Genomic DNA, 56,746 nt, shown 5'->3' with positions numbered 1-56,746 from the left:
GGCACCATGACGGTCGCCCAGGCCTACGACGCCGGCGTGGTCCCGCTGCGCGAGTTCCTCCTCGGCAACACCCGCGAGGACGAGCTCAAGCTGATGATCGGCCTGTCCGGCGAGGAGGCACCGGCCGACGCCGCGCAGGTCAGCATGACCACCCTGATCCCGGCGTTCGTGCTCTCGGAGCTCAAGAGCGCCTTCATCATCGGGCTGGTCGTCTTCATCCCGTTCCTGGTGCTGGACATGCTGGTCAGCGCCTCGCTCATGGCGATGGGCATGATGATGGTCCCGCCGACCATCGTGTCGCTGCCCTTCAAGCTGCTGCTCTTCGTCGTCGTCGACGGCTGGGCGCTCATCACCACCGCCCTGGTGGGCTCGTACGGGGGTGGCGGGTGAGCGACGCGGACGTCACCCAGATCGCGGCGCAGACGATGATGGTCGCTGCGAAGGTCGCTGCCCCGGTGCTGATCACGGCCCTCCTGGTCGGCTTCCTGATCTCGCTGTTCCAGGCCGCCACCCAGATCCAGGAGCAGACCCTCTCCTTCGTCCCGAAGATCATCGCCGTCGCGATCGCGCTGCTGGTCACCGGCAACTGGGTGCTCGCCGAGCTGGTCAGCTTCACCCAGAGCCTGTTCGACCAGCTGCCGGCGTTGCTCGACCGGACCTGAGGCCACGATGGACCTCTCGGTCCCGGCAGTCACGCTGGCCGCGCTCCTGCTGGGGACGGCGCGCGCCGCCGGATTCGTGCTCCTGGCCCCGCCGTTCAACTCGCGCACCGTCCCCGCGCCGGTCAAGGGCGCGTTCGCGCTGGCGCTGTCGGTGCTGCTCTCGACCCAGATCGCGCCCTCGCTCCCGGAACCGACCGCGGGCTTCCTCGCCGTCGCCGCGGTGACCGAGGTGATCATCGGGGCGGCGCTCGGGTTCGTCGTCCAGGTGCTGTTCAGCGCGGTGCAGATGGCCGGCGACCTGATCGACGTCACCGGCGGCTTCTCCCTGCAGCCGGCCTACGACCCCCTGTCGATGACGCAGAACTCGTCGGTCGGCCGACTGCACCACCTGCTGGCCATCACGCTGCTGTTCACCAGCGGTGGCCACCTGGTCATCGTCAAGGGCTTCGCCACCTCCTACGTCGGGCTGCCCGTCGGCGGTGACGTGCCGACCGACCAGATCGCCGCAGTGCTGATGACGGCGTTCTCGATGATGTTCCTGGCCGCGTTGCAGATCGCCGGGCCCATGGTGGCCGTCCTGCTGCTGGCCGACGTCGCGCTCGCGCTGCTCAGCCGGGCCGCACCGGCGCTGAACATCTTCGCGTTCGGCTTCCCGGTCAAGATCCTGCTGACCCTCACGATGCTCGGCCTGACCTTCCCGCTGCTCCCGCCGGCGCTTGACGCGCTGCTCGACCACGCGGCACGCGCCATGACCTCCCTGCGGAGCGGCTGAGCCATGGCCAAGGACGGCCCGGGTGGTGAGAAGACCGAGAAGCCCACTCCCCAGCGCCTGAAGAAGGCGCGCAAGGAAGGGCAGATCCCACGCACCCAGGAGCTGGGCACGTGGCTGGGAGTCGCGGCGGCCAGCGTCCTGCTGCCGATGATGGTGGGCAACGCGTTCGAGTCCGCGCAGCAGCTGTTCGTCCAGGTCGGCTCCGTGGCGAACAAACCCGAACCGGCGGCCCTGTCGATCCTGATGGGCGAGGCCCTCAGCGCCTTCATGACCACCCTGCTGCCCATGGCCCTGGGGATGATGGTCGTCGGCACCGTCGCCGCGGCGGCGCAGGGTGGGGTCACGTTCGCCACCAAGGCGATGAAGCCGACCCTGAAGAAGCTCAACCCCTTCCCCGGCATCAAGCGGATGTTCGGCACCCAGGGCATCTGGGAGGCGGTCAAGGCCCTGATCAAGACCACCGCGCTGGCGACGGTCGTGGTGATCACCAGTGACCGGGCGCAGGCGCTGGTCTCCTCCGCGGGATCGCTGCCGCTGTCGGCGGTCGCCGCCACCTTCACCGACTCGGCGATCCTCATGTTCCGCGTCGTCGCCGTCACCGGGCTGGTCATCGCGGTGGCCGACTACGTCGTCGTCCGGATGAAGACGATGAAGAAGCTCAAGATGAGCAAGTACGAGATCCAGCAGGAGCACAAGCAGTCCGAGGGTGACCCCCACATGAAGGCGCACCGCCGCGGCATCCAGATGTCGATGTCGCGGAACCGGATGATGAGCGAGGTCGCCGACGCCGACGTCCTGCTGGTCAACCCCACCCACGTCGCCGTCGCGCTGAAGTACGACCCCGCGAAGGGCGCCCCCCGGGTGATCGCGAAGGGCGCCGGCGAGGTCGCCGCCAAGCTGCGCGCGCTCGCCGAGGAGGCGCGGGTGCCGATGGTCCAGGACATCCCGCTGGCCCGCGCGCTGCACGCCTCCTGCGACCTCGGCCAGGAGGTCCCGGCCCAGCTGTTCACCGCCGTCGCCCGCGTCCTGGCCTTCGTCATGCACCTGGGGGCACGGGGCGTGCGCGGCGGCTTCCACCGGCCCGGGTTCGAGCCGCCCGAGGTGGAGGGACTGCCCAAGGCCGGTCGCCGCCGGGCGGCCGCCTGAAAGAGGACCCCTCCGCCCCCCACCACTCGCAAGGTCGCGGCGGGACCCTGCAGAGGGGCCGCTACGGACGAGGGAGGTACCGGCCGGGGGGTCGGCTGCCGATGAGAGAGGCGTGAGCCAGCGTCTGTCCAGCGTCCCGGGGGCGGGCGCGTGAAGGGGCTGGGCAAGGCCGCCGTGCCCATCGGCGTGGTCTCGATCGTCCTCATGCTGGTCGTGCCGCTGCCGGCCGCGCTGCTGGACCTGCTGCTCGGCCTGAACATCACGATCTCGCTGCTGATCCTGCTGGTCGCGATGCAGATCAAGAAGCCGCTGGACTTCGCCGTCTTCCCCTCGCTCCTCCTGGTGGCGACGCTGTTCCGGCTGTCGCTGAACGTCTCCTCCACCCGGCTGGTCCTCACCGACGGCTACGCCGGGAAGGTCATCGAGGCCTTCGGGCACTTCGTCATCGGCGGCTCGCTGGTCGTCGGTCTGGTGATCTTCCTGATCCTCACCATCGTCCAGTTCGTGGTGATCACCAACGGTGCCGGCCGCGTCGCCGAGGTCGGCGCCCGCTTCACCCTCGATGCGATGCCGGGCAAGCAGATGGCGATCGACGCGGACCTCAACGCCGGCCTGATCAACGAGGCTCAGGCCCGCAAGCGCCGCCACGAGGTCACCGCCGAGGCCGACTTCTACGGCTCGATGGACGGTGCGTCGAAGTTCGTCAAGGGCGACGCGATCGCCGGCATCGTCGTGACGCTGGTCAACCTGATCGGCGGCTTCGCGATCGGGGTCATGCAGCGGGGCATGGCGCCCGGCGAGGCCGTCTCCACGTTCTCGCTGCTGACCGTGGGCGACGGCCTGGTCTCGATGATCCCGGCCCTGCTGATGTCCACCGCGACCGGCATCATCGTCACGCGCTCGGCCACCGAGGGCGACATGGGCACCGACCTGCTCGCGCAGCTCGGTCGCTTCAAGCAGCCGATGCGGATCGCCGGCGGCGCGGCCATCGCCATCTGCCTCATCCCCGGCCTGCCCAAGCTGCCGTTCCTCGTCATCGGCGGCGGCTTCCTGATCATGGCCTCGCGGATGTCCGAGGCGCCGGAGGTCGACGAGGACGCCGAGGCCGCCGCGGCCGCCGCCGACGAGGAGCTCAGGCCCGACTCCCCCGAGGCGATCGCCGAGAAGATGCGGGTCGACCCGCTCGAGCTGGAGGTCGCCTTCGACCTGGTCGACCTCGTCGACCCGGCCCGGGGCGGCGACCTCCTCGACCGGGTCAAGGCGCTGCGCCGCAAGGTCGCCATGGACACCGGTCTGGTCATCCCGCTGGTCCGTACGCGGGACAACCTCGACCTGCCGGGCTCCCAGTACGTCATCTGGCTCAACGGCGTGCCGGCGGCGAAGGGCATCTCCCCCGCGGGCACGATCCTCGCCATCGGCGACAACCTGGAGGGGATCCCCGGCAAGGCAACCCGCGAGCCGGTGTTCGGCCTGGCCGCGAAGTGGGTGCCGGTCGAGCTGCAGCGGCAGGCGGAGATGGCGGGCGCGACCGTCGTCGACCGGTCGTCGGTCATCACCACCCATCTGGCGGAGGTGGTCCGGCAGAACGCCGCCGACCTGCTCGGCCGCGAGGACGTCCGCCTCCTGGTGGAGATGGTCCGTCGGACGCACCCCATCGTCGTCGAGGAACTGACCCCCACCCTGCTCACCCTGGGAGAGGTGCAACGCGTGTTGCACGCGTTGCTCGAAGAGGGTGTGTCGATCCGAGACCTGGTCCGCATCTTCGAGGCACTCTCTGTGCGTGCAAAGACGTCCACCGATCTCGACGGCCTCGTCGAGGCGGCACGGGCGGCGCTCGGCTCGGCGATCAGTCACCCGTACGTGACGCCCGACGAGCGCCTGCACGTCCTCACCCTCGAGCCGGGCTTCGAGCAGCGCCTCCTCGAGTCCATCCGGCAGAGCGACGCGGGCCTGGTCCTGGCGCTGGACGCCGCCGGCATCGACGCCCTCGTGCACGGGTGCAGCGGTCTGCTCGAGGAGGCCGAGCGCTCCGGCCTGTCCCCCGTCCTGGTGTGCTCGCCGCAGGTGCGCGCCGCTCTCGCGCGCCTGATGCGCCAGGTCCTCCCCCGGCTTCCGGTGATCTCCTACGCCGAGGTCTCCCGGACAGCGCAGATCGAGTCGCTGGGAGTTGTGAGCGGTGCCGTTGCGATCCGTTGAGGCCGCCTCGCGCGACGACGCGATCGCGGCCGCGCGCGAGCAGTTCGGTCCCCAGGCCCGCGTCGTCGGGGTGCGCCGGGTGCGCTCCGGCGGCGTGCTCGGGTTCTTCGCGACCGAGCGCTATGTGGCGGAGGTGGCCGAGGCCGGCGCCGACACGCCGGCCCTGCCGGCCGTCCCGGGGCGCTCCCGCACCGACGACGACGCGCCCGACTTCTCCTCGCCGCTGGCCTCGGCCGCCCCGGCCCGCGCGCGTACCGCCGCCCCCGCCCGCAACGGCGCGGCCGCCTGGGCCGCGGAGGCAGCGGCGCGGTCGACCGACGAGATCCCCCCGCAGGTGCGGGCTGCGGCCGCGGCCGCGCGCGCGGCGCGCACCGCCGCCGCGGCCCGCCCCGCGGGCTCGGCCACGTCAGCGCCCACGGCTCCGGGCCGGACCGCGACTCCCACCCGGACCGAGGCACCGGTGCGGAAGGCCGCGCCGGCCCCCCAGCGTGCCGACGACGAGCGGGTCAGCGAGCTCGTGGGACTGCTGTCCGCCCACCAGTCGGAGCCGTCCGGCCCGGCCTACTCCCGGGCCACGTTCCCGCGCGCCTCCTTCCCGCGCACGGGCACCGTGAGCCGTGCCGACGGGCCGGCGGCCGACGTCGCGGACGAGCCCGGCCCGCTCCTGCGCGGTGGGGACCCCGTTCCGGCCGCCCCGTCCCCGTTCACCGCCGCCCTCGCGCGGATGGTCGCCGGGGACCAGGACGTGCAGCAGGCCGTGCAGGAGGCCCTCGCCCAGCCTGCGGTGACGCCTCCCGGCGAGGACGCCGAGCCCCGGCCGGCCCGGTCCGAGCCCACCCGACCAGCAGACACAGCGGTGCCGCCGTCGCCGGCGCGCCAGGAGGAGGAAACGGTGGGAGATCAGGTCGTCGCGCCGCCCTCCACGACGGATCGACCGGTCGAGGTGCCCCCGTGGGCGGCCGAACCCGAGGCCGCCGCGGGCTCGGTCTCCGCCCGCGAGGAGGCGATCGCCGACCTGCTGCGCGGTGCCCTGGCCCAGGGGCACTCGGACGAGGCGCTCGCCGGCATCCTGCGCAAGGTCCTGGCCGGCGCGTCACCGCAGGCGGCACTGACCGAGCCGGAGACCGGCGTGCCGTCGGAGCCGGTGTTCGCGGTCCCCGCCGAACCGGTTGCCGCCCGACCCGTGCCCACGGAGCCGGGGTTCGCCGTTCCTGCCGAGCGCGCCGTCGCGCTCCCCGCCGAGTCCGCCGCCGTCGAGCCCGCCGCCGTCGAGCCTGCCGCCGTCGAGCCCGTCCCCGTCGAGCCCGTTCCCGTCGAGCCTGCCGCCGTCGAGCCGGTGCTCGCCGTTCCCGCCGAGCCGGTGTTCGTGGTGCCGTCCGAGCCGGCCGCCGTCGAGCCGGTGTTCACCGTTCCCGCCGAGCCGGTGTTCGTGGTGCCGTCCGAGCCGGCCGCCACGCCGTTCCCCGCACCGGCCTCGGCGGCCGAGGCGCACACTGCCGGCACGCCCCTCCTCGCCGCACCGGCTGCGTCCGCCGTCGAGGAGTTCATCCCCGCCGTCGGGGACGTGAGCCCCGCGTCCGCGACCACCCCGGCGGAGCAGATGTGGGCCACGCCGTCGCCGTCGGCGACCCTGTGGGGTGACCCCGTCTCCGCCACCAGCGCGCCGGTCGAGAGCGACGCCCCCATCTGGGCCGAGGTGGTGCTGAAGGAGACGGTCCCCGCGCCGCTCTTCCCGCCGTCCGCGACGGCCACCACCACGGACGTCGTCGCCGCGACCGCAGCCGTCGAGGAGCCGGCCGCCGGGTCGCCCGTGCCCGAGACCGCAGTGGCCGGGACGGTCCTGAGCGAGCCCGTCGAGGCCCAGCACACCGGGGTCGTCGAGGCCGACACCGTCGAGGCCGGGCCGCTGTTCACGGCGACGGCCGAGGTCGCGACCCCGAGCGTCGACAGCCGCGCCGACGAGGCGCTCGAGGTCCGGCAGCAGGCCGGCGAGGACGTCGAGGTGCAGGCAGCCGAGGAGCCCGTCGCGGCCGTCGTCGCGGAGGCAGGAGTCGCCGAGCTGGCCCCTCTGCTGGCCCGCACTGCGAGCGACCCCGCGCCGATGATGTCGCTGGACGTGACCACCGTCATGCCGCCGCTGTCGCTGCTGCCGCCGCTGCCGTCGTCCCGTGGGCGTGGGCGTCCGCCGGTGCCCCCGGCCGCCCCCCGCCGCACCCCCTCCCCCCGCCCGCCGGCCCGTCCGTCGGTTCCGGCCGACACCGCGCCGGAGACGGGCAGCACGAAGCGGCCGGACGAGGCGCTCGTGGACGCAGCGGACGCTCAGGCCCCGGCGCCCGTCGTCGAGGCACCGGCCGCCGCTCCGGCCACCCGCTCGCTGGCGACGGTGACCCGGTTGCCCGTGGCACCGCTCATGGCCGCCCCGGAGATGCCCGAGGCACCCGCAGCCGTCGAGCCGGAGTCGGCTCCGGTGGACGTGGCCCCGGTGGACGTGGCCCCGGTGGACGTGGCCCCAGCGGACGTCGCTGCCCGGCTCGAGCTCCTGGGAATTCCCGCCGAGCTGCTCGACAGCACCTTCGCCGACGACGTCGCCGAGCGCGGCACCTACGCGGCGCTCACCCGCCGCCTGGCGCTGCGCCTGCCCAAGGCGCCCGAGGTGCCGAGCGGCGCCGGCGAGGCCGTGTTCGTGGTCGGCCCCGGGGTCGACGCGCTCCGTGCCGGCCGGTCGCTGGCCGCCTCCCTCCGCCTGGACCCCGATCGTGTGCAGTGGGCGACCCGCGGTGACCTGGCCGGGCTGGCGCCCAAGGGCAGCCGGGTGACGACCGTGGACGCGGCGATCGACCGCCGTCAGGAGTCCGTCTCCGCGGGGACGGTGACGATCGTGGCGGTCGACGCGCCGCTACGGACCGATGCCTACTGGATGGCGCAGATGATGACCGTCTGGTCCCCGGTCGCGGTGTGGGCCGTCGTCGAGGCCACCCGCAAGCCCGAGGACCTCGAGCCCTGGATCGCCGGGCTGCCCCGCGTCGACGCGCTGATCGTGCAGGACACCGACCTCAGCGCGGATCCCGCCGCGGTGCTCCGCCGGGTGAACGCGCCCGTGGCCCTCCTCGACGGCGTCCCGGCGACGCCGCACCGGTGGGCCTCGCTCCTCTGCGAGCGGCTGGAGAGCACCCCGACATGAGCCCCCTGCGCTGGGACGTTCTCCTCGTCGGGTTCGTGCTGGCCCTGCCCGTGCTGGCGCTCGGGCTCCGGGGAGACCTGTCGACCGAGGAGATGATGACGCGGGTCCTCTGGTGCCTGGGCGCCGGCTGGGCCGTGGTGGCGGTGCTCCGGCTGGCGAGTACGCCACCGTCGTCCGCCGCACCGGAGCGCAGGCCGCGCACGAAGGCCGCGCCTGAGCCGGCCGGATCCACGGACGGCGGCCCTCCCGCTCTCTGACCGTTCCGAGGATGCGACCCTCCTGCGGTTCCTTCCTCGCTCCTGCGCCGTTGCACCGCCGCGGAAGTGAGGGCAGGGCCGCAACGAGGCGGAGCGTTGTCCACAGGTTCCGCCGAGCACGGCGAGGAGCGACGGCGGTAGGGCAGGGTCGCTCCGTGACGGAATCCGACGTCCCCTCCCCCGCCCTGCTCCGCCGCGTCGACGCGCTCGCCGAGGGCTTCTCGGATGCCGAACTGGCCAGGATGGTCCGACGACGGGAGCTCCTGCGAGTGCGACGCGGCGCCTACGTGCGCGATGCCGCGGAGCTGCCGACCGATCGGGCGGCACGCCACTGGCTGAGCGTCGTCGCCACGGTCGCCGCGCTGCGGACCCCGGCAATCGTGAGCCACACCTCGGCCGCCGCACTGCACGGTCAGCCGTTGTGGGGGGTCCGGCTCGACCGGGTGCACGTGCTGCGTCGTCCTCCTGCAGCCGGCAGCGGTAGCGCCCGGGTGCATCTGCACGTGGCACAGGTGCCCGACGACCAGGTGACGTGGGTGCAGGGCGTGCTGACCACCGACGTCACCCGCACCGTCGTCGACGTCGCCCGGTGCGAGTCCTTCGAGGCAGCGGTGGTCACCGCCGACGGAGCGCTCGCGTCGCGACGGACGACGGCCTCGGGCCTGACGAAGTGCCTCGAGGCCATGGGGCCGGTGCCGGGCACCCGCCGCGCGGCGCGGGCACTCGCCTTCGCCGACGGGTTGAGCGGGAGCGTCGGCGAGAGCCGGAGCCGCGTCCTGATGCACCGGCTGGGCCTGCCCCGACCCGACCTGCAGGTGAGGGTTCTCCGCCCGGACCGGTCGCTGGTCGGTCGCTGCGACTTCGGCTGGCGCGAGCACCGGACGCTGGGCGAGTTCGACGGCAGGGTGAAGTACGGCCGCCTTGTCCGGCCCGGCCAGGAGCCCCGGGACGTCGTCTTCGCCGAGAAACTGCGCGAGGACGAGCTGCGAGACCTGCAGTGGCGGGTGGTGCGGTGGACGTGGGACGACCTGCAGGACGGTGCCGTCATCGGGGGACGGCTGCGACGGGCGTTCGCCGGCAGCCGCCGCTGACAGCGCTCTTGCGGTGTCCTGCCCGCCCCTGCGGCGTTGCACGGCCGCAGGAACGACCGGAACACCGCAGGAGCAGGCGCCCATGCGGGGTCAGCGGGGGAGGTCCTCGAGCATCTCGGTGACCAGCGCGGCGATCGGCGAGCGCTCGGAGCGGGTGAGGGTGACGTGGGCGAAGAGCGGGTGACCCTTGAGCGCCTCGATCACCGCCGTGATGCCGTCGTGCCGGCCCACCCGGAGGTTGTCGCGCTGCGCGACGTCGTGCGTGAGCACCACGCGCGACCCCGCGCCCAGCCGGGACAGCACGGTGAGGAGCACGCCGCGCTCGAGGGACTGCGCCTCGTCGACGATCACGAACGAGTCGTGCAGCGAGCGACCGCGGATGTGGGTGAGCGGCAGCACCTCGATGAGCCCGCGGGAGTCGATCTCGTCGATGACGGCCGGGGACACCAGCGCGCCCAGGGTGTCGTAGACCGCCTGACCCCAGGGCGACATCTTCTCGTTCTCGCTCCCGGGCAGGTAGCCGAGCTCCTGGCCACCGACGGCGTAGAGCGGGCGGAAGATGACGACCTTCTTGTGCGCGCGGCGCTCCATCACCGACTCCAGGCCCGCGCACAGGGCCAGCGCCGACTTGCCGGTGCCGGCGCGTCCGCCGAGCGACACGATCCCGATCTCGGGGTCCAGGAGCAGGTCGAGGGCGATGCGCTGCTCGGCGGAGCGGCCGTGCAGGCCGAAGGCCTCCCGGTCGCCTCGTACCAGCCGCACCTGCTTGTCGGGCGTGACCCGCCCCAGCGCCGACCCACGGGAGGACAGCAGCACCAGCCCGGTGTGCGGAGGCAGCTCGGCCGCTGCCGGGACGAACGTCTCCCCGGTGTCGTACAGCTCGCCGAGCTCGGCGTCGTCGAGCGCGAGCTCCGCCATCCCGGTGAAGCCGGCGTCGACGGCGTCCAGGACGCGGTACTCGTCGGTGTCCAGGCCGACGGCGGCCGCCTTGACGCGCAGCGGGACGTCCTTGGTGATCAGGCAGACGTCGCGGCCCTCGGAGCGGAGGTTCAGCGCCACCACCATGATCCGGCTGTCGTTGCTGTCGTTGCGGAAGCCCAGCGGCAGCACCGACGGGTCGCTGTGGTTCAGCTCGACGTGCAGCGTGCCGCCGTCCTCGCCGATCGGCACCGGCGCGTCCAGCCGGCCGTGCGCCACCCGCAGGTCGTCGAGCATGCGCAGCGCCTGCCGGGCGAACCAGCCCAGCTCGGGGTGGTTGCGCTTGTCCTCCAGCTCCCCGATCACCACGAGCGGGAGCACCACGTCGGAGTCACCGAAACGCATCAGGGCGCCCGGGTCCGAGAGCAGGACGGAGGTGTCGAGGACGTACGTGCGGCGAATGGTCACGAGTCGACTCCCGTGGGGCGCACGGCGCGCCCCCGCTCGAAGGTGGCCGGGCCCCGGCGCAGAGGCCGGGTTCCGGCCCCCCTGGTCGACGTGTACGTCAGCACCAACCGGGCCTCCCGTGGACGTCGAGGGCAGCTCGCCGTCCACCGCGGACGCTAGGCCCGGCCACCGACAACTGCGCGGTCACACCACGCCGTGCAACCCGAAGTTCACCCGACGGGGTACCGCGAGCCACAACCGCACCAACGGTGCGCAGCCACCTCCCGGCCGGGCCGGCGGAACCATCGGACGCCGTACCCCACCCGTGCACGGCCCGCGGCACCGTCGTCGCGGCGCTCCGCAGGGTGGACCGCGACGGCTCAGCGCCGGCGGTCGGGCCAGTCGGGGGGGCGCAGCGCGGGCCGCTCGACCGTGTCGGTGCGGTGGCCGAGGTCGTCGCGCGGGTCGCTGCCTCGACGCCGCCGTCCGCCCCGGGGGCGCAGCGCCACGAGCGCCCACAGGACCGGGACCAGCAGCACCGGCCACTGCAGGGACAGGTCGCCCAGCCGCAGCACCCCGGCGAGGAGCAGGCCGCCCAGCCACGCCGCCGTCCAAAGTCCCAGCGTGCGGGCCTCCTGCGGATCGTGCCGGCTCATGGGTCAGGCGGCCCGGAGTTCGGCGGCGACCGCCCGCGGGGTCAGTGGCTCGTCGAGGAGACGCACGAAGCGGTCGGCGACCGACTGCTCCGCGGGCCGCGCGGCCAGCCAGCGGGACAGGAGGTCGAAGCCCTCGACGTAGGTGGAGGTGTACGCGCGCCAGAGCGGATGGGTGAGGAAGCGGATCTGCTGGGCTGCGCGCTCGGCGCTCACCAGCGACCAGCGCTGCAGGTAGGCGCTCACCTCGTGGGCATCGGCACCGCGGTCGTGCAGGAGGACGGCGGCGTCCTGGCGGACGCGATTCAGCGGCGCCGCGGCCGCGGCCACCCGCTCGGCGAGGTGCCCGTCGAACCGCAGGCCCAGATCGGCGAGGATCTCCTCGGCCCACGGTCCCCACCCGTCTCCGATCGAGACCTGCACGCCGAGATCGGCCAGGCCCTCGGCCATCAGGCACTCCGGGGTGTTCACCAGGAAGACCGTGTGCTCCATCCGGTCGGCCCGCTCCACCAGGCCGCGTTCCTTGCGGCAGTGCTCGGTGTGGTGGCCCGGGTAGGACTCGTGCGCCACCAGGTGCGGCAGCTGCGAGAGCCGGTGCGGGAGATCGGCGTTGATGGCCACGCGGGAGCGGTAGTCGCCCTCGTAGTAGTTGAACCCCGACCACGGCTTGTCGGTGACCACCTCGTACTGCACCGTCTCCACCTCGGGCAGGCCGTACTGGCCCCGGACCCGGTCCCGCAGCGCGCTCGACAGCGCGTGCACCGCCGATTCCAGCCGCGCGGGCGGGCACTCTTCCCGGGTGCGGTGCGCGGCGTACCGCTCGGCGAGCGTGCCGTCGCCGGGCAGCAGGGCGTCGAGCTCGGCGTGCGCGGCGGCGTACCGTGCCGGGTCCCCGAGGACGACGTCGACCTGGAAGTAGGCGGCCACCTCGTCGACGAACCCGACCGGCTCCCCGCTCATCTTCCGGGCACTGCACTCGAGGCCGGTGAGCTGCCCGCGCAGGTACTCGGTCCGGTCGGCCGCCAGGCCGGCAGCGTCCAGCTCCCCCAGCAGGGTCCGCGCCTGGTCCCGCAGTGCCGACGGCGTGGGCGCCGGCTCGTCGGCCACCTGGGCGCGCAACCGCGGATCACCGGTGTAGGCGTCGACGAAGCCGGACTCCAGGCGGTCGAACCGCAGCCCCAGCCGTACGTACTCGAGGGGCAGGTCGAGAGGGAGGGCCGCCATGACGCGCAGTTTCGCAGCCGTCGCCGGGAGCCCGGGAACCGGCCGGGTCAGCTTCCGAACCGGCGGTGCCGCGCGGAGTAGTCGCGCAGGGCGCGCAGGAAGTCGACCCGCCGGAACTCCGGCCAGTAGACGTCGGTGAAGTGGAACTCGGTGTTCGCCGTCTGCCAGAGGAGGAACCCGGACAGCCGCTGCTCCCCGCTGGTGCGGATCACCAGGTCCGGATCGGGCTGGCCACGGGTGTAGAGGTGCTCGGCGATGTGCTCCACCTCGAGCGACTCCACGAGCTCTTCGAACGTGGTGCCGCGTGCGGCGTGCTCGGCCAGGAGCGACCGGACGGCGTCGGCGATCTCCTGCCTCCCGCCGTAGCCGACAGCCAGGTTCACCGTCGCGCCCGGACGGTCGCGCGTGTCCTCCTCCGCCTGCTTGAGGACGGCGACGGTCTCCGGCGGCAGCACCTCGGGGGCGCCCATCGCCCGCACCTGCCAGGGCCGGCCGGGGCGGGACAGGTCGACGGCGACGTCCTCGATGATCTGCAGGAGCGTCCGCAGCTCGGCCTCCGGACGGCTGAGGTTGTCGGTGGAGAGCATGAACAGCGTGACGACGGAGACACCGGCGTCGTCGCACCAGCCCAGCAGGTCGACGATCTTGTCCGCCCCCCGGCGGTGCCCGTGCGCGACGTCCTCCAGGCCGATCGACCGCGCCCACCGCCGGTTGCCGTCCATGATCACGCCGACGTGCCGGGGGACGTCGGCGCCCTCCAGCGCGCGGGCGAGCCGCCGTTCGTAGATCTGCACGATCGCGTCCCGCACCTGCCGACGCACCGCCACGGGGTCACCCTAGGCCCCGGCTGCCGGGCGGGCCGGGTACCGGGTGAGGTGGCGCTGCGAAGGCCCGTCGGCCTCCGGGGAGGTCACAGGTGGTTGCGGATGACGACCTCCCTACGGGTTCGTAACCTCGAAGCATGAGTCTTGCCCCCGACGAGCGTGAACAGGTGCGGGTGCGGGCCGACCGCGCCGAGATCGAAGCCCCGGCGGGCCAGGCGGTGGCCGCCGTCCTCGAGGAGGGCGAGCAGGTCGAGCGCGCCTGGACCGCCACGGATTTCCGCGACCGGGACTGGGAGCATCCCGACACCCGCCCCCGCATGCGCGGCTGGCTGCACCTCTTCGCCTTCTTCGCCGCCGTCGTGGCCGGTGCGGTGCTCATCCCGCTGGCATCGGTGGAGGGCGCCCGCGCCGGCTTCTCGGTCGCCGTCTACTGCCTGACGATCTGCGGCCTGTTCGGCACCAGCGCGCTGTACCACCGCCGCCGCTGGTCACCGCGCGGCTGGAAGATCATGAAGCGTCTCGACCACTCGATGATCTTCCTGTTCATCGCCGGCACCTACACGCCCTTCTCCCTCCTGGCCGTCGACCAGCCGACCGGCTACTGGGTGCTCGCCGGGGTGTGGGCCGGAGCGCTGGCCGGCGTGGTGCTCAAGCTGAGCTGGCCCACCGCCCCTCGCTGGGTGGGTGTGCCGCTCTACATCGGGCTGGGCTGGGTCGCCGTCTTCGTGCTGACCGACATCCTGCACATCGCCGGCGTCACCTCGATGGTGCTGCTGGCGGTGGGCGGTCTGCTGTACACCTTCGGCGGGGTCACCTACGCGGTCAAGCGGCCGAACCCCTGGCCCGGCACCTTCGGCTATCACGAGGTCTTCCACGCGATGACGGTCGTGGCCGCCATCTGCCACTACATCGCCGTCTACTTCGCCGTCTACAACTCCCCCTTCCTGAGCTGACCGCAGCCTCCGGTACAGAAAGCGGCACCGGTCACCGCAGCTTTCGGTACAGAAAGCGGGGTCAGGCGGTGCGGAGGTCGGGTGCCGGGAACGGAGGGCGGTCGTCGAGCCGCACCGACAGCCGGCCGGCCGTGCGCCACGCCCTCGCGACGGCGTCCCGGTCGGCCTCGGTGACCAGGTTGCCCATCACCCGCAGCGCCACGGTCATCAGCGCCCGGGACCGCATGCCGACGGGACCGGCCGCCGGCAGGAAACGGGGCACGGTGAGCAGCCCGGCCAGCCGGCGGGCGATGGAGAAGGCCTCGCCGTAGTGCCGGCGCAGGGTCGCCGGCCACGCGGCCGACCAGTCGTCCTCCTCCAGCAGCCCGGCGATGGTGCGCCCCGTCTCCAGCCCGTAGTCGATGCCCTCCCCGTTGAGCGGGTTCACGCAGCCGGCGGCGTCCCCGATCAGTGCCCAGTTCCGGCCGGCGACGCCGGAGACGGCGCCGCCCATCGGCAGCAGCGCGGAGGCGACGTCGCGCACCGGTCCGTCGAGCCGCCACTCGTCCTGGCGCGCCGCGGCGTAGACCTCCAGCAGAGCCTTGAGCCGGACCCCGGCCGGGCGGCGCGCGGTGGCCAGGGTGCCGACGCCCAGGTTCACCTCGCCGGCGGCGGCGCCGAGGGGGAACACCCAGCCGTACCCGGAGAGCAGCTCTCCCTCGGTGCCGCGCAGCTCGAGGTGCGAGGAGATCCACTCGTCGTCGCTGCGGCCCGAGCGGACGTAGCTGCGGGCCGCCACGCCGTAGGCGGTGTCCCGGTGCCAGACCCGGCCGAGCACCCGGCCCAGCGGCGATCGCACCCCGTCGGCGACGACGAGCCGCCGGCAGGCGACCGTTCTCCGCTCGCCGTCGTCCAGCTCGAACACCACGCCGCTCACCCGGTCCCCGTCCCGCTCGACGTCGACCGCGCGGGCCCCGTCGACCGCGATCGCGCCCGAGTCGAGCGCCACCTGCCGGATGCGGGCGTCGAGCTCGGTGCGCGGCACCGCGCTGCCGTGGTCGGGGAAGTCGCCGCCGGGCCAGGGCAGCTCCCACTGCTGCCCGAAACCGGCGGCCCGCAGGCCGCGGTTGCGGGCGTGCCCGCGCACCCAGTCGCCGAGGCCGAGGAGGTCGAGCTCCGCGATCGCCCGGGGGGTCAGCCCGTCGCCGCACGTCTTGTCGCGGGGGAAGACGGCCGCGTCGGCGAGGACGACGTCGCGCCTCGAGCGGGCCGCCCAGGCCGCGGCCGCGGAGCCGGCAGGCCCCGCTCCGACCACGAGGACGTCGGTCGCTACAGGGACGGCACTCGCTGGCACGGGGTCCAGTCTCCCTGGCCGGGAGGAGCGGGGCCCGGAGGGTTCCCGACGAGCGGCGGCGCGGGCACGTCCCACGTCGGGGACGGCTCCTGGCCGCGGTGCGATCCGGAGGGTCGCGGCGCCGTTCTCAGCCGAACAGGGGGAAGGCGGCCGCGTCGTTCCCCAGCTCGGCCCGGTCGCCGGCGGTCAGGGGCTCCCGCCCGGTCCCGCGCCGGGCGGCCGTGACGTCGTCCCAGCCGGCCGGGAGCGGCCCGCCCAGCAGCCCCTCCAGCACCCGCCGCACCTCGGCGAGCGGGGCTGCGGCGGGGCCCGGACGGTGCAGCCGCAGCACCAGGTCCAGATGGTGCACGGCGGCCTCGACGGTGAGCGTGGAGAGGAGGTCGGCCACGGTGAGCACCCGGCCCTGGGTGGCCACCAGGTCGGACGAGGCGACCCGCGCGGCCGCCACGAGCACCGCCGCGGACGTCTCGGCGTAGCGGCCGGCGATGCCAGCGAGTCCGCCGTGCACGGAGGCGGCGACGCGGGTGCTCCAGAGCTCCTCCTCGTCGCCGGGCGCCGGTGGCTGCCACGCCGTCCAGTAGGAGACGGCGTCGGTGTCGGCCAGGCCCGTGGCCGGACTGTTGAGCGCCACGAGGGCCCGCCGGGCGTCGCTGAGGAGGTGGAACCCGAGGTCGACCGGGGTCCAGCCGGCGCAGCCGGTCGGCTCCCAGCCCTCCTCCACGCGCAGCGACGACAGGACCTCGGACAGGTCGCGGTAGGCGGTGGTCAGCAGGCCGAGCGGCTCGGACACGTCCGCAGCCTCGCAGACAGGGCCCTGCTGCAGGGGCCCGCACCGAACGGGCGAGGGGCGGGGGCAGGAGGGTCGGTCACCGCGGCCCCCGCCCGCGGACCTCCTCGACCGCCGCCATGGCGTCCCGCAGCTCGCTCAGCCACTGCTCGGCGTTCCGGCCGACCAGCCGCACCGCCCACGCCAGGGCCTCCGACCGCGACCGGGCGACGCCGGCGTCGACGAGGGTGTCCAGGACGAGCCGCTCCGGCTGCCGCAGGCGGGTCATCACCGGCACCGACAGCGTGGTGAACAGCTCGCGCTGGTCGCCGCAGGACGCACCCCAGGCCACCGATCGGCCGTAGCGCTCCTGGGCGGCGTCGGCGATCGCCATCCGCTGCGGGCGGGTGTCCTCCCGAAACCGGGAGATCCGGCCGGCTCGTGCCGCGGCCGGGTCGCCCTCGCCGGCGTCCGGCTCGGGCAGCGAGCCCACGACGGTGATCTCGTCCCGGTCGATGGTCAGCTCGACCGGTCCGGTGAACCACCCGTCCGGCAGCCGCCCGGCGAACCAGCCGGCGACCTCGGCCCGCTCCACCGGTGGCGGTGCGTCACCACCCCGCCCACCGGGTCCTCGGCCGCGTCCGCGGCGGAATCCGGGACCGAAAGCCGCTCCGAAGGCGGCGTCGGCGAATCGGTGAGCGTGCATGGCGACCTCCCGCGGTCCGCATTGATTACACGCTTACACGGTAGAAGCGGAGCGGCTGGTCAGGAAGGGCTCATCGCTGCGCTCAGAGCGGACACGTCGGTGACCGGGGCGGAGCAGACGAAGCCCCGGCAGACGTAGGCCGCCGGACGCCCGTCCACGGCGGGCCGGTCGGCCAGCAGGGGGACGCCGGGGGTGTCCGGCTCGCCGACGACGACCACGGCGCCCGGGCTCGTGGACGCCCGTGCCGCGGCCGCAAGGGCGTCGCGTGCGGGCCCGGCCGGTCCGCTGACCGCCACCTCCAGCGGGCCGGCCAGCAACGCCTCGCCCACCGCGGCCGCCCATCCGGCGGCCCGCGGCGCCTGCTCCACCAGCCGGGTGAGCGAGGCGAGGGCGGCCTCCCCCAGTTCGCGGTGCCGCGGCGAGCCGGCCAGGGCGCCGTACCCCACCGCCGCTCCGGCGACCGCCGCCACGCCCGCGGGGGTGGGGCCGTCGGTGGGGTCGAACGGGCGGTGGACGAGCGCCTCGGCGTCGGCGGCGGTGTCGTGCCAGCCCTCGACGTCGATGAACTGCTCCGCGACGACGTCGAGCAGGTCGCCGGAGAGGTCGAGCCACCGCCCTTCACCGGTCGCCTGGTGCAGCGCCAGCAGTCCCTCGGCCAGATCGCCGTAGTCCTCGAGGACACCCGCGTACCGGCCGGCGACCCCGTTCCGGGAGGCCCGGCGCAGCCGGCCGTCGACCCAGTGCGTCGCGGCCAGGAGGTCGGCGGCGCGTCGGGCGGCGGTCACCGACTCCTCCGCACCCGTCAGGACCCCGTGCTCGGCCAGCGCCGCGATGGTCAGGCCGTTCCAGGCGGTGACGACCTTGTCGTCCCGGGCGGGCTGCGGTCGCCGGGCCCGCGCCGCGCGCAGCCGCTCCTTCACCGAGGCCAGCCGGGCCGGGTCGCCGGAATCGTGCAGCCACTGCAACGTCGACGTCCCGTGCTCGAAGGTGCCCCGGTCGGTGACCTCGAACTGGCCGGCCGCCCAGCGTCCGTCCTCGGGACCGAGGACCTCGATCAGCTGGCCGGGGGTCCAAACGTAGGTCAGCCCCTCGACGCCCTCGGTGTCGGCGTCCAGCGCGGAGGCGAAGCCGCCCTCGGCGGTACCCAGGTCGCGGATCAGGAAGCCGGCCGTCTCGTCCGCGACGCGGCGCGCCCACTCCTCGCCCGTGGCCCGCCAGAGGTGGAGGTAGACCCGCAGCAGCAGGGCGTTGTCGTAGAGCATCTTCTCGAAGTGCGGAACCACCCACCGGGCGTCGACGGCGTACCGCGCGAAGCCGCCGGCGAGCTGGTCGTAGATGCCGCCGCGCGCCATCGCCTCGAGGGTGCCGCGCGCCATGCGCAGGGCCTCGGGGTCGCCGGTGCGGGCGTGGTTGCGGAGCAGGAACTCCAGCACCATGGACGGCGGGAACTTCGGGGCGCCCCCGAAGCCCGCCGCGGTTTCGTCGTAGGACTCGGCGAGCGAGCGGACGGCGGCGTCGAGGACCTCGGCCGACAGCGGTGCGGGCGCGCCCAGGTCCAGCCGGGAGGAGATCGCGCCCACGATCCGCGCGCCGGCCGACTCCAGCTCGGATCGGCGGTTGGCCCACGCGTCGGCGACGGCGGCCAGCACCTGGCGGAACGCGGGCATGCCGTGCGCGGGGCGGGGCGGGAAGTACGTGCCGCAGTAGAACGGCTTGCCGTCGGGCGTGGTGAAGACCGTCATCGGCCACCCGCCGCGCCCGGTCATCGCCTGGGTCGCGGTCATGTACACGCTGTCGACGTCGGGGCGCTCCTCGCGGTCGACCTTCACGCACACGAACGACTCGTTCATGGCAGCCGCCGTCGCCTCGTCCTCGAACGACTCGTGCGCCATCACGTGGCACCAGTGGCAGGCCGCGTAGCCGACGGAGATCAGCAGCGGCTTGTCCAACCGACGAGCTTCGGCGAACGCCTCCGGTCCCCACTCCCACCAGTCGACGGGGTTGTCCGCGTGCTGCAGGAGATACGGGCTCGTCGCACCGGCGAGACGGTTCGGCATGCCCCTGTCCTTCCCTCACCGGTGCACGAGCGAACGGATGGGGGGATCCGGGGTCGGGACAACGACTCCAGCATTCGTACCCGGGGTGGCGCGCACACCCGGTGATGCGTGCGGGCGATTGAGCACCGAGCCGGCTGGGCACGTTCGGCCGAGTACCAACGGCGCGATGCCTGCGCGGCCGGGCGACATCCCCCCACCCACGTCTTCGACGCGTAGGTCCTCGAGGCATGGACCCTTCCCCGCCGAGCCTGCCAAGACCGGAAGTCGCCGGCTGCGCCTTCGACCCATCACGGCCTGCTCCGGGTCCACGGCGGCGCACTGACTCCGGTGGGCCCGGTGATCGACCTCATGGGCTTCACCGTCGCCGGCGCCGGCCCCGGCCCCCATCTGGCCTCGGGCCCCCGCGGCTGCACGTCGACCTGCCCCCAACCAGTCGGGCTCATCGGGTCCACCGACGGCGGGGGCACCTGGACGCCGGTGTCCCGCAGGGGGAGTCGGACTTCCACGCCCTCGCGATCAGCGACGCCGGGGTGCTCGGCTACGACGGGGCGCTGGCCAGCAGTCCTGACGGCCAGGCGTGGCAGCAGCTGCAGATCCCCGCTCGGTCGACGGGGGTGCGGCCTGGGTTGCCGTCGACGGTGCGCCGCTGCTGCAGGTGGTCACCTGGACCGGCGGCGGTAGTACCGCGGTCGGGGTCGATCCGGGTGGCAGCCTGTGGACCACCACCGACGCCGCCACCAGCTGGCAGGAGAGGTGCCGGTTGGGGTTCCCGCCGCAGGCCGTGGCCGTGGCCGCGACCGGCCGCGGGCTGCGGATCGCCGTGGTGACCGCCGAGGGCGTGCTGGAGTCGGTCGACGGCGGTCGCACGTTCACCGATGTGCCGATCGGCTGACCCACCCGAGGCCGCGGCCCGCTTCGCCAAGCGGTGGGACGAGGTCGCGGCGCGATCGGTCAGCCCAGGGAGCCGAGCAGCTCCCGGCAAGCGGTCTCGCACCGCCGGCACGCCTCGGCGCACACCCGGCAGTGCTCGTGCATCCCGGCGTGCTGCTCGCACTCGTCGCCGCAGGCCCGGCATGCCGCCGCGCAGGCCTCCAGCACGGCCCGGGTGAGGTTCGCGTCGTATCCGGTGTGGCGGCTCAGCACCCGCCCGGTGGTGTCGCAGACGTCGGCGCAGTCGAGGTTGGTCCGGATGCACGTGGTCAGATCGGCGACCATGTCCTCGCTCAGACAGGCATCGGCGCACGCGCTGCACGCCTGCGCGCACTCGAAGCACGCCTCGATGCAGGTGCGCAGCTTGTCCTTGTCCACCCCGCCGAGGTCCTTCGGGTAGGCGTCGAGCATCTGGGCGGCGACTGTCATGGGAACTCCCTTCGGGCCGGCGCCTGGCGGCTCGTTGCCACCGGGACGGCAGCCGGCAACGTCCGCATACCCGTACGGGTGTGTGGCAGACACTCGCCACTGTTCCGATGTCGGTGCCGGGTACAACGGGCGTGTGAGCGAGACCAGCCACGATCACCCGGTCGACCCCGACCGGGTCGCGTCCGCCCGTGCCCGGCTGCCGACCGCGGCCGACGCCGAGCGGATGACCTCGCTGCTGGGCCTGCTGGCCGATCCGGTCCGCGCGCGGCTGCTGTACGCCCTCGACGTCGCGCAGGAGTTGTGCGTCGGAGATCTCGCTCTCGCGCTGGAGGTGACGGAGGACCAGGCCGGCTACGGGCTGCGCGTCCTGCGCGGCGCCGGTCTGGTCAGCCGCCGAAAGCAGGGCCGCGTCGTCTACTACCGGCTCGCCGACGGCTTTCCCGAGCCGCTGCGCGAGCACTGCCTGCGCCAGCTGGTCGAGCTCAGCCGCGCACCGGTCGCCGACGAGGAGGCGTAGGGCACCGATCCGAGAGCTGAACGGGCGGGCACCCCTGGCGGTCCCTCAGCGGGCGGCTCGGAGCCCGTCGAGGGTGACGGCGACCAGCCGCGCCACCGCAGCGTCCTCGGCGGCGCCGGCCGCGGACAGGGCGGCGGTGACGTAGTCGGCCAGCTCGTCCGGCGGGACGTCGGTGCGCACCCGTCCGTCGCGCGCGGCCTCGGCGACCAGTTCCCGCACGAAGTCGTGCAGCCGGCGGCGAGCCGCGTCGGCGTGCGCTCCACGGTGCAACGCCGCCGCCAGCTGGGAGCCGTCGTGCCCGCGACTCAGCCAGGCATACGCATGGAGGACCGCCGCCAGCCGGTCGAGTGCGGTGCCGGCCCGGTCGCGGGCGGCGGTGAGCTGGGCGAGGTGCCCCGCGACCTGCCGCTCGTGCCAGGCGGCCAGCACCGACTCCAGGTCGGGGAAGTACTTGTACAGCGTGGCGCGGCCGATGCCGGCCCGGTCGGCGACCTGCGTCATCGCGACCGAGGCCAGCCCCTGCTCGGCGACCAGCGCCGCGGTCGCGTCCAGCACGGCGTCGCGGACCGCGCGCCGATGATCGGCGACCGTGTCCGTCCACAACTTCGGCACGTGGCTCAGCATATGTGCGAGACCCTCTGTCGCGGTGTAGACAAGTTGTCTCGATCCGGCACCAGGCCGGTGCACCTGGAGAGGAACCCGTCATGGCCGAACCGCCCGTCGACCCGAACCCGACACGGGAGGGCACCCCCCGCACCGGCGGCCCCGGCGTGCCCGGCTGGGTGAAGGTCCTCGGTGTCGTGGTGCTGCTGGTGGTGCTGCTCGTCGTCGTCCTGCACGTCACCGGCAACAGCCTCGGCGGGCCCGGCGGCCATCTGGGCTCAGCCGCGTCCAGGCTTGCTGGCGTGACGGGGGCTGCGGCCGGGACGGGACCACTGGCGTGGTGAGCCCTGCGGTCCGCAAGCTCGCCCTCACCGCGCACGTGACCACCTCGGTGGGCTGGCTCGGCGCGGTCGGTGCGTTCGCCGCCCTGGGTGTCGCCGGGATGGCCGCCGAGAGCCAGGCCACGGTCCGCGGCGCCTACGTCGCCGCCGACGTCGTCACCTGGGCGGTGATCGTGCCGCTGTGCCTGGCCTCGCTGGTCACCGGCGTCGTGCAGTCCGTGGGGACCCCGTGGGGCCTCCTGCGGCACTGGTGGGTGGCGATCAAGCTGGTGCTCACCGTCGCCGCCACCGCCCTGCTGCTGCTGCACACACAGCCGATCGGGCACCTCAGCGGCGTTGCTTCCTCCGGTGCTGCCTTCGGCGCCGACCTCGACGGCATGCGGCTGCAGCTGGTCGTCGACGCCGCCGCCGCACTGGCAGTGCTGACCGGCGCTACTGCACTGGCGGTCTTCAAGCCGCGCGGGCTGACCGGAGTCGGCCGCCACCCGGCCTAGCCGTCACCGGCGTGACCACCCGGCCGTGGCCGAGAGCCTGACGCCACCGCCGACGACTGCCAGCTGTCCTGGGTGAACTCCGCCGACAGATGGTGGTCCTGGCAGTTCCACGCACCGGCGGCGGCCAGTGGCCCCACGCCTCCGCCTGCGTGCAGGTGACGCACCGACCCGCGCCGTCGTTCAGCTCGCCTCCGTCATCGAGGGCCGGAGGACGCGGGCGGCGATGCCGGCAGCGGGAACGAGGAGGCTGAAGGTCAGAGTCATCGCCGCTGGCAGCCCGACCAGGCCCTGCAGCGCCCCGACCCCGATGTAGAGCAGCCCTGCGAGCCCGCTACCGAGCCCCATCACCACACCGGCGGCTGCGGTGGGGTTCTGCGGGGCCGCGTTCTGCGCCGCGACGACGAGGAGCGGCTGGCTCGCGTAGAGCAGTGCACCGGCGACGCCGGCGAGCACCATCGTGACCGCACCGGGTGGCGTGAGCAGCACGACGACGAGCGCCGGAGCCGCCGCCAGGAGGGAGACGACTGCGGTCCGCCGGTGGCCGTAGCGAGGCGCGAGCGCTCCTCCGGCCACGGCGCCGAGGCCGGCGCCCAGCGAGAAGGCGCCGAGCGTCCACCCCAGCAGAGGATCGTCGGGTGCCAGGTCGTGCGCGTCCACCAGCCACAGGGGCACCGCGCTGGTGAAGGCGACGAAGGCGAGGCCTGCCAACGTCGCCGCAGCGGTCAGCCACGGGATCACGCCGGTGTACAGGCGTCGGTCCAGCGAGCGGAGCAGCCGCCCGGTGCCGTGCGGCTCGAACTCGGGCAGCAGCGCGATGACGCCCAGGGACAGGAGCAGGCCGGGCACCATGAGCCAGGGCATCGCGTCGATCCCGTACCAGGACACCAGGTAGAGGATCAGAACCGGGCCGGCGGCGAAGCCGGCCATGCCCCCGGCCGTGAACAGGCCCACCGCCAGCCCGGGGTTCTTGGCGGCAGGACCACCGACGATGCTGGTGGACACCGGGTGGATCGCGGCCGACCCCAGCCCGCCGAGCACCAGCAGGAGCAGCAGCACAGGGACTGTGCCGGCCAGACCGACGAGGCTGAAAGACACCGCACCCAACGCCACCCCGGCCCCGGCGACGCGGCGTAGCCCCAGCCGGTCGGCGAGCGCGCCGAACACCGGCTGCGTGATCGACGAACTGACGGTGAGGGCTGCGACCAGGGCGGCCAGCGTGGTCGTCCCGGCAGCCAGTCGCGCCTGCAGCGTGGGCAGCAGCGCGCCGAGAGTCGCGGTCAGGATGTCGTTGACCGCGTGGACGAGGGCCAGGAAGGCCGCCATCCGGGTTCCCGTGAGGATGCCTGGCTCGCGGACCACGTGTGGCATGAGGTGGTTCTCCTGTGCTCCATCAGCCAGGACGGACCGAGGACGGGAGGAGTCCCGGCCGGGCGCGGCCGGGACCCCGTCCGGTTCAGTGGTGGTGCGCCTCGGGGAGGCGGGGTTGCCGGCGGTCGATGAGCAGCCAGCTGAGGACGGCGACGACGAGGCCGGTGGCGCTGATCAGGCCGCCGACCCAGTTCACCGAGGCCAGCCCCAGCCCGCCGTCGATGGCGGCGCCGCCCAGGTAGATGCCCAGTGCGCTGCCGAGGGTGAAGGCGGAGATGTTCGCCGCCGATGCCACGTCCGGGGCGTGCCCGGCCGCGTTCATCACCCGCAGCTGGAGCGGGGCCACGACGGAGAAGGCCGCGACGCCGAAGACGAACGTCCCGATCACCGCGGTGACCGTGTTCTCGATCGCCCACGTCATAGCGAACAGCACCGCCGCCAGGGTGGCGATCGTGCCCAGTACCGACGGCATCAACCTGCGGTCGGCCAGGCGGCCACCGAGGTTGTTGCCGATGAACAGCCCGGCGCCGAACAGCAGCAGCAACGGGGTGATCCAGCCACTGGAGAGTCCGGTCACCTCGGTGTACTGCGGAGCGATGTAGACGTAGCTGGTGAACACACCGCCGTAGCCGAGCAGGGTGGTCAGCAACGCCGCCCACACGGCCGGACGCCGCAGCGCCACGAGCTGCTCCCGCATGCCCGGTCCGTGCCCGCCACCGCCCAGGTGAGCCAGGGCGTGGGCGTCCAGTCCGTCGGTGTCGACAGCCGTACCGGGGCCCGCCGCCGGGTGCGCGGCGGAGGCGTCACGATGGCCGTGCTCGCCCCCATCGTGGCTGCCCTGGCCGTGCTCAGCGCCGTGGCCGCGTGCGGTGCCGTGGGCGTGCTCGGCGCCGTGGGCGTGCTCATCGCCGTCGCCGTGAGGGTGCGGGCTGCGGTGCGCCGACGGAAGGAATGCCAGCAGGCCGATCAGAGCGAGCCCACCGAAGACCACGAGCGTCCAGAAGGTGGACCGCCACCCCAGGGTCTGGCCGACGGCGGCACCGATCGGCGCGCCGAGGACGGTCGAGGCGGTGAGGCCCATGAAGACGGTGGCCACGGCACGGCCCTTACGTGCCGGGTCGACCAGTTCGGCGGCGTACACGGCGGCTATGCCGAGGAACGCCCCGTGCGCCATCGCCGAGACGACGCGACCGCTCATGATCAAGCCGTAGGTGGGTCCGAGGGCCGACAGCAGGTTGCCGGCAAGGAAGACTCCCGTGGTGGCCAGCAGCATGGTCCGACGGGGGAACCGGGTGCCGACTGCGGCGAACAGCGGGGCCCCGACGGCCACGCCGAGCGCGTAGGCGCTTTCCAGGTGACCCACCGCGCCGATCGTCACGTGCAAGGACGCGGCGATCTCGCGGACGACGCCGGCGACGATGAACTCGTCGGCGCCCATCGCGAACGCGCCGATCACCATCGCCCAGACAGCCAGCGGCATCCGCGGCGTCCGCCGGGAGGCTCGTGGGACTGTTGCCGCCGGGCTTCCGTGCGGGTGCCCGGCCGCGGCCTCGGGCCGGCGTTGCCGGACGGCGCGCACCGCCGTCTCGTGAGCGCTCATGACTCCTCCTTCGCTCATACCCCTGCGGGGTATCGCGCGAACGACGTGCTGGTGTCGTTCATTCCGTGTTTCCGCCGCCCGGGCGAGGACCGGAGCGGCGTGCGGGCTCGCAGAGCAGACCCTGCTCGCCGGCGCTGTCCGGACGCTGTTGTGACGCTGACCGGGCCGATGCAGACCAGCAGCGGGCGAGAAGGCCGGTGGACCGCGCCTCGACAGCCGTGAGCGCCACGGTCGCCACGACCCCATTGCGGCGTCAGCGCAACGTCCGCCGAGCCCCTGACAGGCGTGGGCGACCGGTCCGGGGGCAGGCCCGGCGGACCGCCCTAGCCGCAGCGATCGGCGTCGCCGTCGCGACCGACCTGGCCATCGTCCCGTTACGACGGCTCAGCGGCGGTTGCGCCCGGTGCTGGGGCGGTCACCGGGTCCCTCCCGCCGCGACGGTGAAGCTGAACATCATCCCGGCGTGCAGGTGCTCGGCGATGTGGCAGTGGGCCATCCAGGTGCCCGAGGTGGACAGCTCGAGCAGGATGTCGACGACCTCCCCTGTGCGCACCAGGACGGTGTCCTTCCACCCCAGGTTGGGTTCGGGCACGCCGTCACGGGCGAGCACGAGGAAGCGACCGGCCCCGTGCACGTGGAAGGGGTGGTGCATGGGGTGGTCGGAGTCCATCTCGTTGACCAGCCGGATCTTCACCCGATCCCCCACCGTGAAGCGCCAGTCGACGGGTGGGACCTTGCCGCCGGCGGTGCGGTCGAGCAGCTGCCAGCGCATGGTGGCCGTGGTGGTCTGACGGTTCGCCTCGGCCATGTCGTCTTCCCACTCGACGCCGTCGGCGGTGCCGGCACCGTGGTCGGCGTGTGCGTGCGTGGCGTCGTGCACCGTCGCTGACCCCTCCGGTCGCGACTCGTGGCCCATGGGTCCGTGGCCCGACTCGTGGCCCATGGGTCCGTGGTCCGACTCGTGGCCCATGGGTCCGTGGCCCGTGTCGTCGCCCGCGCTGGAGTCGGCGAGGCCGGCCGCCGGGGCCATCAGCAGCTTCATGCCGCACTTCGGGCACTGGCCGGGCTGGTCGCTGACCACGTCGGGGTGCATCGGGCAGGCGTAGGTGACCGCGGCAGCGGTGGCCATCAGCTTCATGCCGCACTTCGGGCACCGGCCGGGCTGGTCGCTGACCACGTCGGGGTGCATCGGGCAGGCGTACGTGACCGGCCCCGCAGCCGCGCCAGCGGGGTCCTCCATCTCGGCGACGATGGCCAGGACCTTGTCCGGGGGCGCGGCGAGCCAGCCCTCGAGGTGCTTCCGTTCGGCGGTCAGCTCCGGCGCGGAGCGCAGCACGCCGAACGCCTCGGCCAGCGGCGGGTCGGCGAGCTCCTCTGTCACGGTGATCGACGCGAGCCGGTAGGTGCGCCGCGGGCTGCGGTGCTCCAGGGTGAGCTCGCCGGCCCGGTCGAACAGCACGTCGACGACGGCACGCTCGGAGGGGGACAGGACGACGTCGGAGACGAACTGCTCGTGCTCGACCCGGCCGCTGTCGCCGCCGACGAGCTTCATCCGCGCCCCGGGCAGGGCCACGCGGAAGACGCGGCTGTTGGCGGTGTTGGTCAGCCACAGCCTCACCACCTCGCCGGTGCGGGCGGTCAGCGACAGATCGGTCTCACCGCTGATGAGCAGCACGTTCCCGTAGCGCCCCATCGCCGCGTAGTTGGTCTCGGCCCGGCTGAAGGGGGCGATCGCGCCGCCCTCGACGAGCACGTCGTCGAGGGTGAGCACCACGTCGCGGTGCGCTGCCGGCCAGTAGTCCGGCTCCGCGGGGTCGACCAGGATGGTGCCGTAGAGGCCCATCTCCTGCTGGACGTCCTCACGGACATGGGGGTGGTACCAGTAGCCGCCGGCGTCGGGACACCGGACGCGGTAGGTGAACTGACCACCGGGCGGGATCGGCGCCTGGGTCTCGTACGGCACCCCGTCGTAGCGGTTCTCCAGCCGCAGCCCGTGCCAGTGCACGGTGGTCTCCATGTCGGTGTCGTTGGTGACGTGCACGACGATCTCCGAGCCCTGCCGGACCCGGAGGGTGGGCCCGGGGATCGACCCGTTGTAGGCGAGCATCCGGACCGTGGCGTCGCCCAGCCGCTTCGTGACCGGGGCGATCCGGAGCCGCATCTCGTCGCCGTCGCGGAGTTCGAGCAGCTCGGGCCGGGTGGCCGGGGGCAGATCAGCGATGTCGGTGGAGAAGAAGGTGTCCACGGGGAGTTCTCCTGTTCTTGTCATGCCGGGGAACGGGGAGCCGTCGGTGGGGACCGGGTCGGGGCCGGTGGCGTAGCCGGCGTCGCCGATCGCGGCGGTGACCGCGGTGGGGTCGGCCGGGCCGGTCACCCGCACGGTTCGGGTGGCGTAGTCGACCTGGAGGGTCTGGACGCCTGGCACGTCGTTGATCCGGGCGCTGACCGCCCGGACGTCCTGCCGCGAGGTCATCGCCGGTACGTGGATCGAGATCATGGGCTCCTCCGTGCCGGGGTGGGTGGGTCCCGACCGTGCCGAGGTGCGCTGTCGGAACGCTGTCCGCTCGCTGACGCGGGTGATCCCGCCGGGCGAGAGCTCGTTGTGCGGGTGTCCGGCGAAGTCGACAATCGGCGCCTCGACGGACCGGTCCGGGGAGGGCGCATGCAGATCCGCGTCCTGGGGCCGGTCGAGGTGGTCGTCGACGGTCGGGGCCGGCCGTTGCCCGGGGCCGGGGAGCGGGAGCTGCTCGCGCTGCTGGCGCTCTCGGCGGGCCGCGTACTCGCCGTCCCCACCCTCGTCGACGCCCTGTGGGGCGAGGAGCTGCCGGCCAATCCGGGCAACGCGCTGCAGGGGCGGGTGTCCAAGCTCCGCCGCGCCCTGGCCGCCGCCGGGCTCGCCGACGTGCTCGTCACCCGTGCTCCCGGGTACCTGCTCGAGGTGGACCGGGCCGAGGTCGACGCGCTCCGCTTCGCCGACCTGGTCAAGGAGGCCCGCGCCGCCGCGGGAACCGAGCCGGGACGAGCCGCCCGGCTCTACGGCCAGGCGCTGGCGTGCTGGCGGGGCGCCGCGCTGGCGGAGTTCGCCGACGGGCACTGGGCCGAGCCGGAGGCGGCGCGGCTGACCGAGCTGCAGCTGGCGGCCCGAGAGGAGCTCATCGACCTGCAGCTGGCCGCGGGCCGGCACACCGACGTAATCACCGACCTCGAGGAACTCACCGCGGCACACCCGCTGCGGGAGCGGCTGCACGCCCGGCTGATGCTGGCGCTGTACCGAGCGGGCCGGCAGGCCGACGCGCTCGCGGCCTATCAGCGGGCCCGCGACGTGCTCGACGCCGAGCTCGGCCTGGCACCCGACGCCGAGCTGCGCGGTCTGCAGGAGGCGATCCTGCAGCAGCGCTCCGACCTCAAGGGCCCCGATGGGGCCGCCACGGTTCCCTCGGCCCCGCCGTCACCGCCACGTGAGGTGGCACGGCGGCTGCCACCGCGGCTGACGTCCTTCCTCGGCCGCGAGGCCGATCTGGACCGGGTGACCTCGCTGCTGCGTGCACACCGGCTGGTCACGGTCACCGGTCCCGGCGGCGTGGGGAAGACGAGTCTGGCGCTGGAGGCCGCGCGCGCCGCCGCGGGCCGCTTCGGCGACGGTGTGGGGTTCGTCCGGCTGGCCGGAGTGACGGACCCGGAGCAGGTGGCGCCCGCCGCGCTGGCCGCGCTGGAGGTGCGCGACGTGCCCACGGCGACCGCCGAGGACCAGCTGATCGGGCATCTGCGCGACCGTGCCGCCCTGCTGGTCCTGGACAACTGCGAGCACCTCGCCGACGCGTGTGCCCTGCTGTCCGAGCGGCTGCTGGAGTCGTGCCCGGCCGTGCGGCTGCTGGCGACGAGCCGAGAGCCGCTGGCCGCCCGCGGCGAGGTCCAGTGCGCCCTCGACCCCTTGCCGGTCCCCACCGAAGGGCACGCCGGGGAGGCGGCGGCCAGCGCCGCGGTGCAGTTGTTCGTCGACCGCGCCCGCGCCGCTCTGCCCGACTTCGCCCTTGACGAGGACAACGCCGCAGCAGTCGCCGACATCTGCCGGCACCTCGACGGGATCCCGCTGGCGCTCGAACTGGCCGCCGCCCGGGTCGCCGCCTTTCCCGTCGACCAGCTCGCCGGCCGCATGGGCGACCGGTTCACCCTGCTCACCACCGGCCCCCGGACGGCGGAGGCACGCCAGCGCACCCTGCGCGCCACCGTCGACTGGAGCTACCAGCTGCTGACCGACCCGGAGCGGGTGCTGCTGCGCCGGCTGTCGGTGTTCCGCGGCAACTGGACCCTGGAGGCGGTACAGGCCGTCGGCGACCGCGAGCCCCTCACGCCGGCCGCCGTCATGGACACCTTGGGCCGGCTGGTCGACCGCTCCCTGGTCACCGTCGACCGGACGGCGATCGGCCAGGGCGGCCCGCGGTACCACCTGCTGGAGACCATCCGCGAGTACGCCGGTGAGCGGCTGATCGAGTCGGGCGAACAGGACTGGGTGGCCCGGGCGCACGTCGACTACCTCACCGAGGTGGCCGAGGAGGCCGAGGCCGAGCTGCGGGGTGACGGTCAGGCGCGGTGGCTGCCGCGCCTGGCAGCAGTGCGTGACGACCTGGACGCCGCCCTCGCCTGGTGCACCGAGCACGCGGCGGAGGAACCGGACGCCGGCCTGCGGCTCGTGGGCGCGCTGGGGTGGTACTGGTACTTCGCCACCCGCCCGGACGGCGGCCGGCGGGTCGCCGCCATGCTGGCGACCGCACCGACCGGGTCACCCGCGGCACGGGCGCGGGCGCTCCAGGCCCTGGCCGTCGCCGCCCGTCCAGGGGCCTGCATCGTTCATCCCGACCCGGACTGCGCCGCCGCGGCCGCCGCCAGCCGGGGCCTGTTCGCCGACCTCGGCGACGACGCCCGCGCCGCCCTCTCGGACACCCTTCTCGCCGTCGAGGCCATCAGCGCCGACGACTCCGGAGCGGCGTTCGCCCAGCTGGAGCGGGCCGGCCGCCAGTTCGCCCGGACGGACGACGCCTGGGGCGCCGCGCTCGTGGACTTCGTGCGGATGGAACTGCACGCCGCCGTCGGCGACCTGACCGAGGCCACCGCCGTCGGGCAGCGGGCCCTGGCCTCCTTCCGTGCCCTGGGCGACCAGTGGGGCGTCTCGGCGATCCAGTTCCACCTCGGCATCGCGCTGCACCGATCCGGCCGGCTCGAGGAGGCGCTGGCCATGTACGAGGGCGCACTCGCCAGCGGAGAGGAGGTCGGGCCGGCCAACACGATCCAGTACGCCCTCGCCGGCGCCGGCCACGTCACCCTGCTGGTCGGCGATGCCGACCGCGCCGCCCGCTTGTTCGCCGAGTCCCACGCCGTGGCCCGGCAACTGGGTGCCGACGGCAACCCACGGGCCGCGGTCGGCGAAGGGCTGCTCGCCCGGGAGCGCGGCGACCTCGCCGCCGCGCGCGAGCATCTGGCATGGGCTCAGCAGCTGCTGGCCGGGCTGAACGAACCGGAGTGGACCGCCACCGCCCTGGTCTGCCTCGGTCACCTCGCCGAGGCCGACGGCGACGTCGACAGCGCCGCGTTCTCCCACCACCAGGCGTGGCAGACCGCCCCCGGGCACGCCGCCGCGCTCGAGGGACTGGCCTGCGTCGCTGCCGCCCGCGGCGACGGCCGTGCGGCCGCCGGACTGCTCGGCGCGGCCACCTGGTGGCGCAGCAAGCGACACCGCCCGGCCTCCCGGCTGGAACGCCTCGACATCGACCGGGCCGAACACCGCGCCCGCGCACTGCTCGGGGATGCCGAGTTCCTCATGGCGCACCGCGTCGGCACCAGCCGGCCCGAGGACGCTCTCGCAGACCTCGACAGAGCTGCCGTGCACCGCTGACCTCAGAGCCCCGCCGAGTTCCCCTCGCCGACTGCAAACGGCATTGCGCGAGCTCCGGGTGATCCGACCGTCGCGTGACACGGCCCGTGACCTGGAGGAGATACGGGCTGGTGGCGGTGGCGAGTCCGCTGGACACGGGTGTCGGCTACCGGTGAGGGGCAGCCTGACCGGGTGACCGGTCACCCTCGTCCGGTTCCCGTTCCTTGCGACGCAGCAGGAAGGAGGTCACGCCGAGGAGGACGACGAGGACACCGAGCAGGCCGATCTCGACGATGCGGTCGTCGAACTCCGCTCCCTTCCCCAGGGCGCCCGCGGCCTCGACGGAGAGCACGACGATCTCCTTGATCGAGGCGATGATGCCCACGAGCAGGAACGGCTCGGCCACGAGCTCGCGCTTCTCCACCGTCGTCCGGACGGCGAACAGCAGCTCGACCACGATGAAGACGAGGAGCAGGACGTCCAGCACCTCGAGCAGCGGCTGCTGGGAGAAGTCCGACGTCAGTGCCCAGGAGGTCTTGGCGGCCACCGCCAGCAGGACGAACGCCGACAGGACGAGGAAGAGCGCGATCCCCCCGTAGATCAGGTTCTCGGCGACCTCGAGGGCCCGCGTCCCGGCCCGACTGAAGCCGGGAGGGCGGACGTCTGCTTCTGGGTCCTGGTCACGCGGGTTCGGGGACACCGGCTGATCGTGCCCGGTTCCACGGCCCGCCGTGCGCCTGCCGCCCACGCCCCCTCCGCTGCCGCCGCGACGCGCCCTCCGCAGCCGAACCGGCCCCGGGAGGCTGCCGATATCTGCGGATGACTAGTTTTGCCAACAAGAGCCGCGAAGTACGGCTGGGAGCATACAAGACCTGACGACAACCCCGCCGAGACTTCGGCAGTTCTGGGCATTTACGGCCTATGGTGCTAGCGCGCGTGTCGGCGGATTCTGTGCTCAGCGCCACGTCTGGCGCTACCCGGCAGGAGGCCAGCCATGAACCGCATCCCGACCCGGCTTCTCGTCATCGTGCTCGCCGCGCTGTTCGCCGTGGGGGTGATCAGCCCCGCCTCGGCGGCCGCGAAACCCTACTGCGGCATCACGTGGGGCTCGCTGCCCAAGAGCGTCGAGACGCCGTCCAGGAACATGATCCTCGACGTCCGTGCCGGGCAGCACGCCTGCTTCGACCGGCTCGTCGTCGACCTCGGCGGCCGTGACCTCACGTTCCGCTCGTACGACGTGCGCTACGTCCCCGTCGTCATCCAGGACGGTTCGGGCGATCCCGTTCCCGTCCGCGGGGCCGCCGACCTGCAGATCCTGGTGCGGGCACCCGTTCAGGACGAGGACGGCCGGGTGACCTACCAGCCCGACGATCGTCGCGAGCTGGTGAACGTGTCCGGCTTCAGGACCTTCCGCCAGGTGGCGTGGGCCGGATCCTTCGAGGGTCAGAGCACCATCGCCCTGGGCGTCCGGGCTCGCCTGCCGTTCCGGGTCTTCACCCTCGCAGCCCTGCCCGGTTCCGAGCAGGGTCCGCGAATGGTGATCGACGTCGCGCACCGCTGGTAGCAGCCGGCACGTCGGACGCCGCCCCGGTCACCGGCCGGGGCGGCGTCCTTCCGCGGTCACCGTTCTGGGGAGCTCCCGGGCCGGCCGTCCTCGCCGTCGCGAGGGGGCTCGATGGCCAGCGGGGCCTTGCGGAGGTCGTCGAGCACCTGTTGACCGGGTCGCGGCTCGAAGAGCTCCGCCGGATCGTCGGGCACCCGCTGCCCGGGGTCGACGGGGTCGAAGCTGGCCGGCACCCGCTTGAGGTGCGTGGTCATCGAGCGCACCAGCAGGAACACGGCGATCAGCAGGAGGACGGTCAGCAGCAACCCGAGCGGACCGGACTTGCCGACGTCCTCGGGCAGCTGCTGGGCCAGCACGGCGGAAACCTGCCTCATCGCACACCCACCTCACTGCGGATCCCGGCGAACAGATCGTCCTCCGGCGTGGGGACGTCGACCAGGGTCCGGGCCAGTTCGTAGTCCTCGGTCGGCCACACGCGCTGCTGGGTCTCCTGGGGACAGGCGAACCAGCGACCCTCCGGATCGATCTGGGTGGCGTGCGCGATGAGGGCGGCGTCGCGGACCGGGAAGTACTCGGCGCAGGGGACGCGGGTGGTCACCCGGTGCGAGATGTCGTGCGCCGGGTCCCAGTTCGCCAGCCACTCCGTGTAGGGCGACTCCGCGCCGGCCGCGAGGATGGCCTCGTGCAGCGCCTTGGTGCGCGGCAGCGTGAAGCTCATGTGGTAGTAGAGCTTGCTCGGCTGCCAGGGCTCCCCCAGCTCGGGATAGCGGTCCGGGTCGCCGGCGGCCTCGAAGGCGTGCACCGAGATCTCGTGGGTCTTGATGTGGTCGGGGTGCGGGTAGCCGCCGCGCTCGTCGTAGGTGGTGATCACCTGCGGCTTGAAGCGCCGGATGAGCGCCACCAGCGGGGCGGCGGCCTCCTCCAGGGGCACCAGGGCGAAGCATCCCTCGGGCAGCGGGGGCAGCGGATCGCCCTCCGGCAGGCCCGAGTCGACGAAGCCGAGGAACTCCTGCTCGACGCCGAGGATCTCCCGGGCGCGGGCCATCTCCTCGATCCGGATCTGCGGCAGCCGCTCCCAGACCTCCGGGCGGTCCATGGCCGGGTTCAGCACGGAGCCGCGCTCGCCGCCGGTGCAGGTGGCCACCATCACGCGGACGCCCTCGGCGACGTACTTCGCCATGGTGGCGGCGCCCTTGCTCGACTCGTCGTCGGGATGGGCGTGGACGGCCAGCAGGCGCAACTGGTCGGGTTCGGTCACCCGGTCATTGTCCCCCGCCCGCGCCCCGGCATGCCGCGCCCCCGGCCCGCCGGCGCCGGAACGGCCTGCTCAGCCACCTGGTCGGGCGAAATGTGGCCCTGGTCACCGGGCGGTCCGGTACGGTTCCGGATCTGTCCTCGGGGTCGTGGACCGCGTGCGGCGCATCCGTGCACGGGCGTCGACCCCGGTGTTAGCTTGGCCGGATCGACCATCGATCGCCCCGTCCGGGGCGGCCATCCGAGTTCCAGGAGTACCGCCGACGTGTCCACCCCCACTGACGAGCAGGACCAGGGCATCTGGCTGACGCAGGAGGCCCACGACCGGCTGAAGGCCGAGCTCGACCAGCTGGTGGCGAACCGCCCGGCCATGGCCGCCGAGATCAACGCCCGCCGCGAGGAGGGTGACCTCAAGGAGAACGGCGGCTACCACGCGGCCAAGGAGGAGCAGGGCAAGCAGGAGGGCCGGATCCGTCAGCTGACCGACCTGCTGCGCAAGGCCCGGGTCGGGGCCGCGCCGACGACGGCGACGAACGCCGCCCTCGGCACGGTCATCACCATCAGGTTCGCCGGTGACGACGACACCGAGAAGTTCCTCCTCGGCTCCCGCGAGATCGCCGGCACGACGCAGCTCACCGTGTACTCGCCGGAGTCCGCGCTCGGCTCGGCGATCATGGGCGCCGCACCTGGCACCACCGTGACCTACCAGGCCCCCAACGGCCGCGACATCAGCGTCGAGGTCGTCGCCGTCGAGCCGTTCGTCCCCTGACCGCCGGACCGTGAGCGGCTCCGACCGCGCCATGGCCCGGTCCCGGCGGGCGGAGAACACCGGCTTCGAGTGCGTGCACTGCGCGGCACCGGTGCCGGCGAACACCGACGGGCACTACCGCAACCACTGCCCGTTCTGCCTGTGGTCGCTGCACGTGGACGTGCTGCCCGGTGACCGGGCCAGCGACTGCCGCCGTCCCATGGAGCCGATCGGGCTCGTGGAGAAGTCGGGCAAGGGCTGGCAGGTGGTGCACCGGTGCACGGCGTGCGGCCACCGCCAGCCCAACCGCCTGGTCCGCGACGGGGAGAGCCCCGACGACCTCGACCTGGTGCTGCTGCTCCCCTGGTTGTGAGCCGCCGGCCCCGCTGCCGGGTCCCGCGCCGAGCCTGCGAGGCGTCGGGAGCAGGGGGGTCCTTTCTCAGTCGGTGGTCAGACCGCGCCTTCTGAGGAGGGGCATGGGGTCGGCGTCCCGGCCGCGCACCGCACGGAAGGCCGCGAGCGGGTCCACCGAGCCGCCGACAGCCAGCAATCGGGTGCGGAAGACCTCACCGTTCTCCCGGCGCAGGCCGCCGTTCTCCTTGAACCACTCCACGGTGTCGGCGTCGAGCACCTCCGACCAGATGTAGGAGTAGTACCCGGCCGCGTAACCCCCGGCGAAGACGTGCTGGAAGTACGTCGTCCGGTAGCGCGGCGGCACGAGCGGGGAGTCCACCCCGGCCTCGGCCAGCGCCTGCTGCTCGAACGCGATCGGATCGCCCACCTCGGTGTCGGGCGTGATGCGGTGCCATGCCTGGTCCAGCAGGGTGGCGGCCAGGTACTCCAGGGTGGCGAAGCCCTCTCCCCACAGGCGCGCGGCGTCGATCGCGTCCACGACCGACCGCGGCAGCGGCTCGCCCGTGTCCACGTGCCGCGCGTAGTTGCCCAGGACCTCGGGCCACAGCGCCCACATCTCGTTGACCTGGCTGGGGAACTCGACGAAGTCGCGCGGCACCGCGGTGCCCGAGAACCGGGGATACGTCACCGCGGAGCTGAGCCCGTGCAGCGCATGGCCGAACTCGTGGAAGAGCGTGTTGACCTCGTCCAGGGTGAGCAGCGTGGGCTGGCCGGCCGGCGCCCGCGAGACGTTGAGGTTGTTGACGACGACCGGCTGCGCGCCCAGCAGCCGCGACTGGCGGACGAAGGAGCTCATCCAGGCCCCGCCGCGCTTGCCCTCCCGCGCGAGGAAGTCGCCCAGGTAGAGGCCCACGCTCGCGCCGTCGGCGCCGGTCACCTCCCACACCCGGACGTCGGGGTGGTAGCCGGCCAGGTCCGGCCGGGCGGTGAACCGGTATCCGTAGAGCAGCTCGGCGGCGTGGAAGACGCCGTCGCCCAGGACGCGGTCCAGCTCGAAGTACGGGCGCAGCGCCCCGGTGTCGACGGCGTAGCGCTCGGCGCGGACCTGCTCGCTGTAGAAGGCCCAGTCCCAGGGGGCCAGCTCGACCCCGTCCGCGGCGGCCGCCTCCCCCAGCACGGCGGCCTCGGCCTCGGCATTGGCCACCGACGCCGGGACCATGGAGGCGAGCATGGCGTCGACGGCGGCGGTGGTGCGCGCGGTGGAGTCGGCCAGCACGAGATCCGCGTGGGTGTCGAAGCCCAGCAGCCGCGCCCGCTCGGCACGCAGCCGGGCGATCCGGGCGGCGACCGGGCGGTTGTCGTGCTCCCCCGCCGAGGCCCGGCTCGTCGACGCCTCGAGGACCCGGCGGCGCAGCTCACGGTCGCGCAGCTTCGCGAGCACCGGCTGCCCGGTCGGCAGCAGCAGCGGCAGCAGGAAGCCGTCGAGGCCGCGATCGGCCGCGGCCGCCGCCGCGGCCGCGATCTCCTCCTCCGGCAGCCCGTCGAGCTCCGCGCGGTGGGACACCCGGACGGCCGCGGCCTCGGTCGCCAGCTGCAGGTTCTGGCCGAACGCCGTCGACAACGTGGAGAGCTCCTGGTTCAGCTCGGTGAGCCGGGCCCGCCCCGCCTCGTCGAGCTGCGCGCCGGCCAGCACGAAGTCCAGGTGGTAGCGCTCGACGAGGCGCACGGCCTCGTCGTCGAGCCCGTTGTCGTGCCGGGTGGCGTGGACCGCGTCGATGCGGGCGAACAGCTCCGGATCGAGGTGGATCGCGTCGCTGTGCGCCGCCTCGAGCGGGGCGATCTCCCGCTCGATCTCCCGCAGGCGAGGGGTCGACACCGACGACGTCAGGTTGCCGAACACGCTCCGCGCCCGGGTCAGCAGCCGGCCCGACAGCTCGAGGGCCACGATCGTGTTCTCGAACGTCGGCGCCTCGGTCGAGCCGACGATCGCCGCGATCTCCGACCGCTGCTCGGCCATCCCGGCCAGCAGCGCCTCCCGGCAGTGCTCGGCCGAGATGGCCGCGAACGGCGGCAGCGCGAAGGGGAGTGGCGAGACGCTCCCCAGAGGGTTGTCAGCGGACAGGGCGAGGGTGTCGGCGGCGCTCATCGCCGCCCATCCTGCGCCTCACTCCCGGGTGACGGCGTACCCGGCCCGCGTGAGTGCGGAGACGACCTCTCCCGCGTGGTCGGGCCCGCGGGTCTCCACCACGACGAAGACCTCCACCTCGCCGACGTGCAGCCGGGCGGCCGTCCGCTCGTGCTCGACCTCCAGCACGTTGGCCCCCACCGCGGCGAGCTCGGCGAGCACCGCCGCCAGCGACCCCGGCCGGTCGGGCACCTGCAGGCGCAGCGACAGGTAGCGCCCCGCCGCTGCCATGCCGTGCTGGACCACCTTCAGCAGCAGCACCGGGTCGATGTTGCCGCCGGACACGACCGCCACCACCGGCGGCGCGAACGCCGCCGGATCGGCGAGCAAGGCGGCGACGGCGGCCACGCCCGCCGGTTCCACCACGAGCTTGGCCCGCTCCAGGCAGAACAGCAGGGCGCGGGAGAGGTCCTCCTCGCCGACCGTGCGGACCTCGTCCACCAGGCCCCGCACGTGGGCGAGGGTGAGATCACCGGGGGCGGCGACGGCGATGCCGTCGGCCATCGTCGCCATGCTGGACAACGGAACGGGGCGGCCCGCGGAGAGCGACCCGGGGAACGCCGCCGCCCCCTCGGCCTGCACGGCCACGACGCGCACGTCCGGACGCCGGGCCTTCACCGCGGCCGCCACGCCGGAGACCAGCCCTCCGCCCCCGGTGCAGACCACCACCGTGGCGACGTCCGGGCACTGGTCGAGGACCTCGAGGCCGACGGTCCCCTGCCCGGCGATCACGTCGCGGTGGTCGAAGGGATGGATGAACACCGAGCCGGTTCGCTCGGCGTGCTCGGCGGCGGCCACGAGCGGTTCCACGAGCGACTGGCCCAGCATCCGGATCTCCGCGCCGTAGGAGCGGGTGGCCGCCACCTTCGGCAGCGGCGCCGTCTGCGGCATGAAGACCGTGGCCGAGCACCCGAGCAGTCCGGCCGCGAGGGCCACGCCCTGGGCGTGGTTGCCCGCGCTGGCCGCGACGACTCCGCGGGCCCGCTCGGCGTCGGTCAGCCGGGCGATGCGCGTGTAGGCGCCGCGGATCTTGAAGGACCCGGTGCGCTGGAGGTTCTCGCACTTGAGCCACACCGGGCCGCCGACCCGGTCGGCCAGACCACGGGAGTGCCACAGCGGCGTGTGCCGGACGACGCCGGCCAGGAGCTCGGCCGCGGCCTCGACGTCCGCACCGCTGACCAGGGGCGGCTGCGCGGGGACGTCGGTCGCGGACACGAGTCGATCTTCGCAGGCGGCGCGGGGATCGGTGACCGGACGAGCGTGATCGTCGTACCGTGGTCGAGGTGACGGACCTGGCGACTCCAGCCACCCCTTCCCCCGCCCCGACCACCCTCGGCGAGCTCCGCGCGAGCGGCGCCGTCTACCGCCCGGTGAAGTCCGAGATCCGGGCCAACCTGCTCGCGCGGCTGGGCCGCGGCGAGCCCAGCCTGCCCGGGATGGTGGGCTTCGAGGACACCGTGCTGCCGGAGGTCGAGCGGGCCCTGATCGCCGGGCACGACCTGGTCCTCCTCGGCGAGCGCGGCCAGGGCAAGACCCGGCTGATCCGCACGCTCGTCGGTCTGCTCGACGAGTGGACGCCGGTCCTGGTCGGCAGCGAGCTCAACGAACACCCCCTGCACCCGATCAGCGTCTGGGCGCACCGGCAGATCACCGAGCACGCCGACGCCACCCCCGTCGGCTGGCTGCACCGCAGTGACCGCTTCGGCGAGAAGCTGGCGACGCCCGACACGAGCGTGGGCGACCTGATCGGTGACGTCGACCCGATCAAGGTCGCCGAGGGCCGCACCCTGGGCGACCCGGAGACGGTCCACTACGGCCTGGTGCCGCGCACCAACCGCGGCGTCTTCAGCGTCAACGAGCTGCCCGACCTGGCCGAGCGGATCCAGGTGGCGCTGCTCAACGTGCTGGAGGAGCGCGACATCCAGATCCGCGGCTACCGGGTGCGGTTGCCGCTGGACCTGCTGCTCGTGGCCAGCGCCAACCCGGAGGACTACACCAACCGCGGCCGCATCATCACCCCGCTGAAGGACCGCTTCGGCGCCGAGGTGCGCACCCACTACCCGATCGAGCTGGCCGACGAGATCCGGCTGCTGCAGCAGGAGGCGCAGGTCTCCTGGGACGGCGGTGCGCACGACGCGTTCGAGCACCCGATCGTCCCCGAGCACCTGGTCGAGATCATCGCGCGCTTCACCCGCCTGGTCCGCGAGTCCAGCCACGTCGACCAGCGGTCGGGCGTGAGCGCCCGCTTCGCCATCGCGGGCCTGGAGACCGTCACCGCCTCCGCCGTCCGCCGGGCCGCGATCGCCGGCGAGACCCGGCCGGTCGCACGGGTGGTCGACCTGCCCAGCGTGGTGCCGGCCAGCCGGGGCAAGGTCGAGTTCGCCGACTCCGGGTCCGATCCCGACGACGAGCGGGAGCTGGAGGTGCTCGAGCACCTGCTGCGCCAGGCCACCGCCCAGACCTTCCGCGCCCGCTGCGCCGGCCTCGACCTGACCGGACTCCAGGAGCACTTCACCGGTGGGGAGACGGTCGAGTCGGGCGAGCTGGTGCCAGCTCCCGCGCTGCTGGGTCAGCTGGGCACGATCCCCCGGCTCGCCGAGCTGCTCGGCCGGCTCGGGGTACCCGAGGGCGAGCAGTCGGCCGAGCAGGCGGCGGCCGCCGTCGAGTTCGCCCTCGAGGGCCTGTACCTGACGCGGCGGCTGGCGAAGGACACCGACGGCACCCGCACCATCTACGGGGCCTGACGTGAGCCGGCAGCGGGGCGGGCGCGGGTACCGCTACGGCCGCTGGCGGGGCGGACCGGACCCCCTCGCGCCGCCCTACGACCTCGGCAACGCCGTCGACGAGATCGGTGACTCCGTGCTGGGTGGCAGCGGCGTCCGCGAGGCGCTGCGCGAGCTGCTGCGCCGCGGCACGGAGGGCCGGCGCGGCCTGGACGAGCTGCGCCGCTCGGTGCGGGAGCGACTGCGCCGGGCCCGCACCGCCGGGCGCATGGACGGCACCCTCCAGGAGGTCCGCGAGCTGCTCGACCGGGCGCTGGCCGCCGAGCGTCGGGAGCTCTTCCCCGACCCGGACGACTCGGCCCGCCTGGCCGAGGCCGAGCTGGACGCGCTGCCCGATGACACCGCCGGCGCCGTCCGGGCGCTCAAGGAGTACCCGTGGCGGTCGGAGGAGGGACGCCGGGCCTACGAGCAGATCCAGGACCTGCTGCGCCGGGAGGTGCTCGACAGCTCCTTCGCCTCGATGAAGCAGGCACTGGAGAACGCCACCGAGCAGGACATGCAGGCGGTCAAGGACATGGTCGCCGACCTGTCGCAGCTGATCGACGCGCACAACCGCGGTGAGGACACCGACGAGCGGTTCCGCGACTTCATGGACAAGCACGGCCAGTTCTTCCCCGACGACCCGCAGTCCATCGAGGAGCTCATCGACTCGCTGGCCCGCCGGGCGGCCGCGCAGGAACGCATGATGGCCGGGCTCTCCCCCGAGCAGCGGGCCGAGCTGTCGGACCTCATGGCGCAGACCATGTCGGACATGGGGCTGGCCAGCGAGATGGCCCATCTCCAGGACGCGCTGCGGCAGGCCCGGCCCGACCTGCCGTGGGGGCAGCGGGGGCAGGTGCCCGACGGCGAGCAGTCCCTCGGCATGGGTGACGCGACCAGCGCCGTGGCGGAGCTGGCCGACCTCGAGGCGCTGTCCAGCCAGCTCTCGCAGGGCTACGCCGGCGCCTCGCTGGCCGACATCGACGAGGAGCTGCTCGAGCGCGCGCTCGGCCGGCCCGCCGTCGACGACCTGGCCGCCCTGCGGCAGCTGGAGCGCGAGCTGGAGCGGCAGGGGTACCTCAACCGCTCCGACGGCAAGCTGGAGCTCTCCCCCAAGGCGGTGCGCCGGCTCGGCGCCACGGCCCTGCGCCGGGTGTTCGCCAAGCTGGACGCCACGGGCCGCGGCGAGCACGACGTCGCCGACGCCGGGGCGGCCGGGGAGCTGACCGGCAGCTCGCGGGAGTGGCGGTTCGGCGACGAGCAGCCCCTGGACGTCGTCCGCACGGTGAAGAACGCCGTCCTGCGGACGGCGCACGAGCCGCGGCAGGAGGCCGACCGGCACGTCCGGATCGCCGTCGAGGACTTCGAGGTGGTGGAGACCGAACGGCGGACCGGGGCCGCCGTGGCCCTGCTGGTCGACCTCTCGTACTCCATGGCGCTGCGCGGGACGTGGGGTGCGGCCAAGTCGACGGCCATGGCCCTGCACTCGCTGGTGACCACCCGCTTCCCGCAGGACGCCATCCAGATCATCGGGTTCTCCTCGACCGCGCAGGTGCTGCGGCCGGAGACCCTCGCCGAGCTGTCGGTGGACACGCTGCAGGGCACGAATCTCCAGCACGGGCTGATGCTGGCGCGCCGGTTCCTCGCCCGGCACCGCGACGCGGAGCCCGTCGTCCTGGTGGTCACCGACGGCGAGCCCACCGCGCACCTGGAGGACGACGGGACGCCGTTCTTCTGCTGGCCCCCGATGCCGGAGACCATCGCCCGGACGGTCGCCGAGGTGGAGCGCGTGGCCCGCACCGGCGCCACCGTGAACGTCTTCGCCCTCGACCCCGACCCGGGGCTGGTGCACTTCGTGCACGACCTCACCCAGCGCGCGGGGGGCCGGGTGTTCCAGCCCGACGCCGAGCGCCTCGGCGAGTACGTCGTGGCCGACTACCTCCGCACGCGCAGGGGTCGCCGGGCCCGGTGAACGAGGCGACCGTCCCGTCGGCGGGGGCGGACTCCGGGGGCCGCCCGGCTACGACGCCGCGGCGAGCCGGCTCAAGGCCACGCCCGTCCTGCCGATGAGGAGGAGGTGACGGCGCAGCTCCAGACCTCGGCCGGTCCCACCACCGAGCTCGAGAGTCCGGCGCCGGGGCGGGGGTTCCGGCTGACGGCCCGCGTCTTCTGGGACCTCGCCATCTACATGGTCGGCCTGGGCCTGGTGGTCGGGCTGGTCTTCCCCCCGTTCGCGACGGCTCTCGGAGTTCCCAGCGTCCACGCCGAGCGCATGTGGTTCCGCGCCGCCTGCCTGATCGCCGGCTTCCTCGTCGGCGCCCTGAGCTACGCGATCTGCCGCTGGGTGGTCGGCGGCCGGCTGGCCGTGCTCAGCGCCCATCTGCGCCGGGTCGCCGAAACCGTCGCGCAGGCCGGCCGCACCGGGGACTGGTCGGCGTCCCGGTCGGCGCGCATCCAGGTGGACTCCGACGACCAGCTGGGCAGCACGGCACAGGCGTTCAACAGCCTCCTGGACGCCCTGGAGGCCGGGCAGCACTTCAGGTCTCTCATCCGGAACGCGTCCGACGTCATCACGATCGTCGACGCAGCCGGCAGGATCACCTACCAGACACCGTCCGTCGGCTGGGTCCTCGGTTACCCGCCGGGCGCCCTGGTCGGCACCGATCTGCATGCGCTCATCCATCCCGACGACGTCGACGCCTTCACCGACCAGATCGCGGAGTCCAGCATCGGCATGCCGGCTCCGGCGCCGATCGGCTGCCGGATGCGCCACCGCAACGGCTCCTGGCGCTGGACGGAGACGGTCGTCAACAACCTGCTGCACGACCCGGCGGTCGGCGGCGTGGTCCTGAGCACCCGCGACGTCAGCGACCGCCGCGACCTGGAGGAGCGGCTGCGCACGCAGGCGTTCTACGACCCGCTCACCCAGCTGCCCAACCGGACCCTCTTCCTCGAGCGGTTGCGCGCGGCCGAGGAGGCCCTGGACCTGCACGGCACCCCGATGTCGCTGCTCTACCTCGACATGGACAACCTCAAGGCGGTCAACGACAACGTGGGGCACGAGGGCGGCGACCGCCTGCTGCAGGTGGTCAGCGCCCGCATCCTCGACTGCCTCCGTCCCGCCGACGTGCTCGCCCGTCTGGAAGGCGACGAATTCGCCGTGCTGCTCACCGGACCGGCGAGCGAGCGGGAGGCGCCCCGCACCGCCGAGCGCATCCTGGCCGCGCTGACGCAGCCGGTGCTCATCGACGACAGCTTCATCCAGCCCGCCGCCAGTCTCGGGGTGTCGACCTCCACGGCGTGCGAGAGCAGCGGTATCGGGATGCTCCGGGCCGCCGACGTCGCCCTCTCCATCGCGAAGAGCAGCGGGAAGGGCCGCTACGAGGCCTTCCAGCCCCGTCACCACGCCGCTCAGCTCGACCGCGAGCGGCTGCAGGCCGACCTCGAGCACGCGCTGGACGAGGAGCAACTGGTCCTGCACTACCAGCCGCTGGTGAACCTCGGCAGCGGCCGCATCGACGGCTACGAGGCGCTGCTGCGCTGGCAGCACCCGGAACGGGGGCTGGTCCCGCCGGGTGACTTCATCCCGCTGGCCGAGGCCTCCGGGCTCATCGTGCCCCTCGGCCGCTGGGTGCTCCGCGAGGCCACACGTCAGGCCGCCACCTGGCAGCAGTCCGCCGAGCCGGTCGGGATCCACGTCAGCGTCAACGTCTCCGTCCGGCAGTTCCTGCACCCCGATCTGCTGCACGACGTGGCCGACGCCCTGCACCGGTCCGCGCTGCCGGCACACCTGCTGACGCTGGAGATCACCGAGAGCCTCTTCGCGTCCGACACCTCGGCCGTCACGCAGAAGCTCGAACGGCTGAAGGACGTGGGCGTCCGCCTCGCCCTGGACGACTTCGGTACCGGTTACTCGTCGCTGTCCTACCTCCGCCGGTTCCCCTTCGACATCCTCAAGATCGACAAGTCCTTCATCGAGGACATCGACGTCAACCGGCAGAACCAGGCCGTCGCCAGCGCGATCGTCACCCTGGGTCAGACGCTCGGACTGGGCCTCGTGGCCGAGGGCATCGAGACCCCCGGTGAGCTGCGCAGTCTGGAGAACCTCGGGGTCCATCTCGGCCAGGGCTTCCACCTCGGCCGGCCCGGGCCGGCCGCGCTGGTGTGCCCTCAGCCCGGGATGCGCCCGACGGACCGGAGGAACCCCGGGTCCGTCGGTGCGCCCATGCGCGGGCACGTCGACGATGCGCCACCCAGGCCCATGACCGCCCGGCCGCCGGTGCCCGGCCGACCGCGCCACGCGGCCGACGGCTGACCGCGGGGTCGGTACGCGAAACTTCCCGCATGGACCCGTCGACCGTGCGCGTGGACGAGGTGGCGGCGGAGGAGACCTACGCGCTGCGCGGGGCCGTCCTGCGGCCGGACGGCGGGGAGATCGTCTGGCCCGGCGACGAGGATCCGGAGACCTTCCACCTGGCCGCCCGCACGCCGGCGGGTTCCGTCGTCGGCGTGGTCCGCTTCTCCCCCGCCCCCTGCCCGTGGCCCGGGGCGGGTGGGGGTGTCATCGCCCGGTCGTCGTGGCAGCTGCGCGGCATGGCGACCGATCCCGCCGTCCGCGGCAGCGGCACCGGCCGCGCCCTCGTCGTCGCGGGGCTGACGGCGGTGGCGGCCCGCGGGGGCGACCTGGTGTGGTGCGACGCCCGTGTGAGCGCCGCCGGCTTCTACGAGCGGATGGGCTTCACCGTGGTCAGCGAGGCGTTCGACAAGCCGGGCATCGGCCCGCACGTGGGCATGGTGAAGAACCTCTAGAAGGACCCTGCCCTCCCCACCCTTCGCGAGCTCAGGGCGGGGCCCTGGACAGGACCTCAGCCCTCGCACGCCCGGCTGACGGACCCCCTTCCCCCCGCCCCTCGCAGGCCCGGGGCGGTACCCGGCGGCTCAGGACGATGCCTGAGGGACCGGCTGGGAACCGCTCGAGCTGATGCCGGGGATCGACCCGGCCCGGAAGGCGTCGACGAAGAGCCGGTGGTCCTCCTGCGCCTGCCGGGCGTAGCCGTGCGCGAACTCGACGAGGTCGTCGACGAACCCCTGCCGACGGTCGCCGATCATCGCGAGGATCGCCTCCTCCGTCTGGAACGGCACGAGGGTGTGGTCGCTGTCGGCGTCGCCGACGCAGTGCAGCTTCGCCGTCGCCCGGCCCAGCTGCGCCATCACCGGCCCGATCTCCTCGGGCTCGGTGAGGTCCTCCCAGTCGAGATCCAGCTCGTAGGGCGAGAGCTCGGCCACCACGAAACCCACGCCGCCGATCTCGGTCCAGCCCAGGAACTGGGAGGCGTTGGCCTGCAGTGCGCGCTGGCTCAGCGACGTGCGGTGCCCCTCGTTCTCGAAGTACCGGCGGATCCCCGGGTCGCGCACGATGCGGCTGGGCGCCGGCACGTTGCCCTGCTTCATCGACAGGACGACGTCGTTCTCCAGCGCCTGGTCGTAGCCCTCGAGCAGCACGTTGTAGGCGGGCAGACCGGCGCTGCCGATCCCGAACCCCCCGGTGCCGACGACGTCCTTCACGTCGAACGCGACGTCCCGCCGGCGCCGCGGCGGGTGCACGGTCTCGCGGTAGCGCTCCAGCGCCCGCATCACCCGCTCCCGCTCCTCGTCGTCCAGCCGCCGGTTGCGCGGGGTGTCGGCGAACCGGCGCTCGTGGTTCTCGACGACGGTCAGCCGGTCCAGCAGGCCCAGGCGGGTGCGGGCCGAGGTCTCGAGGATGACGTCGTGCACCGCGCCGACCGTGTTCTCCCGCAGGAGGGCGAAGGACCGGTCCTCGTCGGAGCGGCTGAACGCCTCCACCTGGGTGAGGTAGGCGTCGAGGTACTCGCGCAGGAGGCCGGCGATGACGTCGTCGCCGAAGGCCTTGCGCCAGGCCAGGAGGGCGAAGCTGGCGGCGAACCGGCGCAGGTCCCAGCTCAGGTGCCCGATGTAGGCCTCGTCGAAGTCGTTGACGTCGAAGACGATGCGGCCGGCGCCGTCCATGTAGGTGCCGAAGTTCTCCGCGTGCAGGTCGCCCTGGATCCAGACCCGCGACGTCCGCTCGTCGCACCACCGGTCCTCCGTCGCCGCCATGTCGGCGTAGAACAGGCACGCGCTGCCGCGGTAGAAGGCGAACGGGTCGGCGGCCATCTTGCGGAACTTGGTGCGGAAGGCGTCCGCGTCGGCCGCCATCAGGTCGGCGAAGGCGTCGACCAGCACGTCGACGATGAGCCGGCTGCGGTCATCCGTCCTTGTGGGCTGGGTCACACCAGCGAGTGAGTGGGCCACAGGGTGCACCGTAGGGGGCCGATAACCTCCTCGACGGATGATCACGTCGCCCTCGGGCAGGGATGAGCACGGGAACCGGAGCGGAGGAACCATGACGCGGACGGTGACGGTTCGACGACTGGCCACCGCCACCGCATACGGCGGCGGCAGCGTCGCCCTGGGCGGGGCTGCCCTCGTCGCGCTGCTCCGCGAGGAGGCCCGCGCCGCCCGCCGCAACATCGAGTCCCGCACCACCAAGGGGGATCCGCCCTCGGGCGACGGGATCTACGGGCAGACGGCGAGGAACGGCCGGGGCAGGCCGATCGTGTTCACCGTCCTCGGCGACTCGTCGGCGGTGGGGCTGGGGGTGACGCGGGCGGCCGAGACCCCCGGCGTGCTCATCGCCGCAGCGCTCGCCGAGCTGGCCGAACGGCCCGTCCGCCTGGTCCGCCTGGCGAAGTCCGGTGCCCGGTCGCCCGATCTGGACGACCAGGTCGAGAAGGCCCTGGCCGAGGAGCCGGACGTCGCGCTGATCATGATCGGCGCCAACGACGTCACCAGCCGCGCCCGACCGGACGTGTCGGTCCGGTACCTCGCCGACGCGGTCCGGCGGCTCACCGAGGCGGGGTGCGAGGTCGTCGTCGGCACCTGCCCCGACCTGGGCACCATCCGCCCCATCGCCCAGCCCCTGCGCACCCTGGCCCGGCGGTGGAGCCGCCAGATGGCCGCCGCCCAGACGGTGGCGGTCGTCGAGGCCGGCGGTCGCACCGTGTCCCTCGGGTCCGTCCTCGGGCCCGCCTTCGCCTCCGACCGCGCCATGTTCAGCGTCGACGAGTTCCACCCGAGCGCCCACGGGTACGCCCAGGCCGCGGCGGTGCTGCTGCCCTCGGTCGCCGACGCCGTGGGGGCGTGGCCGGCCTCGGCCGACCGCGGCGTCCGCCCCATCCGCCGCGGCACGGTGCGCCCCATCGAGAAGGCCGCGGCCCGGGCCGCGAGCCGGACGGGCACCGAGGTCCAGCCGGCCGAGGTCCGCGGATCCGACACCGGGCCGTGGGGCGCGTGGGCGCTCCTGCGCCGCCGCCGTCCCCCGGAGATCCCGACCCCCGCGCAGGCCGAGGAGTCGGCGGAGCACAGGTAGCCGGCCGAGCGTGCGGGCTTGCGCGGCTCCGCCGTTACCGGGGGGTAGTTTCGGGGGCGACCCGTCGGCGGGAAGACCGTCCGGCGCCCGCCTCATCGTGGAGGACCCATGCCCGAAGCCGTCATCGTCGCGACCGCGCGCTCCCCCATCGGCCGCGCGTTCAAGGGATCGCTCAAGGACCTGCGCCCGGACGACCTGACCGCCACCATCGTCCGCGCAGCCCTCGACAAGGTGCCCGGGCTGGACCCGCGCGACATCGACGACCTGATGCTCGGCTGCGGGCTGCCCGGCGGTGAGCAGGGCTACAACATGGGCCGCGTGGTCAGCGTGCTGCTCGGCATGGACCACCTGCCCGGCACCACGATCACCCGGTACTGCTCCTCCTCGCTGCAGACCACGCGCATGGCGATGCACGCCATCAAGGCCGGCGAGGGCGACGTCTTCATCTCCGCAGGGGTGGAGATGGTGTCGCGGTTCGTGAAGGGCAACAGCGACGGGCTGCCGGACACGAAGAACCCGGTCTTCGCCGACGCCGAGGCCCGGGCCGCCAAGATCGCCGAGAGCGGGGCCGACTCCTGGACCGACCCTCGGGACAACGGCGAGATCCCCGACGTCTACATCGCCATGGGCCAGACGGCCGAGAACCTCGCCCTGCTCAAGGACGTCTCCCGTCAGGACATGGACGAGTTCGCCGTCCGCAGCCAGAACCTGGCCGAGAAGGCCATCGACAACGGCTTCTGGGAGCGGGAGATCACCCCCGTGACCACGCCCGACGGCACCGTCGTCAGCAAGGACGACGGCCCGCGCGCCGGCACCACCCTGGAGGGCATCTCGGCCCTCAAGCCGGTGTTCCGGCCCGACGGCCGGGTGACCGCCGGCAACGCCTGCCCGCTCAACGACGGTGCCGCCGCCGTGATCGTCATGAGCGACACCAAGGCCCGGGAGCTCGGCCTGACCCCGCTGGCCCGCATCGTGTCGACGGCGGTCACCGGCCTGTCGCCGGAGATCATGGGCTACGGCCCGGTCGACGCCTCGCGGCTGGCGCTGCAGCGCGCCGGCATGACCATCGACGACATCGACCTCGTGGAGATCAACGAGGCGTTCGCCGCGCAGGTCATCCCGAGCTACCGCGACCTCGGCATCGACATCGACAAGCTGAACGTGCACGGCGGGGCGATCGCGGTCGGGCACCCGTTCGGCATGACCGGCGCCCGCATCACCGGCACGCTGATCAACGGCCTGCAGACGAAGGACAAGACCTTCGGCCTGGAGACCATGTGCGTCGGTGGCGGCATGGGCATGGCGATGGTCCTGGAGCGCCTCTCCTGAAGAAGGACCCCGCTGCCCCCCTGCAGCGGGGCCGGCGCGTGATCGACCGCTGATCGTGCACGAATCGACAGTGGCCCGGTCCCCTCACGGGGACCGGGCCACTGTCATGAGCTGCGTGGATCGGTCACTCGCGGAAGTAGCTGAGCAGCCGCAGGATCTCGATGTACAGCCAGACGACGGTGACGAGCAGGCCGAAGGCGATGTACCAGGCGAACTTCGCCGGGGCTCCCCGCCGGATGGCCTCGTCGGCCATGTCGAAGTCGATCAGCAGCAGGAACGCCGCGATCCCGATCATGGCGAGGCTGAACACGATCGCCAGCGTGCCGCCGCTGCGCAGGCCGAGGTCGGCGCCGAACAGGTAGGCGACGAAGTTGACCAGCATGAGCGCCAGTGCGCCGATCAGCGCACCGAACACCCAGCGGGTGAGCTTCGGGGTGACGCGGATGGCGCCGGTCTTGTAGACCACCAGCATGCCGGCGAAGACACCGAAGGTGCCGATCAGCGCCTGCATGACGATGCCCGGGTAGATCTGGTTGAACGCCTCGCTGATGGCACCGAGGGCGACGCCGTAGAGCGCACCGTAGGACAGCGTGGCGACCGGGTTCGCGATCTGCTTGAACGAGATCACCAGGCCGAGCACGAAGGCCACGAGCACTGCCGGGAGCGCGAGGCCCCAGGCCGCCTGGCCGGGCAGCGCCCAGACAGCGGCCGCCGCCAGGACGGTGACCAGGAAGGACAGGCCCGTCTTGGTGACGACGTCGTCCATCGTCATGTACCGCGTCGTCGTCGCCGCGTACGGCGACGGTGCGGCGTAGGGGTCGTGCGGGGCGGGAGCACCGTACTGGCCAGGTGCGCCGTACTGCTGGGGCTGGTTGCCCCAGCCGGCGTACTGCTGGCCGTTGCCGGCGCCACCAAACCGGCTGAACGCCGGGTTGCTGCTGGGCATGTCATCTCCCTGAGGTGACTGGTCGGTCCGTGGAGCTCACGGTGCTGCACTCCACTCGTCCAGGTCAACGCCCCGGGGCCCCGCAACGTTCCGGCGTGTCGCGGGTTCCCCCGTCAGGGGCGGTACCCGGCCGCCACCGGGGGCCCCCGGAGGCCCGACCGTGACCCTCCCGGTCCGGCCGCCGTGGCCGGTGGCCGCACCGGGGGCGGGGTCGCGGGGCGGCGCGGCCCGTGCGACACGCCGCGGTCGGACCCGTCGGTGCCGGATCCCTTCCGGAGCCTTCCCGGTCGCAGCACCATCGGCAGCCGATCCGTACGGGAGGCAGGTCATGGGACGCAGAGGCCGGCGCGCGGTCGTGCTGGGGGCCGGCCTCGCCGCGCTCTTCACCGCCCGGGTGCTGAGCGATTCGTTCGACGAGGTCGTGCTCGTCGATCGCGACACGCTCCCGGACGGGCCGCTGCCGCGCCGCGGCGTTCCGCAGAGCTGGCAGTCCCACGGACTGCACGCCCGCGGACGGGAGATCCTCGAGGGTTTCTTCCCGGGGCTGACGGCGGAGCTGGTGGCGCACGGCGCCTCGCTCGGCGACGTGCAGGCCGACGTCCGCTGGGTCAACGACGGGCACCGCCTCCGGCGGGCGCGCAGCGGGATGGAGGGCATCGCGTTCAGCCGGCCGCTCCTGGAGGACCTCGTCCGCAAACGGGTCCGCGCGACTCCCGGCGTGACGGTGCGCGCCCCCGTGCACGTCCTGCGGCAGACCACCGAAGGGGCACGCGTCACCGGGGTACGGGTGCGCGACCGGAGCACGCCCGGCGACGGCGAGTCGATGCCGGGTGACCTCGTGGTGGATGCCACCGGGCGTGGGTCGCACACCCCGGTCTGGCTGGAGGAACTCGGTTTCCCTGCACCGCGTGAGTCGGCGGTCGAGGTCCGCGTCGGGTACACCACCTGGGAGTTCCCACGTCGACCGGGTGACCTGGGTGGCGACATCGCGGCGATCATCGGGTCCACCGTCGCCGTCCCTCGCTTCGGGGCCATGCTGGCCACGGAGGGCGACCGCTGGCAGGTGACGGCGGGCGGGTACCTCGGCGACCACGCGTCGGCGACCGACGTCGACGCGTTCCGCGCCTTCGCAGCCTCGCTGCCGGCTCCCGATATCGGGGAGCTCGTCGCCGACCGGGATCCCCTCGGACCCGGGCGCCTGCACCGGATCGCCAGCAGCCGTCGCCGGCACTACGAGGGCCTGGCGCGCTTCCCCTCGGGATACCTCGTCATCGGCGACGCCCTGAGCAGCTTCAACCCCGCGTACGGCCAAGGCATGACGGTCGCGGCCGCCGAGGCACTGGCCCTCCAGGACCTGCTGGCCGGACCCGTGGCCGACGAGGACCTGGCGCGCCGGTTCCTCCGCCGGGCGGCTCGCATCGTCGACATCCCGTGGGGCATCGCCGGCGGCGGTGACCTGCGGCTGCCGGGCGTCCCCGGGCGCCGTCCGATCAAGGTGCGGGTCATCAACGCCTACGTCGCCCGGGTCCAGGCCGCCGCCGCCGTGGACGCGGAGGTCGGCCGGGCATTCCTCCGGGTGGCGAACACCGTCGACCAGCCGCAGGCGCTGCTGCGCCCCGCGATCGCCCTGCGGGTGCTGCGGGCGACCGCGTCACGGGGTGGGCGGGAGCTCGCGGAGCCCGGTGGATTACCGGCCGGCACGCCGGTACCGCTGCTGCGCGCGCCCGGGCACCGGGCCACGCCGGCCGGCAAGGCTCCGCCCACCGGCGCCTGAGGTGCCCCCGGTCGGGATCGAACCGACACTCGGACCCTTTTAAGGGGCCTGCCTCTGCCGATTGGGCTACGGGGGCCTCCTGCGCACGCTAGCCGGATGCCGTGCGCGACGTCGGATGCCCGTACGGTGCCGGGTCCTCGTCCTCCGACCCGGGATCCCGTTGGCCGGCTCGTCCCGGTCCCGCACCGCTGCGCCGAGCCCGCGGGGCGGGAGTGCGCGGCCTCGTCCGGCCGGTGCTCGGTCCCCGCCTGCCGGTGGCCGTGCAACGCCCGCTGGCCGGCCCTGGTCAGCCGGCCGACGCCGCTCGCGGAGGACGTGACGGTCACGGCGTCGCGACTCGGCCACCCGGCTCGCCGAGGTGCTCGTCTCCGCGGACGGCGACGCTGACCCGCACCCCCGTCTACAGGCACGGCGGCGGCTCCACCACCGGCTCACCCGCGACGCACCGGGCCGTGGCCACCCACCTGGCCCCGCGAGCGGCGCGACGGTGCACGTCCTGGTACCGGCCGGCCCCCGAGCACCCCTTCCCGGCCGCGGTCGACGACGTCCTCGCCGCTGGCCGGCGACTCCGCCGGCGTCCAGCGCCGAGGATCAGCCGGCCTCCGCGCGCTCCGGGGTGTCGGCGGTCTCGGGGTGGTCGGGCCGCGGCGGCGGCAGCTGGCCGGTGCGCCCGGTGTTGGCCGCGAACACGAACTCACGGCGCGGGTCCTGCAGCTGCCCGAGGGAGATGACCTCGCGGCGGAACAGCGACGCCATTGTCCAGTCGGCGACCACCCGCGCCTTGCGGTTGAAGGTGGGGACCCGGCTGACGTGGTACGTGCGATGCATGAACCACGCGGGCCAGCCCTTGAGCTTCACGCCGTAGACCTGCGCCACCCCCTTGTGCAGCCCGAGGCTGGCCACGGAGCCGGCGTACTTGTGCCGGTAGGGCTCCGGCTGCTGGCCCGTGAGGACGGCGACGATGTTGTCGGCCAGCCGCTTGGCCTGCCGGACGGCGTGCTGCGCGTTGGGCGCGGTGGTGGCGCCGGGCTCGTCCTTGGTGATGTCGGGGACGGCGGCCAGGTCACCGGCCGCCCAGGCGCCGTCCATGCCCTTCACCTGGAGGGTGGCCTCGCACTCGACCCGGCCGCGGCCGTCGACGGGCAGGTCGGTCTCGGTCAGCATCGGGTTGGGCTTGGTCCCCGCCGTCCACACGAGGGTGTCGCTGGGGAACTCGTCGCCGTCGCTGAGCCGGATCACGCACTGGTCAGAGACCGATTCGAGCCGGGTGTTGAGGCGCACGTCCATGCCGCGGGCGGTCAGCTGCTTCACCGTCCAGGCCGCCATGTCGAGGTCGACCTCGGGCAGGATGCGGCCGGTCGCCTCCACGAGCACCCAGTGCATGTCCGACGGCGACAACCGCGGGTAGTAGTGCTCGATCGCGTAGCGGGCCATGTCCTCGAGCTCCGCGAACGCCTCCACGCCGGCGTAGCCGCCGCCCACGAACGTGAACGTGAGGGCACGGGTGCGGACGGCGGGATCGTCGGTGGAGCTGGCGGCGTCCAGCCGGGCCAGCACGTGGTTGCGCAGGAAGATGGCCTCGCCGACGTTCTTGAAGCCGATGCCGTGCTCGGCCAGGCCCGGGATCGGCAGGGTGCGCGCCACCGATCCGGCCGCCATCACCAGGATGTCGTAGGAGAGCTCGTACGGCTTGCCCTCCACCGGCGCGACCTTGGCCCGCCGCTCGGCGTGGCTGAGCCCGGTGACGGCGCCGGTGATCACCCGGCAGCGGTTGAGCGTCCGGCGCAGCGGCACGACCACGTGCCGGGGCTCCACCGAGCCGGCGGCGGCCTCGGGGAGGAACGGCTGGTAGGTCATGTGCGGCTGCGGGTCGACCACGATGATCTCGGCGCGGCCGCGCGAGAGCTTCTTCTGCAGCCGCAGGGCCGTGTACAGGCCCACGTAGCCTCCGCCGACCACGAGGATCACGGGGCGGTGCGACAGTTCCCGAGCCAACTCCCCAGCCATGCCCCGAGCCTAGGCCCGGCGAGCCGACCGGACAGGGTGAGCGTCACTCCCCCGTCGACCTTCCCGCGAGCTCGGTGGCGCGGGCCAGCACGGCGTCCAGCATCGGCTCGGTCAGCCGGCCGGTGAAGGTGTTCTGCTGGCTGACGTGGTAGCTGCCCAGCAGCGTGAGCCGCCCGCGCGGACCCTCGAGCTCCACCTCCGCGCCGTGACCGAACGCCGGTCGCGGCCGCGGCAGCCGGTACCCGGCCGCGGCGAGGACCGGCCACAGCGCCGTCCAGCCGAACCCTCCGAGGACCACGACGACGCGCAGGTCGGGCAGCAGGGCCAGCTCGCGCGCCAGCCACGGTGAGCAGGTGTCGCGCTCCTCCGGCGTGGGGGCGTTGTCGGGCGGGGCGCAGCGCACCGCCGCGGCGATCCGGACCCCGGTCAGCTCGAGGCCGTCGCCGATGTGGGTGGAGGTCGGCTGGCTGGCCAGGCCGGCGCGCCACAGGGCGGCGAAGATCCAGTCGCCGCTGCGGTCACCGGTGAACACCCGCCCGGTGCGGTTGCCCCCGTGGGCGGCCGGCGCGAGCCCGACGACGGCGATCCGGGCGTCGGCCGGTCCGAGCCCCGGCACGGGACGGCCCCAGTAGTCCTGGTCGCGGAAGGAGGCGCGCTTGACCCGTGCCACCTCCTCCCGCCAGGCCACCAGGCGCGGGCAGGCGTAGCAGCCGGAGATCCGGGCGTCGAGGGTGGCCAGGTCGCGCGCGCCGCGGGCGGACCGCGCCACCCCGGCGGGGGTGCGGGTGACCGGGAATCCGCCGGGGTCGCGCGCCACGGTCATGAGCAGACCAGACGGGCGGCTGCCGAGGCACCGCGGGGGTCCTGGACGGGTCCGGGCGAGGACGTTCGACCGGTGTCCCGGAGGTCCGGCCGGCGGACGATTCCCCCACAGCGGTCGCGCGCCCACCGCGTGCCGCGCCGTCCCGGCGAAGGAGGGACGATGTCCGACTCCCAGGTGGTGGTCGAATACGCGATCTCGCGGGACGGGACGCCCATCGGCTTCCGGCGGAGCGGGCACGGCCCGGGCCTCGTGCTGGTCCACGGCACGAGCGCCGACGCCTCACGCTGGGACCCGCTGCTGCCACGGCTGGAGCCTGCGGTGACCGTCTACGCCGTCGACCGCCGCGGACGCGGGGCGAGCGGCGACGGGCCGGACTACTCCCTGGCGGCCGAGGCCGACGACCTGGTCGCCGTGATTGAGGCCGCGGGCGCCCCGGTCGATGTGCTCGGGCACTCCTACGGCGCCCTCTGCGCCGTCGAGGCCGCCCGGCTGACCACCGGGATCCGACGCCTGGTGCTGTACGAGCCCGCGGTGAGGGACCTGGCGCCGCCGGGGTTCACCGACCGGCTGGAGGAACTGGCGCGGGCGGGACGGCGTGAGGACGTGGTGACGATGCTGCTCCGTGACCTCGCCGGGTTGACGGAGAAGCAACTGACCGAGGTCCGGGCGCTGCCCTCGTGGGCCGGCCGGGTCGCCGCCGCGCACACCGTCGCGCGGGAGCAACGTGCGGAGGAGGGCTATCGGTTCCAGCCGGCGCGGTTCGCCGGCGTCAAGGTGCCCACCCTGATGCTGACCGGCACGGAGAGCCCGCCGGAGATGCAGGAGTCCACCTCCCTGCTGGCGTCGGCCCTGCCGGACGTGCGAGTGCGTCGGCTGGCCGGCCAGGGACACGCCGCGATGCAGACGGCCCCGGATCTCTTCCTGCGCGAGGTGCTCGGCTTCCTGCAGGCGGACCGGGTGTGACCGTCAGCCCCGGGCCAGGCGCAGGGCGATCCCGTCGAGGATGTCGTGCTCGGAGACGACGACCTCGGGGAGCCCGAACCCGTCCATGAGCACCCGGAGGATCAGGGCACCGGCGCCGATGACGTCGACCCGGCCGGGATGCATGACCGGCATCGCGGCCCGGTGCTCACGGGTCGCCGCGAGCAGGTCCGCGGTCACCCGCCGGACGGTCGCCACGGGGATCCGCGAGCCGTGGATCGCCTGCGGGTCGTACTTCGGGAGCCCGAGGGCGATCGCGGCCACCGTGGTCACCGACCCCGCCACACCCACGAGGCTGCCGGCCTCTGTCACCGGCACCGCTGCCGCCACGTCGGCCAGCGCGGCACGGATGTCGTCCTCGGCCCGGCGGATCTGGTCGGCGGTCGGTGGATCGTCGTGCAGATGGCGCTCGGTCAGCCGGACGCAGCCGATGTCGACCGACCGGGCCGCGCGCACGCCGGCCGCGTCGCCGAGCACGAACTCCGTCGAGCCCCCGCCGATGTCCACCACCAGGAAGGGCGGCCGCGGCGGGGGCGCGCCGTGGGCCGCGGCCGCGGCGGCCAGGGACGCGGTGGCGCCCAGGAACGACAGCTCGGCCTCCTCCCGGCCGGTGATCACGTCTGGCGGACGGCCGAGCGTGGCCAGGACCATCTGCTCGAAGTCGGCCCGGTTGGCCGCGTCGCGGCTGGCGCTGGTGGCCGCCATGCGGACCGCCGTGGCGCCCAGCTCGCGGGCGGTCTCGGCGTAGCGCGCCAGCGCCGCCCGGGTGCGCTCGATGGCCTCCGGGGCGAGCCGGCCGGTGGCGTCGACGCCCTGACCGAGCCGGACGACCTCCATGCTGCGGACCAGGTCGGTGTGTGCGCCGGCCGGGGGCACGTCGGCGACGAGCAGCCGGATGGAGTTGGTGCCGCAGTCGATGGCGGCGACCCGTGTCATGCCTCGTCCTCGGCGGGCTGCATCCCCTCGGCCGGTTGCGCGCACGGCCCCGCGGCCCACCACTCCCCCATCTCCTCGACCGCACGGTCGCCGATGGGGTTGACGCCGGGGCCGGCGGCCAGGGCGTGGCCGGCGAGCGCGTGCAGGCACTTGACGCGGTCGGGCATCCCGCCGGCGGTCATCCGGGTGGGCAGCACGTCCCGCGCGTCGCGCGTGGCGAGGTAGGCCTCGTGCGCCCGCCGGTAGCCGGCGGCGAGCTCGGGATCGGTGGCGAGCTCCTCCTGCCACTCGCGCATCCGGCCGGCCGACTCCAGCCG

General features: G+C 73.7%; 49 protein-coding genes, 1 tRNA gene and 1 pseudogene (2 of these 51 cut by a window edge). 26 read left to right on the top strand and 25 right to left on the bottom strand.

Features of this window, described 5'->3' with window-relative positions; genetic code table 11:
• The 8 genes from fliP to ACFSHS_RS10055 all read left to right on the top strand — a co-directional run.
• A protein-coding gene (gene fliP / locus ACFSHS_RS10090; protein WP_376874755.1) for a flagellar type III secretion system pore protein FliP crosses the window boundary here: on the top strand, window positions 1-390 show its 3' end. The gene continues 462 nt to the left of window position 1, outside the view; only the last 390 of its 852 coding nucleotides appear in the window; its start codon lies beyond the left edge, outside the window; it ends in the stop codon at window positions 388-390.
• Window positions 387-662 carry a flagellar biosynthesis protein FliQ gene (gene fliQ, locus ACFSHS_RS10085; RefSeq protein WP_458199707.1) on the top strand — a complete coding sequence of 92 codons (276 nt, stop codon included), beginning with the start codon at window positions 387-389 and terminating at the stop codon, window positions 660-662. The genes fliP and fliQ overlap by 4 nt, the downstream gene beginning before the upstream one ends.
• Window positions 663-669: 7 nt before the next feature.
• Entirely contained in the window at window positions 670-1,434 is a 765-nt protein-coding gene (gene fliR / locus ACFSHS_RS10080; RefSeq protein ID WP_376874752.1) for a flagellar biosynthetic protein FliR, read from the top strand.
• 3 nt (window positions 1,435-1,437) lie between these two features.
• Window positions 1,438-2,580 (top strand): EscU/YscU/HrcU family type III secretion system export apparatus switch protein, encoded by a 1,143-nt coding sequence (locus ACFSHS_RS10075; RefSeq protein ID WP_376874749.1) that lies wholly within the window; start codon window positions 1,438-1,440, stop codon window positions 2,578-2,580.
• Window positions 2,581-2,730: 150 nt separating this feature from the next.
• Window positions 2,731-4,776, top strand: coding sequence for a flagellar biosynthesis protein FlhA (gene flhA, locus ACFSHS_RS10070; protein ID WP_376874746.1), 2,046 nt, complete (start codon window positions 2,731-2,733; stop codon window positions 4,774-4,776).
• Window positions 4,757-7,957 carry a hypothetical protein gene (locus tag ACFSHS_RS10065; protein WP_376874743.1) on the top strand — a complete coding sequence of 1,067 codons (3,201 nt, stop codon included), beginning with the start codon at window positions 4,757-4,759 and terminating at the stop codon, window positions 7,955-7,957. The genes flhA and ACFSHS_RS10065 overlap by 20 nt, the downstream gene beginning before the upstream one ends.
• A complete protein-coding gene (locus ACFSHS_RS10060; protein ID WP_376874740.1) occupies window positions 7,954-8,214 on the top strand; it encodes a hypothetical protein in 261 nt (86 codons plus the stop codon). The genes ACFSHS_RS10065 and ACFSHS_RS10060 overlap by 4 nt, the downstream gene beginning before the upstream one ends.
• A 155-nt stretch (window positions 8,215-8,369) precedes the next feature.
• Entirely contained in the window at window positions 8,370-9,305 is a 936-nt protein-coding gene (locus ACFSHS_RS10055; RefSeq protein ID WP_376874737.1) for a hypothetical protein, read from the top strand.
• Between the two features lie 90 nt (window positions 9,306-9,395).
• Here ACFSHS_RS10055 and ACFSHS_RS10050 read toward each other — a convergent pair whose 3' ends face one another.
• The 4 genes from ACFSHS_RS10050 to ACFSHS_RS10035 form a co-directional block, all read right to left on the bottom strand.
• Entirely contained in the window at window positions 9,396-10,691 is a 1,296-nt protein-coding gene (locus ACFSHS_RS10050; protein ID WP_376874734.1) for a PhoH family protein, read from the bottom strand.
• A gap of 359 nt (window positions 10,692-11,050) precedes the next feature.
• Window positions 11,051-11,326, bottom strand: a complete 276-nt coding sequence (locus ACFSHS_RS10045) for a hypothetical protein (protein ID WP_376874731.1) — start codon at window positions 11,324-11,326, stop codon at window positions 11,051-11,053.
• A 3-nt stretch (window positions 11,327-11,329) separates the two neighbouring features.
• Window positions 11,330-12,547, bottom strand: a complete 1,218-nt coding sequence (locus ACFSHS_RS10040) for a DUF885 domain-containing protein (protein WP_376874728.1) — start codon at window positions 12,545-12,547, stop codon at window positions 11,330-11,332.
• Between the two features lie 47 nt (window positions 12,548-12,594).
• Window positions 12,595-13,374, bottom strand: a complete 780-nt coding sequence (locus ACFSHS_RS10035; RefSeq protein WP_376874725.1) for an isoprenyl transferase — start codon at window positions 13,372-13,374, stop codon at window positions 12,595-12,597.
• A 134-nt stretch (window positions 13,375-13,508) separates the two neighbouring features.
• Between ACFSHS_RS10035 and trhA the strand changes: the two genes are divergently transcribed.
• Window positions 13,509-14,324, top strand: coding sequence for a PAQR family membrane homeostasis protein TrhA (gene trhA / locus ACFSHS_RS10030; protein WP_376874722.1), 816 nt, complete (start codon window positions 13,509-13,511; stop codon window positions 14,322-14,324).
• Window positions 14,325-14,385: 61 nt separating this feature from the next.
• Here trhA and ACFSHS_RS10025 read toward each other — a convergent pair whose 3' ends face one another.
• The 4 genes from ACFSHS_RS10025 to ACFSHS_RS10010 all read right to left on the bottom strand — a co-directional run bounded on the left by ACFSHS_RS10025 (window position 14,386) and on the right by ACFSHS_RS10010 (window position 19,186).
• A complete protein-coding gene (locus ACFSHS_RS10025) occupies window positions 14,386-15,657 on the bottom strand; it encodes a geranylgeranyl reductase family protein (protein ID WP_376874719.1) in 1,272 nt (423 codons plus the stop codon).
• A 127-nt stretch (window positions 15,658-15,784) separates the two neighbouring features.
• Window positions 15,785-16,447 carry a maleylpyruvate isomerase N-terminal domain-containing protein gene (locus ACFSHS_RS10020; RefSeq protein ID WP_376874716.1) on the bottom strand — a complete coding sequence of 221 codons (663 nt, stop codon included), beginning with the start codon at window positions 16,445-16,447 and terminating at the stop codon, window positions 15,785-15,787.
• Window positions 16,448-16,523: 76 nt separating this feature from the next.
• Window positions 16,524-17,129: a hypothetical protein gene (locus tag ACFSHS_RS10015; protein ID WP_376874713.1), complete on the bottom strand. Its 606-nt coding sequence runs from the start codon at window positions 17,127-17,129 to the stop codon at window positions 16,524-16,526.
• Between the two features lie 59 nt (window positions 17,130-17,188).
• Entirely contained in the window at window positions 17,189-19,186 is a 1,998-nt protein-coding gene (locus ACFSHS_RS10010; RefSeq protein ID WP_376874710.1) for a thioredoxin domain-containing protein, read from the bottom strand.
• A gap of 577 nt (window positions 19,187-19,763) precedes the next feature.
• Between ACFSHS_RS10010 and ACFSHS_RS10005 the strand changes: the two genes are divergently transcribed.
• The gene (locus ACFSHS_RS10005; protein ID WP_376874707.1) at window positions 19,764-20,078 is read left to right on the top strand and encodes a beta propeller repeat protein; all 315 of its coding nucleotides are present in this window, start codon (window positions 19,764-19,766) and stop codon (window positions 20,076-20,078) included.
• Window positions 20,079-20,137: 59 nt separating this feature from the next.
• On the opposite strand, the gene ACFSHS_RS10000 is transcribed toward ACFSHS_RS10005, so the two are convergent.
• Window positions 20,138-20,545: a four-helix bundle copper-binding protein gene (locus tag ACFSHS_RS10000; protein WP_376874704.1), complete on the bottom strand. Its 408-nt coding sequence runs from the start codon at window positions 20,543-20,545 to the stop codon at window positions 20,138-20,140.
• Window positions 20,546-20,678: 133 nt separating this feature from the next.
• Between ACFSHS_RS10000 and ACFSHS_RS09995 the strand changes: the two genes are divergently transcribed.
• On the top strand, window positions 20,679-21,062 hold the full coding sequence (locus ACFSHS_RS09995; RefSeq protein WP_376874701.1) for an ArsR/SmtB family transcription factor: 384 nt from the start codon (window positions 20,679-20,681) through the stop codon (window positions 21,060-21,062).
• Window positions 21,063-21,107: 45 nt separating this feature from the next.
• Here ACFSHS_RS09995 and ACFSHS_RS09990 read toward each other — a convergent pair whose 3' ends face one another.
• Complete coding sequence (locus ACFSHS_RS09990; protein WP_376874698.1) at window positions 21,108-21,674, bottom strand: TetR/AcrR family transcriptional regulator; 567 nt, start codon at window positions 21,672-21,674, stop codon at window positions 21,108-21,110.
• A 92-nt stretch (window positions 21,675-21,766) separates the two neighbouring features.
• On the opposite strand from ACFSHS_RS09990, the gene ACFSHS_RS09985 reads away from it, so the two are divergent.
• The gene (locus ACFSHS_RS09985; protein ID WP_376874695.1) at window positions 21,767-22,009 is read left to right on the top strand and encodes a hypothetical protein; all 243 of its coding nucleotides are present in this window, start codon (window positions 21,767-21,769) and stop codon (window positions 22,007-22,009) included.
• A complete protein-coding gene (locus ACFSHS_RS09980; protein WP_376874692.1) occupies window positions 22,003-22,500 on the top strand; it encodes a hypothetical protein in 498 nt (165 codons plus the stop codon). Before ACFSHS_RS09985 ends, ACFSHS_RS09980 begins: the two co-directional genes overlap by 7 nt.
• Before the next feature lie 180 nt (window positions 22,501-22,680).
• Here the strand turns inward: ACFSHS_RS09980 and ACFSHS_RS09975 are convergent, their stop codons facing one another.
• From ACFSHS_RS09975 to ACFSHS_RS09965, 3 genes are all read right to left on the bottom strand, one after another.
• Entirely contained in the window at window positions 22,681-23,868 is a 1,188-nt protein-coding gene (locus ACFSHS_RS09975) for an MFS transporter (protein ID WP_376874689.1), read from the bottom strand.
• Window positions 23,869-23,953: 85 nt separating this feature from the next.
• Window positions 23,954-25,468, bottom strand: a complete 1,515-nt coding sequence (locus tag ACFSHS_RS09970) for an MFS transporter (protein ID WP_376874686.1) — start codon at window positions 25,466-25,468, stop codon at window positions 23,954-23,956.
• 415 nt (window positions 25,469-25,883) lie between these two features.
• On the bottom strand, window positions 25,884-27,965 hold the full coding sequence (locus ACFSHS_RS09965) for a multicopper oxidase domain-containing protein (RefSeq protein ID WP_376874683.1): 2,082 nt from the start codon (window positions 27,963-27,965) through the stop codon (window positions 25,884-25,886).
• Between the two features lie 165 nt (window positions 27,966-28,130).
• Here ACFSHS_RS09965 and ACFSHS_RS09960 point away from each other — a divergent pair, with 165 nt between their 5' ends.
• Entirely contained in the window at window positions 28,131-31,358 is a 3,228-nt protein-coding gene (locus ACFSHS_RS09960) for an ATP-binding protein (protein ID WP_376874680.1), read from the top strand.
• Window positions 31,359-31,503: 145 nt separating this feature from the next.
• Here ACFSHS_RS09960 and ACFSHS_RS09955 read toward each other — a convergent pair whose 3' ends face one another.
• Window positions 31,504-32,037 carry a phosphate-starvation-inducible PsiE family protein gene (locus tag ACFSHS_RS09955; RefSeq protein ID WP_376874677.1) on the bottom strand — a complete coding sequence of 178 codons (534 nt, stop codon included), beginning with the start codon at window positions 32,035-32,037 and terminating at the stop codon, window positions 31,504-31,506.
• A 294-nt stretch (window positions 32,038-32,331) separates the two neighbouring features.
• Between ACFSHS_RS09955 and ACFSHS_RS09950 the strand changes: the two genes are divergently transcribed.
• Window positions 32,332-32,901, top strand: a complete 570-nt coding sequence (locus ACFSHS_RS09950) for an AMIN-like domain-containing (lipo)protein (RefSeq protein WP_376874674.1) — start codon at window positions 32,332-32,334, stop codon at window positions 32,899-32,901.
• 56 nt (window positions 32,902-32,957) lie between these two features.
• On the opposite strand, the gene ACFSHS_RS09945 is transcribed toward ACFSHS_RS09950, so the two are convergent.
• Both ACFSHS_RS09945 and mca read right to left on the bottom strand, forming a co-directional pair.
• Window positions 32,958-33,275 carry a hypothetical protein gene (locus ACFSHS_RS09945; RefSeq protein ID WP_376874671.1) on the bottom strand — a complete coding sequence of 106 codons (318 nt, stop codon included), beginning with the start codon at window positions 33,273-33,275 and terminating at the stop codon, window positions 32,958-32,960.
• The gene (mca, locus tag ACFSHS_RS09940; protein ID WP_376874668.1) at window positions 33,272-34,159 is read right to left on the bottom strand and encodes a mycothiol conjugate amidase Mca; all 888 of its coding nucleotides are present in this window, start codon (window positions 34,157-34,159) and stop codon (window positions 33,272-33,274) included. Before mca ends, ACFSHS_RS09945 begins: the two co-directional genes overlap by 4 nt.
• A 261-nt stretch (window positions 34,160-34,420) precedes the next feature.
• On the opposite strand from mca, the gene greA reads away from it, so the two are divergent.
• Both greA and ACFSHS_RS09930 read left to right on the top strand, forming a co-directional pair.
• A complete protein-coding gene (gene greA / locus ACFSHS_RS09935; protein ID WP_376874665.1) occupies window positions 34,421-34,924 on the top strand; it encodes a transcription elongation factor GreA in 504 nt (167 codons plus the stop codon).
• Between the two features lie 10 nt (window positions 34,925-34,934).
• On the top strand, window positions 34,935-35,276 hold the full coding sequence (locus ACFSHS_RS09930; protein ID WP_376874662.1) for an RNHCP domain-containing protein: 342 nt from the start codon (window positions 34,935-34,937) through the stop codon (window positions 35,274-35,276).
• A 66-nt stretch (window positions 35,277-35,342) separates the two neighbouring features.
• On the opposite strand, the gene ACFSHS_RS09925 is transcribed toward ACFSHS_RS09930, so the two are convergent.
• Together ACFSHS_RS09925 and ilvA are read right to left on the bottom strand one after the other, a co-directional pair.
• Complete coding sequence (locus ACFSHS_RS09925) at window positions 35,343-37,403, bottom strand: M3 family metallopeptidase (RefSeq protein WP_376874659.1); 2,061 nt, start codon at window positions 37,401-37,403, stop codon at window positions 35,343-35,345.
• An 18-nt stretch (window positions 37,404-37,421) separates the two neighbouring features.
• Window positions 37,422-38,657: a threonine ammonia-lyase gene (gene ilvA, locus ACFSHS_RS09920; protein ID WP_376874656.1), complete on the bottom strand. Its 1,236-nt coding sequence runs from the start codon at window positions 38,655-38,657 to the stop codon at window positions 37,422-37,424.
• Between the two features lie 68 nt (window positions 38,658-38,725).
• On the opposite strand from ilvA, the gene ACFSHS_RS09915 reads away from it, so the two are divergent.
• From ACFSHS_RS09915 to ACFSHS_RS09900, 4 genes are all read left to right on the top strand, one after another.
• On the top strand, window positions 38,726-40,186 hold the full coding sequence (locus ACFSHS_RS09915) for a magnesium chelatase (protein WP_376874653.1): 1,461 nt from the start codon (window positions 38,726-38,728) through the stop codon (window positions 40,184-40,186).
• 1 nt (window position 40,187) lies between these two features.
• Window positions 40,188-42,176, top strand: coding sequence for a VWA domain-containing protein (locus tag ACFSHS_RS09910; protein WP_376874650.1), 1,989 nt, complete (start codon window positions 40,188-40,190; stop codon window positions 42,174-42,176).
• Between the two features lie 105 nt (window positions 42,177-42,281).
• Window positions 42,282-44,519: a putative bifunctional diguanylate cyclase/phosphodiesterase gene (locus ACFSHS_RS09905; RefSeq protein ID WP_376874647.1), complete on the top strand. Its 2,238-nt coding sequence runs from the start codon at window positions 42,282-42,284 to the stop codon at window positions 44,517-44,519.
• Window positions 44,520-44,548: 29 nt separating this feature from the next.
• Window positions 44,549-45,013, top strand: coding sequence for a GNAT family N-acetyltransferase (locus ACFSHS_RS09900; RefSeq protein ID WP_376874644.1), 465 nt, complete (start codon window positions 44,549-44,551; stop codon window positions 45,011-45,013).
• A 129-nt stretch (window positions 45,014-45,142) separates the two neighbouring features.
• On the opposite strand, the gene ACFSHS_RS09895 is transcribed toward ACFSHS_RS09900, so the two are convergent.
• Window positions 45,143-46,495 (bottom strand): DUF2252 domain-containing protein, encoded by a 1,353-nt coding sequence (locus ACFSHS_RS09895; protein ID WP_376874641.1) that lies wholly within the window; start codon window positions 46,493-46,495, stop codon window positions 45,143-45,145.
• 112 nt (window positions 46,496-46,607) lie between these two features.
• Here ACFSHS_RS09895 and ACFSHS_RS09890 point away from each other — a divergent pair, with 112 nt between their 5' ends.
• Entirely contained in the window at window positions 46,608-47,633 is a 1,026-nt protein-coding gene (locus ACFSHS_RS09890; protein ID WP_376874638.1) for an SGNH/GDSL hydrolase family protein, read from the top strand.
• A 108-nt stretch (window positions 47,634-47,741) separates the two neighbouring features.
• Window positions 47,742-48,962 (top strand): acetyl-CoA C-acetyltransferase, encoded by a 1,221-nt coding sequence (locus ACFSHS_RS09885; protein ID WP_376874635.1) that lies wholly within the window; start codon window positions 47,742-47,744, stop codon window positions 48,960-48,962.
• A 124-nt stretch (window positions 48,963-49,086) separates the two neighbouring features.
• Here the strand turns inward: ACFSHS_RS09885 and ACFSHS_RS09880 are convergent, their stop codons facing one another.
• Window positions 49,087-49,908 (bottom strand): Bax inhibitor-1/YccA family protein, encoded by an 822-nt coding sequence (locus tag ACFSHS_RS09880; RefSeq protein ID WP_376874632.1) that lies wholly within the window; start codon window positions 49,906-49,908, stop codon window positions 49,087-49,089.
• A 328-nt stretch (window positions 49,909-50,236) separates the two neighbouring features.
• Here ACFSHS_RS09880 and ACFSHS_RS09875 point away from each other — a divergent pair, with 328 nt between their 5' ends.
• Window positions 50,237-51,682, top strand: a complete 1,446-nt coding sequence (locus tag ACFSHS_RS09875) for an FAD-dependent oxidoreductase (protein WP_376874629.1) — start codon at window positions 50,237-50,239, stop codon at window positions 51,680-51,682.
• Window positions 51,683-51,684: 2 nt separating this feature from the next.
• On the opposite strand, the gene ACFSHS_RS09870 is transcribed toward ACFSHS_RS09875, so the two are convergent.
• Window positions 51,685-51,758 (bottom strand) — tRNA-Leu (locus ACFSHS_RS09870).
• Between the two features lie 25 nt (window positions 51,759-51,783).
• On the opposite strand from ACFSHS_RS09870, the pseudogene ACFSHS_RS09865 reads away from it, so the two are divergent.
• Window positions 51,784-52,251, top strand: a pseudogene (locus ACFSHS_RS09865) (alpha/beta hydrolase fold domain-containing protein); the annotation flags it as partial.
• Between the two features lie 22 nt (window positions 52,252-52,273).
• On the opposite strand, the gene ACFSHS_RS09860 reads toward ACFSHS_RS09865, so the two are convergent.
• Both ACFSHS_RS09860 and ACFSHS_RS09855 read right to left on the bottom strand, forming a co-directional pair.
• Complete coding sequence (locus ACFSHS_RS09860; RefSeq protein ID WP_376874627.1) at window positions 52,274-53,689, bottom strand: NAD(P)/FAD-dependent oxidoreductase; 1,416 nt, start codon at window positions 53,687-53,689, stop codon at window positions 52,274-52,276.
• A gap of 43 nt (window positions 53,690-53,732) precedes the next feature.
• Entirely contained in the window at window positions 53,733-54,512 is a 780-nt protein-coding gene (locus tag ACFSHS_RS09855; RefSeq protein ID WP_376874624.1) for a uracil-DNA glycosylase, read from the bottom strand.
• A 159-nt stretch (window positions 54,513-54,671) separates the two neighbouring features.
• On the opposite strand from ACFSHS_RS09855, the gene ACFSHS_RS09850 reads away from it, so the two are divergent.
• Window positions 54,672-55,475 carry an alpha/beta fold hydrolase gene (locus ACFSHS_RS09850; RefSeq protein ID WP_376874621.1) on the top strand — a complete coding sequence of 268 codons (804 nt, stop codon included), beginning with the start codon at window positions 54,672-54,674 and terminating at the stop codon, window positions 55,473-55,475.
• A 3-nt stretch (window positions 55,476-55,478) separates the two neighbouring features.
• Here ACFSHS_RS09850 and ACFSHS_RS09845 read toward each other — a convergent pair whose 3' ends face one another.
• Window positions 55,479-56,429 carry a Ppx/GppA phosphatase family protein gene (locus tag ACFSHS_RS09845; protein WP_376874618.1) on the bottom strand — a complete coding sequence of 317 codons (951 nt, stop codon included), beginning with the start codon at window positions 56,427-56,429 and terminating at the stop codon, window positions 55,479-55,481.
• A protein-coding gene (locus ACFSHS_RS09840) for a DUF501 domain-containing protein (protein ID WP_376874615.1) crosses the window boundary here: on the bottom strand, window positions 56,426-56,746 show its 3' portion. The gene runs 201 nt beyond the window's last position; only the last 321 of its 522 coding nucleotides appear in the window; its start codon lies beyond the right edge, outside the window; it ends in the stop codon at window positions 56,426-56,428. The genes ACFSHS_RS09845 and ACFSHS_RS09840 overlap by 4 nt, the downstream gene beginning before the upstream one ends.

This window comes from Blastococcus deserti (assembly GCF_042682525.1).
In the GTDB taxonomy this organism is placed as follows: Bacteria; Actinomycetota; Actinomycetes; order Mycobacteriales; family Geodermatophilaceae; genus Blastococcus_B; species Blastococcus_B deserti.
This window is presented reverse-complemented; position numbering and strand designations above follow the sequence as displayed.

What these genes read in the sequence shown, in the direction of transcription:
- trhA (WP_376874722.1), top strand. Translation starts at nt 13,509, where the DNA reads ATGAGTCTTGCCCCCGACGAGCGTGAACAGGTGCGGGTGCGGGCCGAC.
- ACFSHS_RS09890 (WP_376874638.1), top strand. Translation starts at nt 46,608, where the DNA reads ATGACGCGGACGGTGACGGTTCGACGACTGGCCACCGCCACCGCATAC.
- ACFSHS_RS09925 (WP_376874659.1), bottom strand. Translation starts at nt 37,403, where the DNA reads ATGAGCGCCGCCGACACCCTCGCCCTGTCCGCTGACAACCCTCTGGGG.
- ACFSHS_RS09965 (WP_376874683.1), bottom strand. Translation starts at nt 27,965, where the DNA reads ATGATCTCGATCCACGTACCGGCGATGACCTCGCGGCAGGACGTCCGG.
- ACFSHS_RS09960 (WP_376874680.1), top strand. Translation starts at nt 28,131, where the DNA reads ATGCAGATCCGCGTCCTGGGGCCGGTCGAGGTGGTCGTCGACGGTCGG.
- ACFSHS_RS09900 (WP_376874644.1), top strand. Translation starts at nt 44,549, where the DNA reads ATGGACCCGTCGACCGTGCGCGTGGACGAGGTGGCGGCGGAGGAGACC.
- ACFSHS_RS10075 (WP_376874749.1), top strand. Translation starts at nt 1,438, where the DNA reads ATGGCCAAGGACGGCCCGGGTGGTGAGAAGACCGAGAAGCCCACTCCC.
- ACFSHS_RS10060 (WP_376874740.1), top strand. Translation starts at nt 7,954, where the DNA reads ATGAGCCCCCTGCGCTGGGACGTTCTCCTCGTCGGGTTCGTGCTGGCC.
- ACFSHS_RS10000 (WP_376874704.1), bottom strand. Translation starts at nt 20,545, where the DNA reads ATGACAGTCGCCGCCCAGATGCTCGACGCCTACCCGAAGGACCTCGGC.
- fliR (WP_376874752.1), top strand. Translation starts at nt 670, where the DNA reads ATGGACCTCTCGGTCCCGGCAGTCACGCTGGCCGCGCTCCTGCTGGGG.
- ACFSHS_RS09975 (WP_376874689.1), bottom strand. Translation starts at nt 23,868, where the DNA reads ATGCCACACGTGGTCCGCGAGCCAGGCATCCTCACGGGAACCCGGATG.
- ACFSHS_RS10040 (WP_376874728.1), bottom strand. Translation starts at nt 12,547, where the DNA reads ATGGCGGCCCTCCCTCTCGACCTGCCCCTCGAGTACGTACGGCTGGGG.
- ACFSHS_RS09970 (WP_376874686.1), bottom strand. Translation starts at nt 25,468, where the DNA reads ATGAGCGCTCACGAGACGGCGGTGCGCGCCGTCCGGCAACGCCGGCCC.
- ACFSHS_RS09885 (WP_376874635.1), top strand. Translation starts at nt 47,742, where the DNA reads ATGCCCGAAGCCGTCATCGTCGCGACCGCGCGCTCCCCCATCGGCCGC.
- ACFSHS_RS09875 (WP_376874629.1), top strand. Translation starts at nt 50,237, where the DNA reads ATGGGACGCAGAGGCCGGCGCGCGGTCGTGCTGGGGGCCGGCCTCGCC.
- ACFSHS_RS10010 (WP_376874710.1), bottom strand. Translation starts at nt 19,186, where the DNA reads ATGCCGAACCGTCTCGCCGGTGCGACGAGCCCGTATCTCCTGCAGCAC.
- ACFSHS_RS09855 (WP_376874624.1), bottom strand. Translation starts at nt 54,512, where the DNA reads ATGACCGTGGCGCGCGACCCCGGCGGATTCCCGGTCACCCGCACCCCC.
- ACFSHS_RS09860 (WP_376874627.1), bottom strand. Translation starts at nt 53,689, where the DNA reads ATGGCTGGGGAGTTGGCTCGGGAACTGTCGCACCGCCCCGTGATCCTC.
- ACFSHS_RS09945 (WP_376874671.1), bottom strand. Translation starts at nt 33,275, where the DNA reads ATGAGGCAGGTTTCCGCCGTGCTGGCCCAGCAGCTGCCCGAGGACGTC.
- ACFSHS_RS09985 (WP_376874695.1), top strand. Translation starts at nt 21,767, where the DNA reads ATGGCCGAACCGCCCGTCGACCCGAACCCGACACGGGAGGGCACCCCC.
- ACFSHS_RS10045 (WP_376874731.1), bottom strand. Translation starts at nt 11,326, where the DNA reads ATGAGCCGGCACGATCCGCAGGAGGCCCGCACGCTGGGACTTTGGACG.
- ACFSHS_RS10015 (WP_376874713.1), bottom strand. Translation starts at nt 17,129, where the DNA reads ATGCACGCTCACCGATTCGCCGACGCCGCCTTCGGAGCGGCTTTCGGT.
- ACFSHS_RS09850 (WP_376874621.1), top strand. Translation starts at nt 54,672, where the DNA reads ATGTCCGACTCCCAGGTGGTGGTCGAATACGCGATCTCGCGGGACGGG.
- ACFSHS_RS09950 (WP_376874674.1), top strand. Translation starts at nt 32,332, where the DNA reads ATGAACCGCATCCCGACCCGGCTTCTCGTCATCGTGCTCGCCGCGCTG.
- ACFSHS_RS09880 (WP_376874632.1), bottom strand. Translation starts at nt 49,908, where the DNA reads ATGCCCAGCAGCAACCCGGCGTTCAGCCGGTTTGGTGGCGCCGGCAAC.
- ACFSHS_RS09845 (WP_376874618.1), bottom strand. Translation starts at nt 56,429, where the DNA reads ATGACACGGGTCGCCGCCATCGACTGCGGCACCAACTCCATCCGGCTG.